This window comes from Shewanella rhizosphaerae (assembly GCF_019457655.1).
Lineage (GTDB): Bacteria > Pseudomonadota > Gammaproteobacteria > Enterobacterales > Shewanellaceae > Shewanella > Shewanella loihica.
Map to the genome: position 1 here is coordinate 4315978 of NZ_CP080420.1, position 57671 is coordinate 4373648.

A 57671-nucleotide genomic window follows, 5' to 3' on the forward strand; every position below is an offset into this window, starting at 1 on the left:
AGTTCTAAGATCGGCTGCAGAATCGCCAGGACGATAAACAGCACCACGGCCGCCATGCTGACCACCAGCATGGGCTCGAACACCCCAAGGGCGATGTTGACGTTAGACTCAAATTCTCTGTCTTGGTTGTCGGCGGCGCGCTCAAGCATCTGCTCCAGCTGACCACTCTTTTCACCCGAGGTGATCATATAGAGCATCATTGGGGGAAAAAGTTTAGTATTGGCAAGCGCCGCGCCTAGGCTAGTCCCTTCACGTACCCTGGCCGTGGCCTCCTCGACCGCCGCCCGTACCCGGACATTCATCAAGACCTCGCTGGCGATACGCATGGCATCGAGCAGAGGAACCGAACTGGCAGTAAGGATACTCAGGGTGCGTGCAAAACGCGCCGTATTCAAGCCCTTACTCACCCGGCCGACAACCGGCATCTTTAATATTGCGCTATCGTACTTCATCCGGTTGGCCGCGCTGCGCAGCAGCTGCTTGGCACCCACCACTAAAGCGATGATGACGCCTATGACGATCAGGCCATAGTCGCGAACAAAATCCGATGAGGCGATCAAAAACTGTGTGGTCCAGGGCAGTTCCTGACCCATATGCTCGAACTGACCCACCACCTGAGGCACCACGGCGGCCAGCAGGATGGCGATCACACTGATGGCGACCAGGGTCAAGACGATAGGATAGATCATCGCCTGGGTCATCTTGCCCTTGAGCTGCTGACGACGCTCGGTATAGTCGGCGAGGCGGTTGAGCACCACCTCGAGATGGCCCGATTTCTCACCCGAGGCAACCATGGCCCGGTAGAGATCGTCGAAGATATGGGGAAATTCGGCCATGGAATCGGCCAGGCTGTAACCCTCAACCACGCGAGAGCGCACCGCCATCACCATGCTGGCGAGACGATCCTTTTCACACTGCTGCCCCACGGCCTTGAGGGCCTCTTCCACCGGCAGGCCGGCCGCCACCAGGGTGGCGATCTGCCGGGTGATCAGTGCCAGCTCGGCGACCGAGATGCCGCGCTTGAAGCTGAAACCGCCGCTCTTTGCCTTGGCTTCCTTCTCGACCACGGGAGTGATCTCCAGCGGCATCAGACGCAGCTCGCGCAGTTGCCCCCTGGCATGACGAGCCGTGTCTGCCTCGACAACCCCTTTCTGCTGTTTGCCCTGGGCGTTTAACGCCTTGTACTCAAATGCTGGCATGGCTACTCCTCGCGAGTGACGCGCAGCACTTCTTCCAGCGTAGTCACCCCGGCGAGGACTTTGATCATGCCGTCATGGCGAATGCTAGGTACCGTCTTACGAATATGCTTCTCGATGGCCAGTTCGCCGCGACCCGTGTGGATCAGCTCGCGTACATAGTCGTCCACCAACAGCAGCTCGTGAATACCAGTACGGCCACGGTAGCCATTGTGGCCACAGGCCGAACAGCCGATCGCCCGGTAGATGGTGCGTGGATCATCTTCGCTGATCCCGAGCAGCTCGCGCTCACGCAGGTCCGGCGTGTGCTCTGTCTTACAACTAGGGCACAGAGTACGGATCAGGCGCTGCGCCAGCACCCCTAGCAGACTCGAGGAGACCAAGAAGGGCTCGACGCCCATGTCCTGCAGACGCGTGATAGCGCCCGAGGCGGTATTGGTATGCAGGGTGGAGATCACCAGGTGACCCGTTAGCGAGGCCTGCACCGCGATCTGCGCGGTTTCCAGGTCACGGATCTCACCTATCATCACCACATCCGGGTCTTGACGCAGTATGGCCCTCAGGCCACGGGCGAAGGTCATGTCGACCTTGGTATTGACCTGGGTCTGGCCTATGCCGGGCAGTTCATATTCAATCGGGTCTTCGACGGTCAAAATGTTAGTGTCGATGGCATTGATCTCGGTCAGACCCGCATACAGGGTGGTACTCTTACCCGAACCTGTAGGACCTGTAACCAGGATGATGCCATGGGGCTTACGGATCAGTTCGTCGAACTGATGACGTATCTCATCTGTCATCCCCAGCTGTTTAAGATCCAGGTTGCCGGCATTCTTATCCAGCAGACGCAGCACCACGCGCTCGCCGTGGCTAGAAGGCATGGTCGAGACACGCACGTCCACCGCACGACCGGCGATACGCAGCGAGATGCGGCCATCCTGCGGCACCCGCTTCTCGGCGATATCCAGACGCGCCATTACCTTGATACGCGAAACCAATAGCGAGGAGAGCTTACGATTGGGTTTGAGCACCTCTTTGAGCACGCCGTCGACGCGGAAACGCACCACCAGCTGCTTCTCGTAGGTCTCGATATGAATATCCGAGGCTTCCTCTTTGATCGCCTCTGACAGGAGCGCGTTGATCAGCTTGATGATAGGTGCATCGTCGTCACCCTCAAGCAGATCCTCTGTCTGTGGCAGCTCCTCGGCCAGGGTAAACAGATCCATCTCGTTGCCGATATCTTCCATCAGCTGCTGCGCCTCGGAAGAGTTGGCCTGATAGACCTGAGTCAGCTTGGCCTCGAACACAGAGGGCTCCAGCTGAGCCAGTGCCAGCTCTTTTCCTGTGTAACGGCGCACCTCCAACATAGCGTCGATAGGCGTGTTGACTGTGTGGTACAGGGTTAATCCGGCTTTGTCGTCCTTCTCCAGCACCAACTCGAACCTGTGGGCGAAGGCGAAGGGCAGACGATCCCGGCTGCTTGAGTGAAATACCTCATCGGATTCGGCCTCCGAGGCTAACCCGAGTTCACTCGTTACCTGGGCCAGTTCCTCGTTTTGCGTGGCTTGGATATCACTCATCTTGCTTATCTTGCTGCTTGTTTTCGTTGATCTGTTTCAGCGCAGGATCGGTTTCACGCATCTTGGTATCTAACCCCTTGCGATCCTTATAACGCTGCAGTACTTCGTTAACTTCAGGCGGCAGGTACTCTTCCTGATTCCACTCTTCCAGGATAGGCACGCTGGTATTTGGCATCAGGTTCACGCCACGTTCCTGCTGCTCGAGCTGCAGGGCACGGAAGTAGTTGTACTTACGACCGGCAATGCCTTCCATGGTCACGCCATCGCGTATGATGGTTGGCTTGATGAAGACCATAAGGTTTTTCTTCTTCTTACCGCTAGAAGAAGACTTAAACAGGTGACCTAGGATAGGAATATCACCGAGGAAAGGCACCTTCTGCACGCTCTCCTGCACCTCTTCGTTGATCAGACCACCCAGCACCACGATCTGGCCTGAATCGGCCATCACAGTAGTCGTCAGACGACGGGTCGCGAAGGTCACGTCGACCCCAGTCTTACCATTGATGCCTGAGACTTCCTGCTCAATGGTGAGCTTAACCGTAGTGCCTTCGTTGATCTGTGGCACAACCTTTAACTTCACGCCCACTTCCTTACGCTCAACCGTCTGGAAGGGGTTGCTGTTACCATTGCTGGAGTTTTGGCTACCTGTCAGCACAGGCACCTCATCACCCACGATGAAGGAGGCTTCCTGGTTATCCAGGGTAGTGATAGAAGGGGTTGCCAGCACGTTCGACTTGGTATCGCTCGATACCGCCTGGATCAGGGCGCCGAAGTCACCCATGGCCACGCCCCAGGCCATACCGTTCACCTTGCCCAGCGCCTGCGCCAGCAGGGTGATGTCACCTTTGGTATCCGGATTCTTGGTACAGGTCTGATTATCACCTGCCCCCGAACATGTTTGCGATGCTTTCTGATCTTGTGCCTGCCAGATACCGGCACCGATCTCGCCGATGGTGGGGCCTAGGTTATTAAACTGAGTACCGCCACCGGCCTCTGTGGCCCACTGCACACCAAAACCGACATCGTCACCCTCGGCGACCTCGACGATAATGGCTTCCACCAATACTTGCGCGCGGCGAATATCCAGCTGGTTGATGACACTCTCAAGGGTGCGCATCTGGTCCGGCTCGGCGCTGATCACCAGGGCGTTGGTGTCTGGATGAGCCATGATGTTAATTTCGTTGCGGCGCTTGCTGCGGCCACCCTGGGCCTGACCGCCCTCCTGATCTTTGGCCAGCTTCTCGGCAAAGCCGGTCAGCACTTCCACTAAGTCTTCGGCCTTGGCATAACGCAGGTAACGCACCTTGGTATTACCTGTGGTCGCCTGCTCGGCATCTAACTTCTTAATCAGGGCCACCACGCGCTGACGACTCTTCTCATCACCGCTGACGATCACGGCGTTGGTACGCTCGTCGGCAACCACCTTAGGCGCCTGACCAGGCAGCTGGGATTGGTTGGCGCTGGCGCGATACAGGGTGTCGATAATGCGCACCATCTCGCCGGCAGAGGCATATTCCAGCGGCACGACCTGCACCTCGGTATCGCCCTGCTTATCGACGCGGCGGACAATTTCCACCAGCTTGTTCACCACGGCCGCACGGCCGGAGATCATCAAGACATTTGACGGGTCATAGTTAACCACGTTACCGCCACCAGCGTTGTCGTTTAGCTGACGCAGCAAGGGGGCAAGCTGTTTTGCCTCTGTGTTATAGAGCGCGACGATGCGGGTCACCATCTCATCGCCAAGGCCAGGGGTGCTGTCGTCGGCGACGCGGATCGCCGAGGTCTTGGCGTCTTTGTCCTTGATCACCTTGATGATGTTGTTGTCCATCTCGACCACGGCGTAGCCATAGACCTGCAACACGTTAAGGAAGAACTGATAATACTGCTCGTCGTTGAGCAGATCGTAACTGCGTACGTTGATCTTGCCGCGTACGGTTGGGTCGACGATGATAGTCCGGTTCAGGTTCTTACCAACTATGTTGATAAATTCCTGAATGTCAGTGCCCTTGAAATTAGCCGCGTATTGTTCCGACCACGCCACTTGTGGCGCTAACAGCGAGGCGCCCATCACGACGCTCGCGATAAGATTGCGGCGCATTTTCTTGTTGTTCATTAATGACTTCCCCTAACCCTTTTTATTGCGGCAAACTAAACATGATCTCAACCAGCTGACCCTCTCTTTCAACCATCAGAGAAATTTCGGTCAATTCTGGCAACTGCGCCATCACTTCCAATGCTTGGCTCATATCAGTCAGATCATAGCCGTTCATTGATTTTGCTAAATCGTTGGCCTTAAAGCCAGCCTGTTCAAATAATTGTCTGTCCTTGCCCGGATTCAGGCGATATCCCTGCAGCTCGCCGCCGACATTGACCGGTGAGATGGCAAGGTAATCTGTGATCTTGCTGGGGTCTTCCAGCAGGGCGTCGCGCGACTCTTCCAGCTCTTTAGAGACGGCGCTGTTGCTACGTTTGTCTATGGTGCGTACATCGCGAGAGGAACGCGCCTCTTGCAACTGGCTATTGGCGGCGCCCTGGGTCTCATACTTGAGACCGTCGAGCATCAGTGTCTCGTAGCGACCACTGTTGGAGATGATGATGCGATCGGCATACACCTCTTTAAGCGAGGCTGAGGTGCCCTTGATCTTATCGCCCAGGCTATAGGTGTTCTGACTGCCGCTGGACTCGATCACCGCCAGCCCATGTTGCTCTGCAGTCGAGGCCACCACGCCGGTCAACTGAATTGACAGCGAGGTCTTAGGGGCATCGGTGATCTTCTCTTCCACCACGGGCTTAGGCTTATCCGAATTAGGATCCGCCTTACCGAAGAGAGCTAATTCCTGCAGCGTAGAGACATTCACCTGAGACGATGACTGGCTGCTGGAGACAGGGGTCGCCTGCCATTTTTGTGGGGTTTCTGCGACGGGCACCAACTTCCATGTGATCTGCGCCAAAAGATAGATAGCGGTAATCAAACCGAGCCAGAATACGGCCGAACTCAGAGGCTTCTGCGGCACGGCAGAGGCCTTAGATATTACTTTGTCTAATAAATCCATATTATTGTGGACCCTCTTTGCAGGCCTCTAATCTGATTATGATAATTTCCTAGCTGTGGCTCATGCTAACCTACACAGCTAATCGCAACAAGCCCATAACAGTCTCTTTATTGGCCTATAGAGCCGATTTATGCTAACTTTACGCGCCTAAAAAGGGTGTGAGGTCTGTCGCTATCTCATCTGTTGGCTAACGACAAGTATGGACTATTTTTTCAGCCTGTGAGCTTGCACATCTTTATACACCTAAGGAGACCTGATCACCATGACCTCAGAGAAAGAGCTTGGCGTTCGGCTCGACAAGTGGCTGTGGGCCGCCCGCTTCTATAAGACGCGTGCAATCGCCAAAGAGATGATCAACGGCGGTAAGGTGCACTACAATGGCCAGCGCACTAAGTCGAGTAAGCTAGCCGAAGTCGATGCCGTGATTAGATTACGACAAGGATATGACGAAAAAGAGATCGTCATAAAAAAATTATCCGAGCAGCGCCAGAAGGCGGTGGTCGCCCAAACCTTATATGAAGAGACGCCAGAAAGCATAGCCAAACGCGAGACCTATGCCGAGGCAAGACGCTTGAATGTGCTCAACAATCCCGCGCCGGATACCAAGCCAGACAAGAAACAGCGTCGCCAACTAATACGCTTTAAAGAAAGCTAACAGTGAGACACAAATGAGTAAAGATATCTTAAACCGTTACCTATTCGACAACGCCGATGTGCGCGGACAAATCGTACAGCTAGAGAAGAGCTATCAAGAGATCTTGTCGGCCCACAGCTACCCAGAGGCCATTGCCCGTCTGCTGGGCGAGCTGATGGCGGCCACCTCTTTACTCACCGCCACACTGAAATTTGATGGCGACATCAGCGTACAGGTTCAGGGCAACGGCCCGGTATCCCTGGCGGTGATCAATGGCAACAACCTGCAGCAGCTGCGCGGCGTCGCACGCTGGGAAGGCGAAGTCGCCAAAGAGGCCAGCCTGCAACAGCTGATGGGCCAGGGACACATGGTGATCACCCTAACCCCGAATAACGGCGAGCGTTATCAAGGTGTAGTGGCGCTGGAGAAGGAAACTCTGGCCGAGTGCCTGGAGCAATACTTCCTGCAATCTGAGCAGCTGCCTACCGCCATCCGCCTGTTTGCCAACGGCAAGCAGGCCGCCGGCATGTTGCTACAGGTTCTACCGGGCGAGGACGAGCACAACGAAGAGTTCGAACATCTCGAGCAGCTGACCAGCACCATCAAGGCCGAAGAGCTATTCGAGCTCGAGGCAACAGAAGTATTGCACCGTCTGTATCACCAGGAAGAGGTTCGCCTGTTCGATCCTATCGAAGTCACCTTCTCCTGTACCTGCTCTCGTGAGCGTAGCGGTCAGGCACTGAAGACGGTAGCCAAAGAGGAGCTAGATGCCATCCTAGCCGAACAGGGCAAGATCGAGATGGGCTGCGAATACTGCAACAGCAGCTACAGCTTCGATTCTATCGATATCGAGGCGCTATTCAAAAACGCCCCTAAGGCCGATACCCAGCAGTAAATCATCGGCTTAAATTCATGATTAATAGAGGATGCCTGTGCGCATCCTCTTTTTTTCACGATTTTCGCGATCTTCCTCACACATTCAATTCCGCTTAAGTTACAATCGGGCCTCTGCCTATCATGCAGATAAAACAAAAACAAGCTGGCATAGACCGGCCAACCCTACTCGAATGATGGAGACCTTACAGATGGCGGATGGATCTAAGCAAACTCATAAAAATCCCTCTACGGCACAACTAGTTGAGTTTGCACTCGCACGCGGCGAAGGAGAGCTAACGGCGAATGGTGCATTAGTGGCAAAAACCGGCGAGCGTACCGGGCGTTCACCGAACGACCGCTTTATCGTGAAAGAAGCGAGCAGCGAAAATGATATCGATTGGGGTTCGGTCAACAAGCCGTTCGCCATGGATGCCTTTAATGCCCTCTGGGATCGCGTCGCAACCTACCTGGCCGACAAAGAAACCTTCGTTTCTGAACTGGAAGTGGGTGCCGACCCTGAGCACTACCAACCCATTGAAGTTAAAACTGAAACCGCCTGGCATCAACTCTTTGCCCGCAACCTGTTTATCGTGCCTGAGCAGTTTAACGTTGCCAACAAGCCTGTATGGCAGATCATGAACGCACCGGGTTTCGAGTGCGATCCAGCCCGAGACGGCACCAACTCTGACGCCACCGTCATCATCAACTTTGCCGATCGCAAGGTACTACTGGCTGGCCTGAAGTACGCCGGCGAGATGAAGAAGTCTATGTTCTCTGTGCAGAACTTCCTGCTACCCGCCAAAGGCGTGCTGCCAATGCACTGCTCGGCCAACGTCGGCAGCGAAGGCGACACTACCCTATTCTTCGGCCTGTCTGGCACGGGCAAGACTACCCTATCAGCAGATCCTAAGCGTTTCCTTATCGGCGACGACGAGCATGGTTGGGCACCGGGCGGCGTATTCAATATCGAAGGCGGTTGCTACGCCAAGTGTATCGATCTGAGCCAGAAGAACGAGCCAGTTATCTGGGACGCGATCCGTTTCGGTACCGTACTGGAAAACGTCACTCTGGACGAGCAACGCATCCCTGACTACAGCAACACAGAGCTGACCGAAAACAGCCGCGCGGCCTACCCACTGGAACACATCGCTCAGCGTAAAGAAGAGAACCGTGGCGCCGAGCCAAATGCCGTAGTCTTCCTGACCTGTGACGTGTCTGGCGTGCTGCCACCTGTGTCTAAACTCAGCAAAGAGCAGGCGGCCTACCACTTCCTCTCGGGTTACACGGCTAAGGTGGGTTCGACCGAGATGGGCTCGACCTCTGCGATTCAGTCAACCTTCTCGACCTGTTTCGGCGCACCATTCTTCCCACGTCCTGCTGGCGTCTACGCCGAGTTGCTGATGAAGCGTATCGAGTCATTCGGTAGCCAGGTTTACCTGGTCAACACAGGCTGGACCGGTGGTCCACACGGCGTAGGTAAGCGTTTCGATATCCCAACGACCCGCGCCATCGTCGATGCCATCGTCAGTGGTGAGCTGAAGGATGTGGAAACGGTTCACATCGACAAGCTAAACCTTGACGTGCCGGTGGCTGTAACCGGCGTCGATGCCAAGCTGCTTAACCCGGTCAACACCTGGGCCGATAAAGCAGAGTACGACAAGTATGCTCAGCAGCTGGCCGAAGAGTTTGCCGCCAACTTCACTAAGTACGACGTGTCTGACGCCATCAAACAGGCTGGCCCTAAGGCTTAGGCCCTGCGTCTGATGACAATATTTAAAGTGGCCCTTCGGGGCCATTTTTTATTGCCTAACGCTCAGCTGGCCCCGCCTTCCAACCTACCCGATCGGGTAATGGTAATTTAATCAAAGCCATAGATAATGTCCTTTCAGCCGTATTGGACCTCGGCTAAGTTGTCGATGTCGGGTCCTTTTCATTGTTAATATTTGTAAGGACACAAATATGCGTTTAACTCACCTTAGCTCTCTGCTGCTCGGTACCTGTCTGCTCAGTGCCTGCGGCGGCTCCAATAACGATTCAGATACCCCAACCGACGGCGGCACGCCGCCTCCCACGAGTTTCGACCATAGTGTTGTCGGCACTGTGGTGTACCAAGGCGCGGTAGCCGGCGCCGAGGTCTGTGTGGATCTCAACCAAAATGCCAGCTGTGATAGCGATGAGCCCAGCGCCATTGCAGATGCCGAGGGTAACTACCAGATAGACTGGAGCAGTGACGTCGAGATGCCCGTCTATGATCTGATCGCCAACTGGCAACAGGCAGCAGAAGCCAGCAGCAAGCCAGCCCTGCTCAAAGCAGCTTTTCGCCCGGACTCTCTAAACACCAATGCCTCAAGTACGGCAGCCGGATCCGCTAGCACCCAGGCCGTGATCTCCATGGAGGGAGTCGGTAAGTTGGTCGCCCTGCAGGAACACGGTGGTGAGATCAACCCTATGACTCACCTGGAGTATCAGCGCGTCGCCCGCATGCGCGCCGCTGGCACCACATCCCTTGATATCGCAACCCAGCGCACTCTGCTCGCCGCTCTATTGCTGAATATCTACGAGCGCGATGGCAATCCCTATAAACTCAGCGCCGAGCAATCCCTCAGCCCTGAATTTATCGACACCTACCGACTGCACCGTCACCTCGAAGCCCTGATCGGCGATCAGCTCAGCGATGTGCTGGCCGTGGATGACATCATGTCAACCATCCGAGACCAGCTAAAGACCCTGGTAGAAGAGAGTGCCATGAGCACCGAGGATTATTTAGCCAGCGACCCCATGGCGGTGCGCTTCCTGGTCAACAATGCGCTGATCGCCGAAGAGTATATCGAGACACCAATCGATGCGAAGATCATGTCGGACGCCGACTGGCAGGTGATCAACAGCCACTTCCTTGAGGACGACCAGCTGCATAGCAACTTCACCCTGGCCCCCGCCACACTACGGAGCCTCTTTACCCTCACCTATGGCACGCCCGATCTCACCTTCGTAGGTTCTATCGTCGAGGGCAAGGTCAATGGTCGGGTATTCGATGATCGCGACGGAACTGACACTCCAGAGGAGTGTTGGAACAAGGAGCTAAAACATTGGGTTATCGAAGGCGACAAAGACTATCAGCCGCCCGAGATTAAGTACGAAAACAACACACTCCAGACTGTGTACAGTGGCACCTCGGTACCCATCACAATCGAATTCAATAAATACTCAGGCACTGGTGAGGAGTGGCAGGCCATTCTCAGCACCACGCCACCGTCACTCAAGCTGGCCGAACTCAACTGGCCAAGCCAGGTATATCGCTACCGTGGAAAGCAGGCAGCCGACGTGATGTGCCGTGTACGGGGTGAGTTCGCCACCTGGCCCATGCCGAGCCATCAAGATCCAGAGCTCTTGACCACGGCGGATGTCGCTCGCCTCTTCTGGCCAGCCTTCTACCCAGACGATGTAGTGGTCGATGAAGAGAACAAAACCATCAAGCTCAACATCACCGGAGAGGTCACGACTTATCAATGGTCGCTGAGCACCAGTCCAAGCGATGAGCCTGTTCTGCGTATGAAGCAGATAGACCTGCCAGCCGCATATGCCGAATTTGTGTCTGTCGATAACTATCTGATCCAAGGCGATAAGCTCATCGAAGTCAGTATCTACGAGGCCACCGACTACAGCGGCAAGCTCGGCGATTACCTCAGCATCAGCTTCGACGGCAATGAAGACAACTTCAACCAGCGCTTCTACAAACACCTGGAGACGATCGTCAAGGGACAATAGCCTTAAGCCGGACGCATTAGAGCTTACTGCTAAGCGAGAGTAAGCCAAGCAAGTCAGCTACATAAAAAGAGGATGGTGAATGCCATCCCCTTTTTATTCCCCAACACTCCAGCCACAACACTCCAGCCACAACACGCCGTTTTACCAAAAAAAGCGACTCAACTCTCCACAAAGCCCGCCGCTCGCATCCAATACTTAGGCCCAATACTTATACTCAGTGCTTATGTTAAGCACTTATGTTCAGTACTTGGGCTTTATCCTCAGGGTTAGCCTTAATTCACAGACTCTTCTCCTCGCCCGTGCTACGCTGCGCGCCTGCAAGACTATACTCATTTCAAAAGCATAACTGACGACAAGACGAGGCAAAGGTGAAAACCAAGACAAGTAGGCTATTAGGCAATATCGGGGTGCAGGTGGTGATCGCCATGATTATCGGCGCCGCCGTCGGTTTTATCATGGGTGAGCAGGCCAGCATGTTTGCACCGCTGGGCACCATATTCATCCACCTGATCAAGATGCTGGTTATCCCTTTGGTGCTGGTCTCCATCATCTCGGGCGCCGCCAGCCTGGGTGACAGCCCCTCTGCTGGAAAAATAGGCATAGGCACCTTCGGCTTCTTCATCATCACCTCGGGCGTAGCCGTCGCCTTGGCACTCCTGCTGGGATCGCTGTTCCAGCCCGGTAACGGCGTCGATTTCACCGCCCACAGCGCCAGCGGCCTGATGAAGGTGACCGAAGAGCATGGCGCCCTTCCCGGCGTGATGGATACCTTTATCGGTATGATCCCCACCAATGTGTTCGAGTCACTGACCGGCGGCAACATCCTGCAGATCTTGGTCTTTAGCATCTTCTTCGGCATCGCCCTCACCAAGGTGAAGGGAGAAGGCAGCAAGCCAATCCTGGCGGCCCTCAACACCATAGTCGATGCCTTCGTCTGGATGATCAACTGTGTCATGGTGATCGCGCCTATCGGCGTATTTGGCCTGATGGCAGATTCTGTGGGCACCTTCGGCTTCGACGCGCTAGAAGTGGTCTTTAAGCTGTTCGCCGTGTTTGTCCTCGGCATCTTGCTGTTTGGCTTCCTCTTCTTCCCGCTGCTGGTGCAGCTGTTCTCCAACGTCAGCGCCAAGAAGTTCATCAGTGTCATGAAGAAGCCTCAGGTGATGGCACTTTCTACCGCCTCCTCAATGGCGACCCTACCTGTGAACATGGAGACCTGTGAGGAGGAACTGGGCGTCTCTAAACCCACCGCCTCCTTCGTGCTGCCGCTGGGCGCCACCATCAACATGAGCGGTAACGCCATCTACTACGGCCTGGTAGCCATCTTCTTTGCCCAGATGTACGGTATCGATCTCAGCCTGGGCGCCTACATGGCGATCATCTTCACCTCGACCCTAGGCGCCATAGGCCAGGCAGGTGTTCCCGGCCCCTCCTTCCTGGTGGTGGCCGTGCTGCTGGCCGCGGGTATCCCTATCGATGGCCTGCCGCTACTGTTCGCCCTGGACAGGGTGTTTGACATGATCCGCACCTCGCTCAACATCACTGGCGATGCGGCCTGCGCGGTGATCCTGGATAAATACACCAAGGCCGAATAACGGGCTAATAATCTCTTGGCCGGGTGCCGTTGGCATCCGGCTATCTTTTTCCTGCGACCAACTATCGACCTCCTGCTACCAGCTATCGATTTTCGACCATCGGCACTCGCTATCACCTGTTCAAATGCGCGTTCGCTCAATGCTTTTCTCCCCAAGCGAGTCCAGTCTCAGCGCCATTTTCTACCGCTTAAAAGTCAAATAAACCAAACTTTATGTAAAGCATGCTTGACCTTGATTCTTTTTTAGCCTAACTTGTTATGTAAAGGGTGTTTGACATTTTTAGCAAACGAGAGGAACTGCACATGAAACAGATCATCGACGCCATCTGCTCCAGAGGGCTACCGTCAAGGGATATTCAAAATGCTAACAGGGTGAACCTGCTCGCCCTGCTGTGGGCGCTCAGCCTGGGCGGCACCTCCTTCCTTGCCCACCAAGGCTATCTGGCCAGCACCTGGGTCGTGGTGAGCTGTTTCATCCTCCATGGCGCCATCGGCATCTGGATGCTGTTGGCCTTCAAACGCTTCCTGCGCCAGCTCGATGAGATGGAGCGCAAGATACAGCTAGATGCCCTGGCCCTGGCTGTCGGCGTCAGCATCATTGGCTTCTCCCTCTACTCGATTCTGGATCTGGCGGATCTGCTACCGGATCTTAAGGCGGCCTATCTGGTGGTGCTACTGGCGCTCACCTATATGCTGGGGATCATCTTCGGGAGACTGAGCTACAGATGAAGAACCGTCTAAAACCCCTGCGCGCAGAGCGCAACTGGACTCAGGCCGACCTGGCGGGACTGCTGGATGTATCACGCCAGACCATCAATGCGATCGAGAAGGGCAAATATGATCCCAGCCTGCCACTGGCCTTTAAGATCGCCCGGCTGTTTCAACTGCCCATAGAGGCGATCTTCGAGGAGGACGAGGCCTAGGCCGAAGGCCTAACAATATATCCCATGGCCCCTATTGACTCAGGGGCCTTTTAGATCGACACTCGCCGAAAATTGACCCGCAGAATAGCCCAAGACGTCATCCCGCCCGTAAGCCCTCTGCACCAGACATAGTAAATTAGGACCACACCATGAATCTTGATGCTTGGGTTGCTATCGATCCCTTTCGCTGGCGCGAACTCGGCTGCGCCGTGCTCTGCGGCCTCATCATAGGCCTGGAACGCCAACTCAGGGGCAAACCCGTGGGGATACGTACCTCATCGCTGATTGTGCTCGGCACCTATATCTTCATCACCGCCTCCATGGCCGTGGCCACCTCGGTATCGGATCCCTCGCGCATCATAGGTCAGGTGGTCACTGGCATTGGCTTTCTCGGGGCCGGCGTCATGCTAGCCAAGGAAGGGGTTGTTGTCGGCGTCACCTCGGCCGCGGCCATCTGGGCGCTGGCGGCGATTGGTGTCTGCATCGCCGTGGTCGACCCCTTTGTGGGGATCAAGCTCTCCCTGCTGGTGGTCGCCATCCTTTATGGCGTCGATCTGCTGGAGGAATACTCCTCGCTGTTCACCCGAGGCGTACACACCAAGTATCGCAACTGGCGCCGTAACGGCTATTGATCCATAAGGTGGGGCGCCTCGGCGCGCGCCAGACACCACACCTGCACCTGGATATAACGCGCCTCAAACAGCCTGGCGATCTCCTTGGCCGTGGTGCCTGTGGTCACCACATCGTCGATCAGCGCGACACGCTGAAAATCGAACTCGTCAATCAAACGAAAGGCGCCAGCGAGATTACGCCGTCGCTGCTTACCCGTCAGCCCTGCCTGGGGCGGCGTATCGCTGAGCCGCTCAAGGGCATCGGGTAGCACTGGCAATTCGAGGGCTAGGCCAAGCTCATGGGCGATAACAAAGGCCTGATTAAAGCCGCGCTCACGCAGACGATGTGGATGCAACGGCACTGGTACCAAGGCCTGAGGCAGGCTGATAACCTCCACCTCAGCCAACAGCCGAATCCGCCTCACCAGGGCCTGCACTAAGGGAGTCAGACCGGCGAGTTGTCCCTGATACTTGATTGCCGCCACTGTCTCCCCCAGCCCCTGATGATAACTGGCAGGCGCCACCACTTTGAGGGGCTGGCTCGTCATGCAGCCGCCGCAATAGGCGGTCTGCTGAGGCATAGCTCGGCCACAGCCCAGACAAGTCGGCGACGAATAGAGCCCGGCATTGAGGCAGGTGAGACAGATGCCTCGCTGTGGCAAGACCACCCTTTGATGGCAGATCATACAGCGATTGGGTAGACTAGCCGCCAGCAGTCGCCGCAGTTGCACAAGCCACTGCCAGCGCGATAAATGCAGATGAGTTCGATCCATTTAACTAACCTTACGATCCAGAGGCATCTTAGTGAGTCAGCAATCCTTGCATATTGAAACTATAGGCCAAGGCCGCCCCATCGTCCTGCTGCACGGCTGGGGGGTGAACAGCGCCGTCTTTACTCCCTTGCATCACACGCTCAAAGATCATCAACTCCTGTTAGTCGACCTGCCCGGCTTCGGCGATAGCCAGGCCATAGAGGGAGACCTGGATGCCTGGGTCGATCATCTCATGGTACAGTTGCCAGAGCGGGCTATCTGGGCCGGTTGGTCACTAGGGGGACTGGTCGCCACCCGCGCCGCCCTGCGCTATCCAGAGCGCATCAATGCCCTGCTGACCATAGCCTCCTCCCCCTGCTTCATGGCACGGGAGGACGAGGGCTGGCCGGGGATTCCACCACAAATTCTGGGGCAGTTTGGCGATCAGCTGGAGAAAGATCTCGGCAAGATGATCGAGCGTTTCCTGGCCATCCAGGCCATGGGGAGCGAGACCGCTAAGCAGGATATCAAGCAGCTCAGGGACCTAGTGATGGCAAAGCCGCTGCCGGATGTAGACGCGCTGCGCGCCGGCTTGCAGATGCTTAAGGAGGTGGATCTCAGAGACCAACTTGGCGAGATACAGGTGCCTTGGCTCAGGGTGTGGGGAAGGTTGGACGGCTTGGTGTCTCGCCGGGTACAACCGCTGATGCCGGTTTGCGAGTCACGCTTTGAGGATCTTGTGCTACCTAAGGCCTCCCATGCGCCCTTCTTCTCCCACAGGGATGCCTTCGTCGAAGGGGTCAAGGCCTGGCTGCGGACGCTTAAAGAATAATCACTTTAATTTATAACACTTTTTGGTTATTATTTAGGCAATACGCTAGGAGTTTTCTATGTTAGTGGTGACCAACTATCCGCAAGTGCCTATCGCGACGACCAACGCCGCGACCGATAGCGCGCGGGTAGAGAGTCAGCAACGCCCACCTATCATACCTGCACCTCAGCTTGCCAAGAGCAACGAAGAGCGCCCCTTCAACCCTCAGAATGAGCGCGCGGCGGATCAGGCCAACATTCAGGCAAAACTCAACGAGAAGGTGCAGGCCAAGCAGCAAGGGCAAGGCCAGCATCAGCAGGAAGGTCAGCAACAACAGCAACAGGCGAAACAAGGCGCCGCCGCCATCATACGCCCACTGATGATGAAGCCTGCGCTGGCACGCCGCGACATACGTAGCGCGCAGACTGAGACGCCAAGAGAGCCTCAGAAACCTAAGACCCGCATCGAGAATCAGGCCAGCAGCTTCTATCAGAGCGTGTCGGCCCATATCGCCAGCTTCTACCAGACTCAGACCCTCCCCAAGGGAGAGCCCGAGTTATCCACCTTTATCTGATCGACGCTTCATCCGACGACGTGTTCGATGCCGTGCTCTGCTGCGGCGTCTGATACAGCTGTTGTTGGTAAGCCATGCTACCCCACAGCGCCCACGACAAGGCGGTCTGCTTCATCTCATCACTCTGCGCCTTATGGGTGAGAGTATTGCTGGCAAAGTCATAAGCGTAGCCAGTCGGCTCACGCTCTGGCTGCAGGATCACCACATCGTCACCACGCAGATAGGCCATGTTCTTGTCGTACTGCATCAGGGCGCGACCCGGCCAGTCGTCATCCATCTTGGTCAGATCCCGTCCCAGCATAGGGTAGCTACCCGAGACGCCCATCAAGGACAACAGGGTCGGTGCCAAATCGATCTGGCTGGCGACACGTTGATCCATCTTAGGGGTGATGCCATCACCTATGATGATCGCCGGGATGCGGAACTGCTCCACGGGTACCAGAGAAGCACCGCCTACGCGGCTCTCATGGTCGGCCACCACCACAAATAGTGTGTCTTTCCAGTAGCTGGACGCTTTGGCCAGTTTGAAGAACTCACCCACGGCATAATCGGCATACTTGGCCGTGTTATTACGGGTCTGCTTAGGCTGATCGTAGAGCTCGATACGGCCATCCGGGAACTCGAACGGCTCATGGTTAGAGGAGCTGAACACTAGGCTAAAGAAAGGCTTACCCTCTTTATGGAACTGTTCAAACTCGTTATTGGCTCGCTTGAGCAGATCTTCGTCCGACACACCCCAGGAACCGACAAACACAGGATCTTTATAGTCGTTCTGATCCACGATATCGCTAAAGCCGTTGCCCAGGAAGAAGCTGCGCATGTTGTCGAAATGGCTCTCGCCGCCATAGATAAACTGGGTCTCATAGCCGTTCATCTTCAGCAGATCGGCGATAGTGAAGAAGTCGGTCTGACTCTTACCTAGCTTGACCACGGAACGAGCCGGGGTCGGTGTGAAGCCGGTAGTGACCGCCTCGATGCCGCGCACCGAACGGGTACCCGTGGCGTACAGACGATTGAAGGCCCAGCCCTCTTGCGCCAAGGCATCGATATTAGGCGTCAGCGGCAGGCCACCAAGGTAACCGGTAAATCTCGCCCCCAGGCTCTCCTGCAGGATGATCACCAGGTTCTTGGGCTTGCCCTGGAAACTCGCCTGATTATAGGTCACGCTCGGCAGAGACTCAGAGGTGAAGGCGCTTAGCGGGCGGCCACTGTCTTTACGTATGCTGTCTATAATCTGGCTCTTCTCCAGCTTGCCATACACCTTAGAGGCATTGGCTTCCGCCGCCATCTGATCTATGGCAAACACCAGCGAATAAGAGGAGTTCACCACCAGAGAGTTCACCAGCGGATCGTCGGCGAAGGCCACCATGGCAGGATTAAGCGGTCTGTGCCCCAGGCTAGAGCGCGCGCCCATCAGGGTCACGGCGATAACCAGTAAGGCAATGGCCGGACGCCAGAACCAGCGCGGATAGACCACCTCTTTCAGTAAGCGCCCACTCAGGCGCCAGCCGCCCCACAGACTCAGGGTACTGACGATCAGCCCGAGGAAGATCTCTCCCTTACGACTGGTCCACAGCATGGAGAGCACCTCTTTGGGGTAGATGAGGTATTCGATATAGAGACGATTCGGTCTCAGGCCATATTCATCGATAAACGAGGGAGTCGATAGCTCGAGGAAGATCATCAACCAAAGACCCAGGGTCAGCCAGACTCTCAGTACCGACTTCCAGCCACGGCCGACGATGTGGTCGCCACCAAAGATGGTGGTGCCCAGGGCGGCGATGCCCCATAACCAACATAGGGTGGCAAAGTCGACCCTCAGTCCCTGAAGCAGCAGGTGTGGCCAACCATCCACGGCGGCAACCCTATCGGCCTGCCAGATGCCCAAGCCGATACGGCTCAGCATCGTGATGGCCAGGGCTATCAGGCCAAAGTAGACAATGGCCCGCATTGGCCCATGTTTCTTGTGGGACGTCGTCATGGTTTCCTCAATCAAAATCGCTATCGCTTAATGGGTACGAGCATGTTCGCTCGGCAATGTGCCATTTTGACATAAAAGTCAGTAAAAAGTTCGAAAAGTGTAACAGTTAAATAAGACGTGAATTATCAGCTAAATAGTGGATTCCCGCGCTTTTTGCCCGCCAGAAGCCCCAACAATCTATTAAAAAATCGAATAGTAACTATCTTTCGCTCTCCCCCCTCCCTGGGTAGGATAGCGTCAGACAAGTCAACAACATCAGTTAAAACAATCAGATAATAGATGGCTCTCGGCTCTACGCCGTCTAAAGAGGATACGCCCAGGGCTCGAAATTGAGTCCCTCATGGCCACCGGCCCAGAACAGTGTCTGCCAACAAGCCTTAGGGCCTCGCAAATACATAAAAATAACAACTGGTTATTTTCTAACAGCTTACACACGACAATTCATACGGTTACCCATGCATTCATATCAGAGATTCACGCCGGAGGTGCCCCATGGCTGACTACCTCATTAGCTATAGCTTCGAGTCACCCACGCCGCTAAGCGGCCGTCCCGGCCCCAAGGCAAACAAGACACGCCTGGAAAACACCCTCAGCGCCAGCGTGATAGTCAATGCCCGCGGCCTGACACTCGCCAAGCAGAAGGTGATCGCCAGGGGTAAACAAAATGGCGTCAGGCGGCTCAAGATACTCTCGGCCGAACTCCTGCTCTAGACGCCGGATGCCAGGCCAGCAACCAAGCAAATAGGTGTGGAATCTAGGCATAAAAAAGGCCGCAAATGCGGCCTTTAAGAAGGGATTATGCGAGACTACTTCTTCAGTTTGGCGAAGGCATCGGCGAAGGCGTTACCCATTGCCGCATTGGCTGGCGCCTTGGGCTGCTTATACTGACCCTTAGCCTGGTTCTTGCCCAGTGGGCCTTTACCTTGATGTCCCTTGCCTTGGCCCGCTTTCGCCTGGCCCTTGCCGCCTTGGTGAGACATTTGCTTCTCGCCCGGTTTCTCGTCCAGACGCATGGTCAGGCTGATACGCTTACGCTCGGCATCAACCTCCATCACCTTGACCTTGACCACATCGCCGGCCTTCACCACTGTGTGGGGATCGCTGACAAACTTGTCGGTGAGCGACGAGATATGCACCAGACCGTCCTGATGCACGCCGATATCGACGAAGGCGCCGAAGTTGGTCACATTAGTCACCACGCCCTCTAAAATCATCTCCACCTTAAGATCTTTAATCTCCTCGACCCCTTCCTTAAACACGGCGGTCTTAAACTCGCCGCGGGGATCACGACCCGGCTTATCCAGCTCGCTGAGAATATCTTCTATGGTCGGCAGACCAAACTCATCGGTCACAAACGCCTTGGCATCTACTTGCTTGAGCAGATCTGTGTTGCCTATCAGGGCATCCACCGCCTGCTGCTGCGCCGTCGCGATTCGCTCGACCAGGGCATAGGTCTCTGGATGCACCGCGCTGGCATCCAGCGGGTTGTCGCCCTCACGAATACGCAGGAAACCGGCCGCCTGCTCAAACGCCTTAGGGCCGAGACGTGGCACCTTAAGCAGCTGTTTACGCGAGGTAAACTGACCATTTTGGTCGCGATACTCGACGATATTGCGCGCCAGCGTCTTGTTCAGGCCAGCCACCTGAGTCAGCAGCGGCATGGAGGCCATGTTGAGATCCACACCCACGCCGTTTACACAGTCTTCCACCACGGCCTCGAGGGATTGTGACAGCTGACTCTGACTCACGTCATGCTGATACTGACCCACGCCGATAGACTTAGGCTCGATCTTCACCAGCTCCGCCAGCGGATCCTGCAGGCGACGGGCGATAGAGACGGCGCCACGAATCGACACGTCCAGCTCGGGAAACTCCTCCGCCGCCAGCTCAGAGGCGGAATAGACGGAGGCGCCCGCCTCGCTCACCATGATCTTGGTGAGTGTCGGCAGCTCGCTCTTCAGCTCGGCAATCAGCTCGCCCGCCAGCTTGTCGGTCTCGCGTGAGGCGGTGCCGTTGCCTATGGCGATCAGCTCCACCTTATGCATCTTCACCAGGTTCGCCAGGGTACGGATCGACTTATCCCACTGGTTCTGCGGTGCATGGGGGAAGATGGTGGTGTGGGCCATCAGCTTGCCCGTGTTGTTAACTATGGCCACCTTGACGCCGGTTCTCAGGCCTGGGTCCAGGCCCAGTGTGGCCTTGGCACCGGCTGGCGCCGCCATTAAAAGATCGCCCAGGTTACGGGCGAAGACATTGATCGCCTCTGTCTCGGCACGCTCGCGCAGCTTGGCGATAAACTCTGTCTCCATCTGCAGCGCGATCTTGATGCGCCAGGTAGAGGTGACCACCAGCTTAAGCCACTGATCCACGGCGGAATCACTCAGCTTGAGGTTAAAGTGATCGGCAATGATCACCTCGCAGTAACTGCCTGACTTGGCCTCGCTGTCTGGGTCTGCATTCATGCTCAGGCTCAGTACGCCCTCGTTGCGACCACGCAACATGGCCAGGGCACGATGAGAAGGCGCATGCATCAGCTTCTCGCTGTGCTCGAAATAGTCTCTAAACTTGGCGCCCTCTTTCTCCTTGCCCTTCACCACACGGCTCTCGAGCACGGCGCTCTGAGTCAGATGTTGACGCACCTTCTGCAGCAGTTCGGCGTCTTCGGCGAAACGTTCCATCAAGATGAAGCGCGCACCATCGAGCACCGCCTTCACCTCATCGAAACCCGCCTCGGCATTGAGGTACTCGCTCGCCAGGGCCTCGATATCCGCCTGACGATCACTCAGCAAACGATCCACTAAGGGTTCGATACCGGCCTCGATGGCGATCTGTCCCTTGGTACGACGCTTAGGCTTATAGGGCAGATAGAGATCTTCCAGGCGTGTCTTGCTGTCGGCCTGATCTATGGCGGCCTGCAGCTCGGCGGTCAGCTTACCCTGGGCCTGAATGCTGGAGAGGATCACCTGACGGCGATCGTTAAGTTCGCGCAGATAGCCCAGACGGCTATACAGAGTGCGCAGTTGGGTATCGTCTAAACCACCTGTGACCTCTTTACGATAACGCGCCACGAAGGGAACCGTCGCGCCGTCATCCAATAGAGTGATAGTTGCCGTCACTTGCTGCTCACGAACATTAAGTTCCTGAGCGATGATTTGTGCAATATTTTGCATAGATTACGTCGTGCCCAAATAGAGAGTTAAGTGCCGCCAAAGATAACACAGCCCAGGGCCAAGTTGTACGCCCTATCTGTCGCAACTCCTGATAAGGACGGGTAAATTAGGCGACACGTCTCTCAGTTTAGTCGCGTTTTTCGCATAACTCCTGCCAGCGGCGAGTTGCCTCAGGCTGACCGTTACAATAGCCAATGTAACAGTTGAGCTTCTGGGTGGTATCGCTCTGGAATGACTCCTCGATAGGCGCCGGTACCTCAATAAGATGCAGGCCGCCGCTGGCGATACAACCACACAGGGTATCGACAAACTCGCCATCGTACTGGCACAGATGTCCCCTGCCACCATAGGCCTGAATCAACAACTTAGGATCGAATCCCTCATGGTTACAGGCATAGATGGGCGCATCACCGGCCTTACCCAGATGGAAGATGTTGTTGCGCATGTAGACGATAACCAGGTTGGCCCCCTGCTTCTGCAGGTTGATCAACTCGTTCGCCTGGAAGTTGAAGCCACCGTCGCCGGTGATCACCACCACGGACTGGGTGCTGCCCTGCTCGGCGAGCTGATCTACCACGGCTCTGGCATAAGGCAGGCTGGTGCCCATGGCCGCATACCAAGGGTTGGCCAGATAGCTGCGACCGATATCGCTACCGAGTGTGGACAGCTCGAAGCTGGCAAACAGCGAGTTACCCACCTCGGGCACGAAGATGAAGGGGCGCTCGCTGGCCTGCTGCGCCGCGTTGATGCAGGCCGCCAGATGGTGATAACCCAGCTTGGCATCGCTGGCTCTAGGGGGCTCAGATACAGAGTTAGATTCGATATCAAGGCTCAGATGCACGAGCGCCGCCTTGATAATAGGCTGCTCGCTCAGTAGCCCCATCACGGCGGCGATGTCCGCCTCCCACTGGGCCGTTCCCTTGAGCATGGTCTTGTTGCCATGATTGTCTATGGCATGGGTCTGGCTGCTAAAGGCATTGTTAGTGTCTGAAGGGAAAATCGCCGTGCCCAGCTCGAGCACATAGTCGGCCTCAGACTCGATATACTCCTGGTTCGGCAAGCGGCTGAACACACCGTTGTAGCTGCCCAGACAGAGTGGCTTCGACTCATCCAGCATCCCCTTACCAAACCAGGTGGTGGCATAGGGCAGCTTGTTCTGTTCACAGAAACTCAGAATCTTCGCCAGCAGCGGCGCATTGAGTCTGAGCTTCTCACCGAGGAATACCAGCGGCGCCTTGGCGCGCTGCAGCTGGGTGCGGATCTGACTGGCGATCAGCTCGGCGCCGCTCAGGTTAAGCGCCTGGGGCCTTAGCTCACTCGGACAAGTCGGCAGGCTCAGCGCCTGGGTCGGCTGATAGATAAGATCTCTCGGCACCTCAATATACACGGGCTGACGATTCACATAGGCATGGGTGAGCAGCTGCAGAAACTGCTCCGCCGCCACGTTAGGCTGACCGCTGTGACGCTGGCCCTGTAGACGCTCGGCGCGCACGCCCAGCGCCTTGAAGGCGTTGAGCGCCGCATCGAGATCTGTGTGCCAGGCCGTATGGGGATGCACGCTGTGATGCAGCGCCTGACTGTTAATCTCCGCCTCGCCGGGGGCACCCGAGATAAACACCACGGGCAGGCCTTCGGTGCGCGCCAGAGCCGCCGCCGAGGTGCAGGGCAGGCTACCGACAGTATAAGTGGTCATGCAGACCCCGAGAGGATTCAACTCGGCCTGGGCGCAGGCACTGAAACCAGCGTGCATCTCGTTACTCGAGGGCAATACCGCCACCCGTTTATCCAGGGTGTTGATCAGATTAGCGACGAAGTCACCACCGACACCATAAACACGTTTCACACCGAAGAAGGCCAGCAGCTCGGCGATGCTATCGCCAAGCAGCGGCAGATGGGCGGCGTAGTCGGCGCCAAAGTTAGATTCGATCGATACAGACACGTTAGACTCTCGGGTTGTCCAAAAATGTCTGTAGCCTAGGGGCTGCGGCGCATCTGCGCCTTGATCGAGATCATCAAGGCTTAGCGCGCAGTGCTAAGCCAAGGGCGAACCACAGTGACAAGATTTCGTTACAGGGCTCATGTTAGGCAGGTATTGATTGATTTATCAGAGCATTAACTGAGACTGGAGGCGTTAGCCCAGGCTTACACCCGGGCTGAAATCGCGAAGGCAGGCTTAGTCCTCGAACGCCTTATATTGGATCTTGTTGACGTACCACTCCTTCTTACCCGCTGGGGTGTTGACCACCACTTCGTCGTCCACCTGCTTGCCGATCAGCGCCCTCGCCATGGGCGAGTCTATGGTGATATAGCCAAGCTTAGTATCCAGCTCATCCTTGCCGACGATACGATAGCGCACTATCTTGCCCGCCTCGTCCTCCAGCTCGACCCAGGCGCCGAAGAACACCTTGCCCTCCTGCTGGGGCGAGTAATCGACGATCTGCAGATCTTCCACCCGCTTCACCAGATAGCGCACCCGGCTGTCTATCTGTCGTAGCAGGCGCTTGTTATAGGTGTAGTCGGCGTTTTCGCTACGGTCGCCCTGGGCCGCCGCCTCCTGCACCTTCTTGGTGATCTCGGGGCGGTACTCTTTCCATAAATATTTAAGCTCTCTGTCGAGCGCTTGCCACCCTTCGCGGGTGATCAACATGGCTTTCATCTTTCTCTCGTCATGACTCAACAAGATGCCAGGCAGCGCCCGCGCATCGAATGATTTTCGGCTGATAATAACCAGCGCAGCCGTTGAAAAACAATAGCCCAGTGGCACGACCTTAGCGAGGCGATAAGCCAAGCCATCTCCCAGCCGCTCGCCAACTGACGGTTTCAATTTGGTTACAATTTCCCGGCAGGCAATCAAAATACATACAATTTCAATTGGTATCAGTAAGTTATAACCATTTTGTTTCTAACGCTGTGAAACATCGCCGCAACTCTGAGCGAAATCTCGCTAGGCTTTTAAATAGCAAAGCGGCTATATTAAGCAGGCACATAAGATTAATATTGAAATTCAGCCAGTTGAGCGGTAAACCTCGAGCCGATCGCACTGAAATAAGGGATAGAGAGCATGGGACAAGAAACCTCTAAAATTCTCGTTGTCGATGATGATATGCGCCTAAGAGCCCTGCTAGAGCGTTACCTGATGGAACAGGGTTACCAGGTCAGGAGCGCCGCCAATGCCGAGCAGATGGACAGGCTGCTGGAGCGGGAAAACTTCCACCTGCTGGTGCTGGATCTTATGTTGCCGGGGGAGGATGGCCTCTCTATCTGCCGTCGCCTGCGCCAAAATGGCAATACAATTCCCATCGTGATGCTGACCGCCAAGGGTGACGAGGTGGACCGCATCATAGGCCTGGAGCTGGGCGCCGACGATTACCTGCCCAAGCCTTTCAACCCCAGAGAACTCCTGGCTCGCATCAAGGCGGTCATGCGCCGTCAGGCCCCCGAGGTCCCAGGCGCGCCGACACAGCAGGAAGAGGAGATCACCTTCGGTGAATTTACCCTTAACCTGGCCACCCGCGAGATGTACCACGGCGAAGAGGCAATATCCCTCACCAGCGGCGAATTTGCCGTGCTCAAGGTGTTGGTGAGTCACCCCAGAGAGCCGCTGTCACGGGACAAGTTGATGAACCTGGCCCGCGGCCGCGACTATTCAGCGCTGGAGCGCTCCATCGACGTACAGGTGTCGCGCCTGCGTCGCCTGATCGAGAAAGATGCCGCCAACCCTAGATATATCCAGACCGTTTGGGGCCTGGGCTATGTGTTTGTGCCCGACGGTGCCGCGCGGCGTTAGCCCTGGCCATCGTCTCCAATAATGAGCTGGTTTAAACGCTTCCTGCCCCGCAGCGCCTTCAGTCAGACTGTACTGCTGATAGGCTCGCTGCTGCTGGTCAATCAGTTGGTCTCCTATCTCTCGGTGGCTGTCTACTTTATTCAGCCCACCTACCAGCAGATCAACCAGCTGATCGCCCGTCAGGTTAACCTGCTGTTCGTCGACGGCGTAGATGTCGGCCGCGAACACCTCTCCATGGTCGACGCCCTCAACGCCAAGGTGCGCGACGACAGCATGGAGATCTACAACCTCAAACAGGCCCGCGAGGCAGGGGTCGATCGCGCCGCCTACTACAGTCTGCTATCGGCGCAGATGTCAGAGCATCTGGGCGGCAAGGCCGAGGTGCGTATCGCCCAGGGCAAGGAGTTCGAGATCTGGATCCGCCCGCCCCAGGCACCATCGGTATGGATCAAGGTGCCTCTGACCGGCTTCAACGAGTTTGGTCTCTCGCCCCTGACCCTCTATCTCATGGTGATCGGCGCCCTGAGTGTCGCCGGTGGTTGGTGGTTTGCCCGTAAGCAGAACAAGCCATTGAAGCGTCTACAGAAGGCGGCGATTTCCGTCTCCCGCGGCGACTATCCGGCGCCCCTGCCCCCGAGCGGTTCCACCGAGATCATCGAGGTGACCAACGCCTTCAACCAGATGTCCCGCAGCATGCAGCAGCTGGAGCAGGACAGGGCCCTGTTGATGGCGGGGATCTCCCACGATCTGCGCACGCCCCTCACTCGCATCCGTCTCGCCTCCGAGATGATGGTTGAGGAAGATGAGTACCTCAAAGAGGGCATAGTCCATGACATCGAAGATATGGATGCCATCATCAACCAGTTTATTGCCTATATACGTCAGGATCAGGAGGCCAATCGCGAACTGGTGCAGATAAACGATCTGCTGCAGGATATCGCCCAGGCCGAGACCAACCGCGACGGCGAGATAGTGCTAGCACTGAGGGAATGTCCCGAGATTCCTATGCAGGCGGTGGCGGTCAAACGCATCATCAGCAACCTGGTAGAGAACGCCTTCCGCTACGGCAACGGCTGGGTAAGATTGAGCTCCAGCTTCGACGGCCGTCGGGTTGGCTTCGGCGTGGAAGACAACGGCCCAGGCATCCCAAGCGATCAGATCCCCAAGCTGTTCCAGCCCTTTACCCAAGGCGATAGCGCCCGCGGCAGCGTCGGCTCAGGCCTGGGACTAGCGATCATCAAGCGTATCGTCGACCGTCATCAGGGCCAGGTAGTACTCACCAACCGCCCCGAAGGCGGCCTGCATGCCCAGGTATGGCTGCCGCTGGAATAGCTGCCTCTCGGCCCCTCCTCTAAACCCTGGCAATAGCTCACCCACTTCTCAAACTCAGACGTCATACCTAAGTGCCATACTTGAGTGCTGTGTCATCAATCTGCAACAATTACGTCATATTCTGGCGCAAACTGTCACTGGCGCGCGATCATGAAAATTTCCACCCTCTCCCTCTGGGCCTCTGCCACCCTGTTACTGCTGGCCGCACTCTTGGCCGGTGTCGTCGTATGGAGCAACCAGGAGCGCGCCCAAATAGAACAGAAGAATCAGATGCTGGCCGATCTGCAGCAGCAGTTTCTGGTCGAGGTTCGCCGCCAGCTGGAGAGCTACCTGAGTACGGGCAACAGCCAGCAGCTGAGCAGCGCCAAGCAACAGCTTCAGACCATAGCCGCCAGCCTGGACCAGCTCTCTCACGAGGAAGCCAACCGACTACAGGGGTCTATCTCAAACTTTATCAAAGACTTGGACAGCCAATACCGCGCCGCGGGTAAGCTGGCCGGCAATCCCCGTCAGCTGCTGGCCCACGCCGAGAGCGAGATGATCTCCTACAACCAGCACCTGGCCGAGTATGCCGACAAGGGCCTGGCGGAAAACCCAAAACTCGCCAAGCAATACCTGCAACTGACCCAGAGTCTGCCGCCTCTGGTGTATCAGCTGTCGCAGCTAACCCAGGACTATCTGATCGGCAAAGATCAGCGCCTCAAATCATTACTTGCGACTCAGATCCAGGCACTGACCGACTGGCACGACCAACTGGCCAAGCTGCCGCTACTCGGCCTGTATGAAGCCCAGGAGGCCGACGAGTTTGCCCTGGGTGACGACGAGCCGGAACAAGTAGAGATAGGCGAGAGCTACTACAGCGAGCTGCTCTCCCTCAGCCAACGCTACGGCAAAGAGGTGAGCAACACCCACCAGATGCTGACCGCCAACCAGGCTGCCCAGGAAGCCATGATGGCCGCCATCGTCCGCATCGAAGATGAGCTGCTCCAGCTCGGTCAAGCGCAGCAGGCGCAAAACCTGCACCTCAAGCAACAGCTACAGACCCTGCTCTACGGCGTGGTCTCAGTGCTGGCGGTGTTCGCCCTGGTCTACCTCCTGTTACAACAACGCAGGGTGGTAAAGCCCCTCAGACACCTGAATCAGGCCTTCATGCGCCTGAGCGAGTCCAACAACCGCGAGCGCCTGACCATAGAGCGACGCTGTGAAACCGGCCAGATCGCCGGTCACTTCAATCAGCTACTCGATCGCTTCGAGGCGGAAGATGCCGCCCAACGCGTCAAGATAGGCCAGATCTCCACCTCGCTGTCACAGCTGGTACACCGCATTACCGAGCTGACCCAGGGCACAGAGACCACGCTCGGCATAGTCGACACGGCGCAGAATCAGACCGAGCAGGTGCGCGCCATCGCCCGTGAGGTGAGCGAACTCTCCAGCCAGGTCGAGCAGCATGCCCAGCAGACCCACAGCCAGATGCTCGCCAGTCAGGAGGAGGTGCAGGCCTTCATGAGCGCCGCCGACGAGACCCAGCAGGCGGTGAGCCACTGTCACCTCTCCTTAGGCAGCCTGACCACCTCGGTCAACGACGTCTCCACCATACTGGATGTGATCGGCAACATCGCCGAGCAGACCAACCTGCTGGCCCTCAACGCCGCCATCGAGGCCGCCCGAGCCGGTGAACAGGGACGCGGTTTCGCCGTGGTCGCCGACGAGGTGCGTAACCTGTCTCAGCGCACCCAGGAATCCTTGCAGCAGGTGGTGACCATATTGAGTCAGCTCACCGAGGCCAACCAGCAGCTGACCCTGAGCGTAGAGGGAATAGCGAGCACCAGCCAGAAGCAGGCCCAGGGGGCGCAGAATCTCTGGCAGGTGACCCAGACGGTGCAGCAACAGTCTCAGGAGATGACAGAGACCGCCAAGCAGGGCAGTCGCTTCAGCGTCGATCAGGCCAGCCACCTGGACAGCCTGTCACAGGCGATGGAGTCGCTGAAACAACACGCCATGGCCGCCGCCAGTCAGAGCGAGGTGATCGCCGATGAGGTAGCTCAAGGGGTCGCCGACATCGAGGCCAGCCTGGGCATCGACGGACAATCGCTGGATAACGCCGCCTAACCCAGCTCAAACTGGAATCTGGCCAGCAGAAAAGCTGGCCATTTTATGCTAATGTGCGCCGCACCAAAACGGATGATGAACCACAGAGGCGCCTCATGAAGACCACGCTCGCACTCGGCCTGGCCGGCCTACTCAGCTTTCCTGCGCTAGCAGACTCAGACAACTCCCCCTTCGCCATGTCACTCATTGCTGGCCTGGAGTCCTACCCGGATTCAGAGTTCAGCTCCATGTCACGTGGTGGTGGCCTGTCGTTTATCTGGGACGACCTGCGTTACGACAATGTCTACCAGCTGGATAACAACTACTTCCGGGTGCGTGGAACCTACTACTACGAGCGCGACTCGGAAAAATATGATGAAGACAGGTTTCGTAACTCCATGGATCTGCGCTTCAACTATCAGCGTCCCTTCGCCCGCTTCGGCGAGCAGCAAGACTACCTGCTGAGTTTCCATGGTCGCTACGAAGGCCACTACAACAGCCAACAGCTAGAAGAGTTCGAACAGCTGGCGGTAGCCGGGCTGTCACTCAACCGCCGCTTCGGCAACGTCAACCACTATGATCTCGGCCTGACACTCGGCCTGGGCTACAGCGAAGAAGAGAAGGATGACGACTGGCCGCGTGAGGAGATGGGCCGCACCGAAGAGGAGCTCAACCGCGCCGGTTTTGGCTATTTCTTCGAGTGGAGCAATAAATACACCTTCGCCCACACAGGTGTGCAGCTCGGCGCCAAGTGGAGCCGCTTCGACGGTCAATGGGGCTATGACGCCGACAAGTTCTACACCATGGACAGACTCACCCTGGAGGTGATCATGCCGCTGGCCAACCAAAACAACCTGCTGCACTTCACCACCCAATATATCAGCCGCGACTACGAGGTGGATCTACTGGGCTTCGAAGACACCCTCTATCGTGTCGCCGTGGAATATGTTCACTACTTCTAAAGGCTTGTTTTAGTGCATTTTCACATCTAGCCACAAAAAAGGGAGCCTTAGGCTCCCTTTTCTATTTGCAGCGGATTATAACGCCGCCAGTACCACCTCGGCCTTACTGACCTCGAAGCTCTTGGGCGCCTCGACATTCAGCAGAGTCACCACACCGTTATCGATCACCATGGCGTAACGCTGAGAGCGAATGCCGCCAAAGCCGGCGGTGTCCATCTCCAGGCCCAAGGCCTTGGTAAAGCTGGCATCACCATCGGCCAACATCATCAGCTCGCTGGCATTTTGCGCCTCGCCCCAGGCCTTCATCACGAAGGCATCGTTAACCGATACACAGGCAATAATATCGACCCCTTTGGCCTTAAACTGATCCGCCAGTACTACATAGCCGGGCAGATGCGCCTCGGAGCAGGTTGGGGTAAAGGCGCCGGGTACGGCAAACAGCACCACCTTCTTGTTGGCAAACAGTTCGTTCACATCATGGTTGACCATGCCGTTCTCGGTGAGCTGACCTAGGGTCGCGGCGGGTAATGTTTGTCCTTGGGCTATCATGGAAAAATCCTTATGGTTAACAGTAAACTTAGGCAGCCAAATTGGCCTTATCATGTCACTCACCTAAGCAGATACCTGAAGCATAGCCGTTATTGGGCGAGACAAACACAGACGAATGTTAGGGTTTCTCTTACTTGCCTTCTGGCTGCGGCTCAGCTTTACGCCTGAGGCGACGATAGGCGCCGCGACAACAATGGCCGCAGCCGTGCAGCGTCAACTCACAAAACATGGCAAACAGCAGGCCGAACACCAGACCGAAGGCGATGGCGCGACCATCCAGCAGTATGCTGTGGCTGAAATGCTGCCACACCTGGTCTCTGATCTCAGGCAGAGGCGCAAGCACAAGCCTGTCGAATCCACCGTAGGTTGATTGATTGAACTCAGTCAGCGCTGCAGACAGCAACTGATACCTCTGATACAGCGCCTCTATGCTCTCGCCACCGGCGTTAAACACGGCATCGGGATTCTGCTTGTAGTGAGCGATTAGCTTATCGATATCGCCGCCGAAGAAACGGTCGGCATCGCGCTGAAACTCGGCCAGACTCTGTTTGGCCTCTTGGGTATGAGCGGTAAGCGCCTTGCCATACTGATCCACAAAGGCCGGCACCTGCACTCCGAGCAGCACGCCGCAGACAAACAGCAAAAGCCTGAGGTAATCCATCAAGCGTCTAATCATCTTTCCTGGCCCTCCGGCAAAACGTGCTACTTGCTCTCTAACCTGACCTCAGGGTGCTGGGCACTGGCCTGCTCGTGATAGATATCATCCAGATAACTAAGCAGCTGATCTTCAGCAAGCTCGGGCGGGATCACCACCTCATAGACACGGCTACGCATCCCGGTTTGCGACTCATTAAACAGCTGCCACTCACCATCCACGCGCCGCACCGACATGGACCTGCCAAACACATTCACTCTGATCATCGCTCGCTCCCAAGACGCCACTAGACTAGCAAGCTAACACTCGCTGCCGGGCATCACAATAGCCGCCTCATTAAAGGTCATTCACACAAAAATCATCAGATTAGCAATGGCGCACATGCACTTGGAGATGAGAGGTAATTAGGGATTAGTCTTGCCACCTTGTCCCGAGGTGAAACGCGTCCAGAGTCTGGCCAGGTCGCCGCTCTGCTCCAGGTTATCGACGCCGCGATTGAACTCGCTCAGCAGCGCCTGAGCATGGGGACTACGACGGGACACCAGCATGTAGAAAGGTACCTTAATGCCCCCCGCCATTGGCAAAATGGCGAGCCTATCCGCCAGGCTCTCCAGCCCCTCCAGTCGTAATATGGCACTGTAGACCTCCCTATTTATCAGGAAGAACTCGCAGCGACGCTTGAGCAGTAGGTCGCTAAACTGCAATATCTCGTTGCTGCGGGCAATGTCGAGATCGGCCGGCTGGCCATAGTAGGCGTAGTTAAAACCTCGTATGCCACATACCCGTCCGAGTGTGTCGAGTCGTCTGGGTAACCCCGTAACCTCGAGTCCACGAAAGCGCTCTTGAAGGAAGGCCACGGACGGGCTCAGATGGAAATAAGGCCGTGACAACAGGAAAGTTGCCCGGCGCTCATCGTTAGCCGATGCGGCCATGGCCGCATCGAGACGCCCCTGCTCGACCTCCAGCAAACAGCGGGGCCAGGGGGCGGCCACCAGATTAACTTGCCAACTAGTAGGCAGCACAAGACGCAGCAGTTCGATATCGAAACCCGCATTCACACTAGTTTTATGGCCATCGAGGCGAATGAAATAATTAAGAGGTGGATACTCTGTCTCATCGACGCAGATGTTGATCGTCTTAGCCTCCAGCTTGGACTGGGGCGCGGCGTAGGTGGACCAGACAAACAGCAGCATTATCAGCAAGGTGTGTTTTGCGTTCATAGAGCAGCCAAGACAAGATATTCCTATTGAGTATAGGCAAGTTATTGGAATCAACCTAAGGCGCACAAGGCCTGTTCAAACACAGGCTAAGCTAAGGACTAAGCCAAATTTAAAAGGCCGAATTTACAAAGCCAGGCATAAAATAACCTTAGGTCAATGAATGGCCATGCCATAGCGAGCGGCGACATAATTTATTGCCAAACATTATAAATATCCCGCCTTTTTACTAGCGTTACTCCTCCGTTGACCGAGGAAACACAGGCCGTCACCCAGCCCTTATTCCACCTGACTTTGACACCTATTGACGGCCGAATAACCCCCTCAGCAATGCCAAAAAATCCAATCGATAAAAGACAAAAAAAGCCTGCCGAAACTGATCTTTGTCAGTTAAGCACATTTCGTGAGCTGTTTTACTCGGCAGGCCATCACGACAAACGTGACCTAAATCACAGTTTGTTCTGGTGGTAATAACCAGACGCAGAACAGGGACGATCTCGCTACTCATCAAATTCATGGTCGAAAACACGTGGCAATTTTGGTGTCTTGATAAAAATGCCGCACGGAATTAACACCACTAACCTGAAGAAGTGATCTCCTATGAAGTCCCCTTTTTTTGCTCCCGGAGCCGCCTTTCGTTTTTCTCGCTTAACCTTAGCCATGCTGGCCTGCTGCGGCACTACCTTGCCAATAACCAGTTACGCCGATACCTCAGACAGGGCTAACGAGGATACAGAAGTCATGGTCGTCGTCGGCAAAATGCCCGAGGCTCCGTTAAGCAGCGCCACGCAATCTATCTCTGTCGTCGACGCCGAGGTACTAAAAGCCCGCGGAGCGAAAGATTTAGCCTCGGCCCTGTCCATGGTGGCGGGCGTAGATATTGCCAGTGGCGGCGATGGCGGCCCGGCCTCATCAGTCCCCGCCTTATGGGGATTGCGTGAGTTTGATGCCTTTCTTCTGGTGGTCGATGATGTGCCCGCTGGCGGCGCATTTACACCGGCACTGGTTTCATTGAGCCTACAAAACGTTGAGCGCATCGAAGTGATCAAGGGCGCCGCACCAGTCAGTTACGGCGCCACCAGTTTCGTCGGCGTGATCCATGTGAAACACTACGCGGCGGGTGAAGGCCCGACTAAAATCAGCGCCGCCGTAGGAACAGAGAGCAGTGCCCGGGTGGCATTTACCACACCACTATCCGCTAGCGGCGATGCCTGGCAACATTCGGTATCCTTCGATGCCGAGAAACAGCACCTCGCTGGCACCCGTCATGGTTTCGAGCGCCTGCATGGCCTATATCGTGGCGGCGCCGAGTTCGGTGGCGGTCAGTTCAATCTGGATCTCGATATCAGCTCGGTAGATCAAGCGCCGGGCAGCCCACACCCAAGGGAGGGGAAAACGCTCACACCACGAGTGCCGTTAGACGCCAACCATAATCCGCGCAATGCCAAATTGGATGAAGACCGTCAGCAGCTGAGTCTGGCCTATGAGCGCGACACGGCCCTAGGTAGATCCGTTTCACGTCTGGCCTACACCCGCACCCAAAACGATAACGCCCGCGGCTTCCTGCGAGAAGGTTTTGCCGACGATGGCGTCACGGTCAATGCCGACGGTTATAGTCAGGAGATCGAACGTACCGAGATCTATTTCGACAGCCATTTTGTCAGCAAGCTCAACCCGCAGATGACACTGGTGTGGGGCGTCGACGTCAACCATGGTGACGGCTCGCAGCACAGCAATAATTTTGAGTATGCGGTCGCAGTCGACGGTCATAATGCTCCGGCCTGGCAGAGCCTGCCGATAGACGAGCAAACCTATCTGGACGACAAGCGAACCTTTAGCGGCGTATACGGCAATCTCGTCTGGGATATCACCGATAGATGGCGTATCGACGCCGGATTGCGCTTCAATCACACCAAGGAAACCCGCGCTGGCCATGAAACCGATTTTACCGGCCAGTCACCAGAAATGATCGTAAATGAAACCGTTAGTGAGACAGATACGCGTTTCTCCGGCGCCCTGTCGAGTAGCTACCGTCTGTGGCAATCGCAACAGGACTATGTGACCCTATACGGTGGGTATCGCAATAGCTTCAAACCTGCCGCCATCGACTTCGGCCCCGAAGCGGAAACTGAATTGCTCATGCCAGAAGACGCCACCAGCCTAGAGATAGGCCTACGGGGACAAAACTACGGTGGTGCACTGCGTTGGGATCTTGCCGCCTTCGACATGAAGTTTAATAACCTAGTGGTCAGCCAAGCCGTCAACGGCTTACCCACCCTGATCAATGCCGGTGATGAGCACTTCAAGGGTATAGAGGCAGAGGCGCAGTGGCGTCTAAACGATGCCTTCACCCTACTGGGTAGCTATGCATGGCACGAAACCAAGTTTGCCGATTACGAGCGGTTATTCGACGGCGTGCCGTTTCAATTGAGCGGTAACTATCTGGAGATGTCGCCAAAACATCTTGCCGCACTGGGCCTACGCTATGGCAAGTCGCAGGGGCTACACGCACACCTGGATGTTAACTATGTCGGCGAGGTGTATCTGAATAAACGCAACACAGCATCGGCCACAGGCTACACGGTATTCGATGCAGGCGTGGGTTATACCATGAACAACTGGGACGTTAATTTGGATCTGTATAACGCCTCCAACGAGCGTAACCCCAGCGCCGAGAGTGAGCTTGGCGACGCTCAATACTACCTGCAGCCTAAACGTTCGGTGTGGTTAACCGTCAACTATCTGTTTGATTAATAACTGCAGGCTCGGTGGCCAGGGCACTATAACCTAGTGCCCTGGCTATCTTAGTAGAGCACTACTCGCTCTTCTGTCGCTAGAAGCATAAGCTGACATAGGCTGCCTCCAGTTTTCAATCACTTAGTCAAAAGATGCAACCATAACCTGACATAAAATATAACCATAAGCTGACAAATAAGAGCAGCCTTTTTCAGACCATGGTTATGACATGTACTTTTACAACACCCGGATATTTTAAGATCCACTGACAACGCCTCATAGTGAGTGGCAAGAAATAAAACCGATCACGTACACCTGTAGCATCTCAGGCTCAAATCGCTCCAACTTTGGGCAAGCTCGATACGCTTCGGCCAAACTGCACAAATTAGGTTACTGAAAGGGATCCCAATAGTATAGGGCTCATGCACTATTGAGCTTAGTAACGGCACAGACTCAGATTGCCCACATTCTAGCAGACACAGTTCGCTTCTACTGGCAAGCTGTGCTCAGACTACTGGTCACATTGCCCTGTTTCAGACAAGAAAAAACCCCGATTAAATGGGGTTAGCACCAAAAACAAGGAAGCAGTCAAATCTGGTCAGAACCAATTCAGCTTATCTGGCTTCTAAGCGAGCACGGCATCATAACCTCCATGTTTAATGCTAAATCAAAGCCTAGTAGAAGGTGGGCATCATTTCCATTAACGATGGGTGGCTACTTTTTATTTTAATGGGTAGCTTCTTTTTATTACTAACTCAGGCTGAAATCGAGCTGCAATGTTCTTAGCCCACTCACACCAAAAGTCAGTGAATTATTTTATACAATTCGTAAGAGCCATCAGTTTTAAACACTTGCACATAGCTTTTTCTATTCTTAATATTACTGCGTATAACTTCATATTCAGTTTGATTCCTATATGACTTGCTCGAAATTTTTACGACCTCTGTGTTATTACAAATTTCATTTATATTAACTCCATTACTGAAAACATTTAACCCCAAACTTTTGCAAGATTTTTCAAATCCATCAAGGAAGCCATTAATAACTTCAAAATCTTGTCTATTTACCATATTTTCAATTGTGACAAAATCTCTTTGCTCCTCGCAATCTACACTCGAGAGCTCCCTCCCCAGAAAAGCACTCTTTCTATAATCTACATGGAAATCCACTCCGACCATTTCCAACTCAATAAAATCTCTAAAACAAATTCCATGTTCAAAATAGGGGCTAAGCTTTAACTTAAAATTATAATAGCTTTCATGAAGTTCATTACGTTTGACTATCAAGGACTCAAATACAACCCCCTCCTTCAAGTCTAAAGTAATCAGCTCATCTTCAGCACGAACACTGATAGTGACAAAATAGAAAAACATAACAGCATATAGATAATTTTTCATACGCACTCTCACAGCTATAATCCCTGGTAAACTATTAAGCCACGCTCATTCCTTTAAAGTAATAAATTCCGTAGCCGTTACACCTAATTCAAACTTCAATGCTGAACATTCTTTCGGAAGCTTCTGGTCTTCCCAATAAACAGATGGAGCCATAAACTTCCATCCATCTTCATAGACTAAAGAAAAACCACCAATGACAGCTTTATTTGCGACAAATACACATGCATATTTATCAACAACCTTGGATTGTAAAACCTTCCCGTCATTCAGCCTTGCTAAGCTTAAAAATGGCGCGTTGACAAAAGAGGTGTTCACATTGCGCATATCTCCTAGGGAAACATCAACCCAATGTGTATTTATTTTACTTGCAATAATCTCGCCTTCCTCGACCTGAATCTGTGCAAGATCAGCCAGAAAATCTAGCACAATCTCACCTGCACTCTCGTGAGTCTCTTCTGCCACGGAACAAAAACCGACACTCTCGATACCGAAAGCTAATACCAATAACAACCAATACTTGTTCATCTTTAAGACTCTTTGCCCACAAAAAAGCAAGCCACCCAAAGTTAATCAATAACATAGCACCATTATTTCCAGATTACTCCTATACAGCCCCAGGAAGGCCCCATAAATGAGAACACTCATTGAGATGGCTGCAAGCGGAACATCAGATAGGTTGGATATGATAGAAAAAAGACAAAAAGGCAGAGTTTAAGGCATCGTAAATTGACCTGGGTGACAGGCTGAGTGCAAAAGTGGGAGACGACTAAATACTAGCTAAGTTGCAGATGCTGACAACTGCTTGCAAAGTGCCTTCGTCGTTTTTCTAGGTGGGTATAATAGTCATCAAGCTCTTGCACTGAGCCAACAAGCCCTCTAAAGGACTTGCCAAAATCAGTCGTTAATATAAGCCAGGTTTCTGCAGCAACATTAATTCGTTGCAAGATATTCTCTGCACTTTTTGAGATAGCACCTCGCTTATCTTCTCGGATGACCCGTCCGGTTTCATCTACTAGCTCTAGTTAATCTTTAAAGCAGAACGCTATGCCTTTGGGTTATTGTGCTCGCATTACCCACTATGCTTAACCGAATAGCATTACCAAGTATATGGGGCTTGCTGGCGAGCAAAGCTGCCTATTTTTCTGTTCTGTAACGCTTGTTCACTTTAGACTCAGTAGACTGTGAAATATCCTATTTCTTTGAGGAATATCAATATCCCCCCTGCGGTCATTACTCCCACAAAAGCGAGAAAAATCACAAGCCAATAAGTATCAAATCCATCAATAGTGCCATAGAGTTCAATATCTTTATAAATCTGATATTTAAGAGATAAAAAATACTCCATCACCCAGCCAAAAAACGGTGCTGTAAAAACCACCCAACGCCAATCCCCTAATATATACACAGCCGTTATCAAAGCCAGTGGTAAAAATATTTGCGTGAGAGTAATGACAAAGTCAAACTTCACAAAAAAAATTGCCCCCTTCTTGTTCCAACTCTTAACCTTTCTATTATAACTACTAGACAAGTAGCGTTTAATAAAATCCACTAAACTCACACAAATCACCTTAGTTTCGAGGAGTATGAATCGCCACCGATTTTCTAGACACTAGTTGTCTTTCATCGCGGCCTTAACGTAGACATCGAAGCGGTTCTTCTTGGTTTCGATGCGGGTGCTGGGTTTGACGCCATCAAGATCGTCGGCATAGTCGGGGCGCTTGACCACCACGCGCTTGCTGGCGAGGGCCATGGCGGGGGCCAGCAGGCCGTCTGCATCGAGATCGGCGCCCACCAGCGATTGGAATACCCGCATCTCTTTCTTTACCAGGGCCGACTTCTGCCTGTGAGGATACATAGGATCCAGATAGACCACATCTACCTGCTCACCCAACTCGGCCATCGTCGTCAGGCTGGAGCCATGCACCAGGCGCATGCGTTCCTGCATCCAGGGACCTATGTCGGCATCTTCATAAGCGCGGCGCAGGCCATCTTCTAGCAAAGCGGCGACCACGGGATTACGCTCCACCATGGTGACATTGCAGCCCAGACTGGCAAGCACGAAGGCGTCTCGCCCCAGGCCTGCGGTGCCATCGACGACAGTCGGGGTCACGCCCTGCTTAAGGCCGACGGCTTTGGCGATCGCCTGACCCCGGCCACCGCCGAACTTACGTCTGTGGGCCACGGCGCCGGTAACGAAGTCCACCAATATGCCCTTAAGCTTGGGCTCGTCACGCTTATTCAACACCAGGCAGTTATCTTCGAACACCAGCTCAAACAGGGCGTCTGCGTCGAACTCCAGCCCCCAACGGTCACACACGGCTTCCAGGGTCGGGTATTGGCGATTAAAAAAGATCCCCACAGAGGCGGGCTGGGTCGATGATGCTGTCACTTTGGCTCGGTCAATTAAGAAATCACGCCGCCATTATGCCAAAAGTGCGCCGCGCTGAATATGGCATTATTATCGCCCTAATTACCGACCTAGGCCCAGGCGCTGTACCTGGGCTGGCATCCCCCCTATAATCGCCCTATCAGGCTAGCGCCCTCATCATCTGGAATATTCATGTTAAGTTACCGCCACGGCTACCACGCCGGAAACTATGCCGATGTGCTCAAGCACAGCATCTTGCTGCAAACCCTCAAGCTGATGCATAAGAAGAATAAGCCCATGGTGTATATCGACACCCATGCCGGCGCCGGCGGCTATGCGCTATCCGATGAGTTTGCCCAGAAGACGGGCGAGTATTTAGAGGGGGTCGCCAAGCTGTGGGACAAACAGGACCTGCCCGAGGCACTAAGCCAATACGTCAGTGATATCAAACACTTCAATGGTTCAGATGAACTGGAACTCTACCCTGGCTCGCCCGCCTTTGTCGACATGAACCTGAGAGATAAGGATCGCATGGTGCTGCATGAGCTACACGGCACAGATCATCAGCTACTTGAAGAGCAGCTGGGCGGCGACAAGCAGATCAAGGTGATCAAGGGCGATGGCCTCAAGGGGCTGTTGGCCGCCGTGCCACCACTCGAGCGGCGCGGTGTCATCCTCATCGACCCCAGCTACGAGATGAAGAGCGACTACCAGGAGGTCGCCAAGGCGGTGATCAAGGCCCATAAGAAGTTCGCCACCGGCGTCTTCATGATCTGGTATCCCGTGGTGCAGCGCGAGCAGACGGAGGCGATGTTCGAACTGCTCAAGCAGAGCGGCATCAAACGTCAGCTACGCATAGAGCAGGCAATAAAACCAGACAGTGAGGAGTTTGGCATGACGGCGGCGGGCCTGTGGGTGATCAATCCCCCCTGGCAGCTGGATGAGATAGCCGAGACGACGCTGGCATATCTGGATCCCTTGCTCAATCAGGGCGGCGGCCATGTGCAGGTCACCTGGGAAGTGGGCGAATAACGCCCTCAACAACAAATACTTTTAGTGTTTAGAAGAAGGGCGCGCAGGGCGTGCCCTGATGATAGATCATCTGCCAACGCCCCCCATCGCATTTCCACAGCGAGGTGCGCAGCGAATAGCGCTTATCCACCTCGTTCACCGGCTTAAAACAGGCGCGATAGTTGAGCTGAGCTAAGTCCTCACTCAACAAGCGATACTGCATATCACTTATCTTAAACGCCGGCGGCTTCTCCTTGGGCAGGCGCGCCAGCACCTCGGGCTTACCGAAGCTCATCCCGGTAGCGCCTACCTCCAAGAAATCGGCATGGATCAGCTCGTCGAGCACATTGGCATCGCAGCGCACCTCTGGGCTAAGTAGCGCGAGTTCCAGTTCGATAATGGTCTGGCGCATCTCATCTACCCCAGCTTCTGATAGCGTTTCAGCAGTATCTTGACCCGTTTCACATAGGCCTGGGTCTCCGGATAGGGCGGGATCCCCTTGTACTGAGTCACTGTGGTGGGGCCGGCGTTATAGGCAGCGCAAGCCAGATCGATATTGCCGCCGAACCTTGCCAGCATCTTGGCTAAGTAGCGGGCGCCGCCGTCGATATTCTGCTCGGGCCGGTAAGGGTTCTTCACCCCCATCGCCTTGGCGGTACCCGGCATCAGCTGCATCAGGCCCATGGCACCGCTGCGCGACAGGGCAAATACATTGAAGGCCGATTCGGCGTGGATCACGGCGCGGATAAGCGCAGGGTCCAGCCCATGGGTCTTGGCGGCCCGTGAGATCAACTCATCATATTCGGCGCTAAACAGCGGCATCTTCTGCCAGTCGAGGTCTGAGTCGGGTTTGCAGGCGTAGCACTCATATAACAAGACCCTGAACTCGCTGTCGCCCGGGGCATGGTCGGCAAAGGCCACCACGCCGTTGGCCTGGGTATATTGATAAACCTTGATCTTGCTGTCGTCGGTCTCATCCAGGCGCGGGGCATCGCCGTTGCTTAGGATGCCATGCTTAGAATAGCTCGCCTTGTAGCGCGGCTTCTGTGCCTGCTCGGTGGCACCTAATGGCAGACATAGCGCCAGGCCGCACCAGAGGCACAGCAGCTTTTCAACAAAATGAGGCGCAGGACGAGCACGGCTAGGCATTAGAATCCAATGTTCTGATCGAGTTTAAGTACTTCAATCATAGCAAAAAGCTGCTTCATCTCTCGGTTAATTTGGCTAAATTCGTACTCGAAGGTCGCGCCGTTGAAGATAGAGCCCAGCTCGAATCGATTGTCGCCGCTCTGCAACATGATCAATAGCTTGTCTTCGTAGAAGGCACACTGGATCTTGCCGGAAAACAGGTTGGCCAGCGACTGCAGACGCTCCATGAAACCTAGGGTGAGCAGGTAGCGCGCCTCGATCTGATCGCTGGAGAAGACATCGAACTGCTTCTCGAATCTCGGGTCTTCCAGCTTGACCCGGCTCAGGCTCTTAAAGCTGCTGGAGAGGAAATTCACCAGGCCGCCGCGGTTCTTCACCACTACGGTATGGCCCTTAAACCTCTTGTGGCTGCTGAGCTGCACCATGACGCCACGAAAGACGGTTTCTGTCTCCGTGCTCTTCTCGCGTTTGACCTGCTTGGTCAGACACAGCTCGTTGATGGCGATCTCCACCCCCTTGTGGGTGCCCTGCACATAGTCATCGAACGAGGCGTTGTCGTAGTGGGGCAACAGCTTGGAGCGTTTGAGCTGAGTCAGGCTCATGTTATGGCTGGTGCTGAAGATAAAGTCGGGACCGAAATAGCGGAAGATCTTGGGAAACACCTCCTGCTTCACATCCCGCTTATAGCGCTTTAGCGGACGATAACTCCACCAGCCAAAGGGAAGGCACAGCACGATGAAGAAGACCCAGGGGATATCCAGGTAACCGGACATACTAAAGATAAGGATCAGCAGCGCCAGGCCGAGGAGGATCCCTAAGCTGGTATAGATACGCCCGCGCAGCGCCTTGAGGCTGGCAACCCTGTGGTTTTCAAATTTACGGGTGAGCGGCTCGATATGTTCTTCATAATAAGCCTTAAATTGTACCAACTCCTCGGGGTCCGCCCGCAGGCGTTGCGGCTCACGCTGGGCCTTAATCGGCGCCCCGAGGATGAAACTGATGGGGTTCATGGCATCTGAACCCGGCTTACTTCAGGTAATCTGATGCGTCGATCGGCGCCTTGGACGCGTCATCGGCCTCATAGAAAGGCATCACCTTGACCTTGGCCATAGAGGCGATGATGGAGCCGGGGAAGATCTCCACCGCGGTATTGAGTTCAGACACGGCAGCGTTGTAGAAACGTCTGGCCGCCGAGATATGCTCTTCGACCTCGCTATAGGTCGCCATCGCCTGCACCATAGTCTTGTCAGACTTGAGCTCGGGGTAGTTTTCGACGCTGACCATCAGCTGGCCCATCTTGCTGTTGAGCTGCTCGGCCAGACCCAGATGCTCCTTGATGGCGGCGGCATCGTTAAGATCATAGCCCGCGGTCACCTGAGTACGCAGCGCGGTGATCTCCGTCAGCAGCGACTTCTCGTGATCCATAAATTTCTGTGCAATCTTAAGGATGTTGGGCACCAGGTTGGCGCGCTTCTTCAGCTGCACATCGATACCCGACAAGGCTTCACGCACGGCGTTACGCTTCTTAATCAGGCTGACATACCAGAGGTAGGTGATAATAACGACTAGGCCAAAGCCTAACAGCAAACCTTCCATCTTTGAGTTCCTTCCCTATAGTTATTCTTATATCTCGTTAGTTAACGCACCAGCTTCACCGATTTTCGCGATGATTTCCAGCAATTTATCAGTGCCATTTACGGCAAGGCATTGCTGCTATATTCATCTTTTTTCACCGAAAATGATATTTATCACGCCATTTTTGCGCTAAAAGCATCCTTTTCACCTAGCTTCACTGCTTTTAACTCGGCGCGCAGCAAAATGCACAACAAACGGCGAAACAAAAGTAAATCGCAATACAAAACAATGCTATATAAATTGATGCAATATTGCCGCATCAAAATCATCCCCCAAACCAAGGGTCAAAATGACAGGCTTTACCAGCGTTAAGCGAGACATTAGGGCAAAAATCGGTCTATCTGCTGCGTATTTCATAGACACTGTCGCCCCTGCATTCAAACCTAACCTACTAGTTGCGCAGAGTTTGACCAGTAAGATCAGGCCTTGCAGGCAGAGGAAGGCCTAATGCACTTTTTCACTTTTTCACCGGCGTTTATCCAATCGCGGCTCCAGCCTTTAAAGCTGTCACCTGTTCAGTATTCGTACAGCCAGCCTGAGCTATTATCTTAATCAACCAAGAGGCAACCCAATCTTCCCTAATTGGGCTTTGGTTTCAATCATCATCCTTTCATTGGCCCGCTTAGACTAAGCTGGGCTTTTTTTTTGTCTGAACGAAGCCGCCACTATCACCTTCAGTACTCTTCATTAGCCATTCGCCATAACCCGCTAAGGGCGGGCAATTATGGCAAATTAAGCTTCAGTTAAAGCAACTCCTTCATCATAAAGTGCTAACACTCCGCCTACAGGCGGTCAAAATGATAAGGGCACCCAGATGCCCAAGATGAAGGAAACACCATGAGCTCCAACCAAGAAGATGGTCTGGTGGCCAGTCAGCCCCCAACACCATCGACGACCAAGAAGGGCCTTTTCGTCCGCTTTCTCAACCTGGTCGAACACCTGGGTAATCTCCTGCCCCATCCCATCACCCTCTTCGCCCTGTTTTGTGCCGCCGTCATAGTGATCAGCGGCATCGCCGGCTATTTCGAACTGACGGTCAACGATCCCCGTCCGGTCGGCGCGGCGGGACGCGGCGAGGATGGCCTGATCCACGTGGTCAGCCTGATGAATGCCGAAGGCCTAAGGATGATAGTCTCCAACCTGGTGACCAACTTCACCGGCTTCACCCCCTTAGGCACAGTACTGGTGGCCCTCTTGGGGGTCGGCATCGCCGATCGCTCCGGCCTGCTGTCGGCCGCGATGCGCACCCTGGTGATGGGCGCCTCTAAGCGTCTGGTTACCCTCACCATAGTCTTCGCCGGTATCGTCTCCAACACCGCTGCCGAGCTGGGCTATGTGGTGCTGATCCCCATGGCGGCGCTGATCTTCCACTCCCTCGGGCGTCATCCCTTGGCGGGTCTGGCGGCGGCCTTCGCCGGTGTCTCCGGCGGCTATAGCGCCAACCTGCTGCTGGGCACGGTTGACCCTCTGCTATCGGGCATCACCGAAGCTGCGGCGCAGATGATCGACCCCGACTATTTAGTGGGCCCAGAGGTCAACTGGTACTTCATGTTCGCCTCGACCTTCGTCATCACCATTCTCGGCGCCCTGGTCACGGAAAAGATAGTCGAGCCCAAACTGGGTAAATATGACCCCAGCGAGGCCAGCATAGATCTGCACAATCAGAAGATGGATGGCGTCACGCCGCTGGAGATCAAGGGTCTCAAGATGGCCGGTCTCTCCATCTTAGTATTGGGCGGCATATTGGCGCTCTCTGTGGTGCCGGAAAACGCGCCGCTGCGTCACCCTGAGACAGGGCTGGTCGCGGGCTCGCCCTTCCTCAAGGGAATAGTGGCCTTCATCTTCATCTGTTTCGCCATTCCAGGCCTGGTGTACGGCAAGGTGGTGGGCACCATGAAGCGGGATAAAGACGTGATCGACGCCATGTCCCACAGCATGAGCACCATGGGTATGTATATCGTGCTGGTATTCTTCGCCTCCCAGTTTGTCGCCTTCTTCAAGTGGACTAACCTGGGCGCCGTGCTGGCGGTAGCAGGGGCCGATGCCCTCAACGCCATCGGCCTCACGGGCCCGCTGGTGTTCCTGCTATTTATCATGATGTGCGGCTTCATCAACCTGATGCTGGGCAGCGCCTCGGCCCAGTGGGCGGTGACGGCGCCTATCTTCGTGCCCATGTTGATGTTGGTGGGCTACGCCCCAGAGACGATTCAGGCCGCCTATCGTATCGGCGACTCGGTCACCAACCTGATCACCCCCATGATGAGCTACTTCGGTTTGATCCTGGCGGTGGCCTCCCAATACAAGAAGCATCTCGGCATAGGCACCTTAGTCGCCACCATGCTGCCCTACTCGATCGTCTTCTTCATCGGTTGGACCTGTTTCTTCTTTATCTGGGTGTTTGCCCTCGGCCTGCCGGTCGGCCCAGGCGCGGCGACCTACTACACGCCTTAACACCCGACGCGAGGCCGGTGATCCTGCCGGTCTCGCTCGCTTTCTTAACCTGATCTTTCTAGGCCAGATCTTTCCAGGCCAAACAGGCCTTACTCACTTGCTAAGCCAGGCAAGTCTTAATGGCCTCGCTGAGCGAATCGACCCGTCTCGGCAGCACGGCCTGACGTCGACGGCAAAGATAGATAGTCTCGCTGACGGCTACCGGCAGTCGATGAGCGGTTATCTTATCCTGACGGGCAAAGGCCTCCACCGCGTAGGCAGGCAAGACGGTGAAGCCCAAACCTCGGCTCACCGGCTCTAAGATCAAGCCTATCTGGTTAGAGAAGCCACGATTGGGCAGCTGATCACTGTGTTCGAACTCGGAATAGTTTGCCCCTAGCAGCAACTTGGCATGATGGGCGCCATCGGGATGATCTATAAAGCCCAGCTGTAGCAACTCCTCCCAGGACACCGCCTCCTGGCTCGCGGGCGTCACCAGGAGTAGCGGCTCCTCGGCAATCGCCTCGGCCTGCACCTCGGACAGCTCTGGCTGGCGGGTCATCAGGCCGATATCCGCCTCCATGGTGGCGATGGCGCTCTCTACCCCGGCGTTGGAGGCGAAACGATAGTCCAGCGACAACTCGGGGTGGGCGCATTGCAGTTCTAGCAACTCACCATACAGCTTGAGGCCGACGCTACCGGGTGACATCAGGCGTACCTCTCCGGCAAAGGGCGGGTCTTGCTTGATCCCCTGCTCAAGCTGAGCCCAGGATTGCAGTATCGCCTGCCCCTGCTGGTATAGTTGGCGCCCGGCGTGGGTCAGGGAAAACTTCTTGCCTTCCCTGAGCAGCAGCTGGGTATCGAGCTGCTCCTCCAGCTTGCGCACATGCTGGCTGACACCAGATTGGGTCATATGCAGACGCTCGGCGGTGCGGGTGAAATGCCCCAGCTCTACCAAGGTGCAGAAGCTGCGCAACCAGATAGGATTCATCATCACATTTCATACTTAAAATGATTAATTTTGATAATTTTACATAATTTAGTTCACTTTGTAATCTGTGCCCAATTCGTTAAACAGGAGCACAGCATGAACAACTCAGCTTACCCAAGAACCTTCTCACACATAGGCATCTCGGTGCCGGATCTCGATGCGGCCGTCGCCTTCTACACTGAGGTGCTGGGCTGGTATCTCATCATGAAACCCACAGAAATTGTTGAGGATGACAGCGCCATCGGCGAGATGTGCACCGACGTCTTCGGCGCGGGATGGGGCTCGTTTCGTATCGCCCACCTGGCTACCGGCGACAAGATAGGCGTCGAGCTATTCCAGTTTGCCAACCAGCAGAACCCAGAAGACAACTTCGAATATTGGAAGACGGGCGTATTCCACTTCAGCGTGCAGGACCCGGATCTCGAAGGCCTGGTAGAGAAGATTGTCGCCGCCGGTGGCAAGAAACGCATGCAGGCGCCGCGTTACTACTACCCAGGCGAGAAGCCTTACCGCATGATCTATATGGAAGATCCCTTCGGCAACATCTTAGAGATCTACAGCCACAGCTATGAGCTGACCTATAGTGCGGGCGCTTACTAATACCAAGCGCTAGCCCATAAAAAAGGCCAACCCTCAACATAGGGTTGGCCTTTTAGTATCGATTTAGGCTAATTAGATCAGTATATTAGCCTTGAATGCCCGAGTGTCTCAGCAGGGCGTCGATCTGTGGCTCACGGCCTCTGAAACGCTTAAACAGCTCCATAGGCTCCAGGCTGCCACCCATCTCGAGAATATTCTCCAGGAAGCTGCGACCGGTATCGGCGTTGAAGATCCCCTCCTCCTCGAAGCGGGAGAAGGCATCGGCCGACAACACCTCGGCCCACTTGTAGCTGTAGTAACCCGCGGCGTAACCACCGGCAAAGATATGGGCGAAGCTATGTTGGAAACGGTTGAAATCGGCGGCCTTCACCACGGCAACCTGATCTCTCACCTCATCCAACTTGGCCTGAATATGGGCGCCCTCTGCCGGGTCATATTCCAGGTGCAGGCGGAAGTCGAACAGCGAAAACTCCAGCTGGCGCAACATCATCATGCCTGACTGGAAGTTCTTCGCCGCCAGCATCTTGTCCAGCATGGCCTTAGGCAGCGGCTCATGGCTCTCGAAGTGTCCGGAGATCTCGGCCAGGGCCTCCTCCTCGAAGCACCAGTTTTCCATAAACTGACTCGGCAGCTCCACCGCGTCCCAAGGCACACCATTGATACCTGATACGCCCGCCACGTCTATCTTGGTCAGCATATGATGAATGCCGTGACCGAACTCGTGGAACAGGGTCGTCACCTCGTCGTGGGTAAACAGTGCTGGCTTACCATTGACCGGGGCATTGAAGTTACAGGTGAGGTAGGCCACCGGCTTCTGCAGGCCATGGGCGGTTTGACGACGCACGCGGCAATCGTCCATCCAGGCGCCACCACGCTTGCCTTCACGGGCATAGAGATCCAGGAAGAAGCTGCCTCTGTGCTCGCCCTTGGCATCTTTGATATGGAAGAAACGCACATCTTTGTGCCAGCTGTCGAAATGTTCCTGCTCCTCTATGGTCAGGCCGAACAGGCGCGACACAGTATAGAAGAGGCCGGAAAGCACACGATCTTCCGGGAAGTAAGGACGTAGCAGCTCCTGGGAGATCTCGTATCTGTGATGCTTGAGTTTCTCGGCATAATAAGTGAGGTCCCATGGAGCCAGCTCGCTCACGCCAAACTCTTTCTCGGCGAACGCGGTCAGCTCGGCAAGCTCGTTCTGTCCCCGCTGCTGAGAGCGGGCCGCCAATTCGTTAAGGAAATCCAGCACCTGCTGAGGCGACTCGGCCATCTTGGTCGCCAGCGACTTATGAGCGAAGCTGTCGAAGCCCAGCAGTTTAGCCAGCTGATGACGCAGATCTAAGATCTCATCCATCAGCGGACCGTTGTCGAACTCACCTGCGTTAGGGCCTTGATCCGAGGCGCGGGTCACGAAGGCGCGGTAGCACTCCTCTCGCAGCTGACGGTTGTCGCTGTAGGTCATCACGGGCAGGTAAGAGGGGAAGTCCAGGGTGAACAACCAACCTTGCTGCTCTTTGGCCTCGGCCATCGCCTTAGCCGCGGCAATAGCAGACTCGGGCAGACCGGCCAGCTCCTGCTCGTCTGTCACCAACTTGGTCCAGGCCTGGGTGGCGTCCAACAGCTGATTAGAGAAGCTACTGGTTAACTCAGATAAACGTTTAACCAGTTTCCCATAAGTTTGTTTATCTTCATCGTTCAATCCTATGCCAGATAACTCGAAATCACGCAGGCTGTGGGTGATGCTGGTTTGCTGCGCCTGACTTAGCTGGGCAAACTCGTCGGACTCCTTCAGCGCCTTATAGGCCTGATACAGCCCCTGATGCTGACCCACATAGGTGCCATATTCCGACAATAGCGGCAGGCAGGCATCGTGGGCAGCGCGCCACTCATCAGTGCTGAGCACAGAGTTCATGTGCGACACAGGCGACCAGATCTGGCTCAATTCGTCATCCACCTGCTCAAGCGGTGCGATCAGGTTATCCCAGGTGAAGGGACCGCCACTGGCGAGCACCTCATCGATCTTCTGGCGACAATTAGCAATCCCCTGCTCGACGGCTGGCTGAATATGCTCGGGTTTGATTTGCGAAAATGGCGGTAATTCACTGCCGCTTAGCAAAGGGTTACTCATCTGTTGTCCTCGTCAATCTTAGGGTATTGAGATTATGTATGGGCGACGGCGCGACTATTCAAGCATCTTTAACAAACTAGCCCGCCGAAGAGAGCTAAACCCAGGATTTAACAGCTAGGTTTATAAACCTAACAGTGAAGACCTAGAAGTAAGACCTAGCAGCAGCCTGGAGGAAAAACCTTGATCTAGAACAAGGCTATATTTACTTCACATTTACAACACAGATATTGCCAAGCGGATCGCAAATGCAACCAATTCTCATTTATGTTTAATATTTAACCCATTACTATTCATCCCGATCCCAAACTTATTTCAGTGTTACACCCATGAACAGATTGATCAGCCACTCTTGTATTATCGGCCTACTGCTGGCCGGTACCGCCAACGCCGCCGACCAGGCCATTACCGGCACTGTCGATGACTCGCATATCAACAACATCATCAGCCACAGTGAAGGCCCGGATACCAACGTCATCCTCGACCTGGGGTGGGACTCGAAATATATCTCAGAAGGGCGTAGCAACTTAGACAAGGGCGGCATCTACTGGGCAACCGCCGCCGTGCAGATAGACGATCTCACCCTGTTTACCACAGTCGGTCGTGGCGATAGCCAATACTACATAGAGTGGAACATGGGGCTGGAATATGGCTTCGAGTTTGGCGACAACTTAAGTGCCGCCTTGGGTTACCAGCGCATCGAGGCCTACGGCGATGAGCGCTGCGGCGATAACGAGCTGTTCGCCACCCTAGAATACACGGGCATCGCCTGGTTAACCCCTTCCCTGAGCTACACCTACTCCACCGAGGCGGCGGGTTACTTTGTCGAGGCCAGCCTGCACAGCGAGTGGCCTGTGTCAGACAGACTCACACTGACGCCCTATGTCACCCAGGCGTTCGACTTCCAATATGTGACCGAAACGCACAACGGCCCTAACCATTTTCAGTTTGGCCTCGAGGCCCAATATCAACTGGCCGACCGCCTGGTACTCTCGGGCCACCTGAGCCGCACTCTGGCCCAGGAAGATATTAAGCAGGAAAATCCAGACGCCAAGGGCAGCCTCAACAACACCTACGCGGGCCTGCACCTCACCTTTAGTTTCTAGGTCTCTAGCTCCTAGGGCGCTAGCTTTCTAGGCTATAGCTTTCTGAGGCTCTAGCCTGAAACCGACAACCCAGACGATCTCCTTCATTGAAAGCTGGCTCGCCATGAACTAGCTTTATCTAAGGCTGGCAAGGAGTGCCAGCCCTGACCTGGAGGACACGGAATGTCTGGCCACTATCGAACGCTTACCTATTTCACCTTAAACGCCATCGCACTCTCGCTGCTATTCATCTGCGCCGCTCAGGCCCAAGATAAAGACGCGCCGCTCATAACTGAGTCAATCACCCTGCCCGCCGACGGCGCCCTGGACAGCGAGGGCAATCCACTCGTCATTCCAGACAACCCCATAGGCGCCCTTAACTATCGCGCCAGCCCGACGCAGCCCAAGTCGCGCCGGGATAAGAAGTCCACCCAAAAGCCCAAAAACAAGCGCAGCAAGAAGCTGAGTCACAAACAGCTAAGCCGCAAACAGCAGCTGGCCAGTCGTCAGCATGTGGCCGACGATCCCAGCTGCCGCTGGCTCGATAAGCGTATGTCGCATCTGGAGAAGAGTCTCAAGCGGCAAGCGAAACAGGATTACGGCTATCAGGACAAGGAGCTTCGCGCCCGCCAGAGCGAATGGGTCTGCATGAAGTGCGGCGCCGAAGGGCCGAGCCAGAGCGATCACCACAAGTGTCAGTATCGGCGCTAACGCCAAACGCATTTGAAAGTCATACGCCCTGACGCGGGTCTAGTGCTAAAGGGCGCACACACCTCTGGTTTGCTTGTCGCTTTACCCCTACAATGACCCCCATATGCAATCCTTCGAATTTGGAGAAAAAGATGGCTCAACATTTTGACTATATCTGTTTAGGCGCCGGCAGCGGCGGCATCGCCTCGGCCAACCGTGCGGCCATGCGCGGTGCCAAGGTACTGCTGATCGAAGCCAAGGCACTGGGCGGCACCTGCGTAAACGTCGGCTGCGTCCCTAAGAAAGTCATGTGGTATGGCGCCCAAGTCGCCGAGGCCATGCACCTGTACGCCAAAGACTATGGCTTCGACGTCTCGGTCAATAAATTCGATTGGAGCAAGCTGGTCGAGAGCCGCGAGGCCTACATAGAGCGCATCCACGGCGCCTACGACAGAGGCCTGGACAGCAATGGCGTCACTCTGGTGCGAGGCTATGGCCACTTCGTCGACAACAACACCATAGAGGTGAATGGCGAGCACTACAGCGCCGACCATATACTAATCGCCACCGGCGGCACCCCGACCATTCCCAAGATTCCGGGCGCCGAATACGGTATCGACTCAGACGGCTTCTTCGCCCTCAACGAGCAGCCTAAGCGTGTGGCCGTTGTCGGCGCAGGCTATATCGCCGTAGAGCTGGCGGGTGTACTCCATGCCCTGGGCAGCGAGACTCACCTGTTTGTGCGTAAACATGCACCGCTGCGCAGCTTCGACCCTATGCTGAGCGAGGCCCTGATGGAGTCTATGGCCACAGACGGCCCTAGCCTGCACACCCACAGCATTCCAGAGTCTGTCACCAAGAACGCCGACGGCTCGCTGACACTCAAGCTGGAAAATGGCGAGAGCTATGAGATCGATACCCTAATCTGGGCCATCGGCCGTCGTCCGTCCACCGACAAGATCGGCCTGGAAAACACAGACGTTAAGCTCAACGACAAGGGTTATGTGGTGGTCGATGCCCAGCAAAACACCACAGCCAAGGGCATCTACTGTGTCGGCGACATCATCGAAGGCGGCATAGAGCTGACCCCGGTTGCCGTGAAGGCGGGCCGCCTGTTGTCTGAGCGTCTATTCAACGGCATGACAGATGCCAAGATGGATTACAGCCTGGTGCCAACCGTGGTATTCAGCCACCCGGCCATAGGCACCATGGGCCTCACCGAACCCGAGGCGATCGCCCAATATGGCGAGGAGAACGTCAAGGTCTACAACTCGGGCTTCACCTCTATGTATACGGCGGTCACTGCACACCGTCAGGCCTGTAAGATGAAGCTGGTGTGCGCCGGTAAAGAGGAGAAGGTCGTGGGCATTCACGGCATCGGCTACGGCATGGATGAGATACTGCAAGGCTTCGGCGTCGCCATCAAGATGGGCGCCACCAAGGCCGACTTCGACGCCGTCGTCGCCATCCACCCCACAGGCGCCGAAGAGTTCGTTACCATGCGTTAATACGCTTGTTGCTTGATTGAGAGAAAAGCAAAAGGCCAGACAACTGTCTGGCCTTTTTAATGCTGCCGCAATGAGAATTGGTACTCATCTTGTGGAAATATCGGCTAATGCCGTGTTAAGGGGTGAGCAACGCAATGCGAAGTTTCCTAATACCACCTTAATCACTAAACTTAACGCATGGTAAAAATGCCACGCGTGGCGCGTCCGTCTTAAAGCGTTGTATGGTTAATCCTTGTTATGCTTCTAGCTCAGCGAGCATCTGAGTTTGATCATAATCACCAGATTTATGTGACAATATTTTAGCTTGATGTTTTTTGAATATATTAACGGCTTTGGCTCTTTCCTCGCCCTCAATCTCGTTTAGCCATTGCTTTAGGTTTATGACATAGATAGGTTTATCATCTTTTCCTTTAGTTAAGGTTAAATGACTAAAAGCTTTCCTAATAAAATCATGGCTGATTTCCTCTTCTAATTCTTTGATTAAAAAATAGGTGTCTGCATATAACGGATCTTTACCTGCGCGATAATGTTCTTCCCACTCTGACCACTCATCTTCTCTACCGAGATGAGAATGTAACTTTCTAGCAAAGTTAGTATTTATACCCTCAATATATAAATCAGATACATGGGCATTTTTTAAATGCGCAACTTCGTGAGCCAATTGACCTAAAAACATATTAGAATTGGCGTCTAATGTTAAATAAATAGCAAACTCGTTATCTCTTTCTGGTATGGGCTCACATAAAGGACTGTTTAACGCTGAAGCAGTTGATGGATCTATTGGTTGATTTTTCCTTAAATAAACAGCCGTTGGCGTAGTTTTCCCATAAATTTCATCTAAATACTTTTTGGAAATTTCATAGTCAGATCTAACGCTTTCTTCTTCATATTCTTTATATTTTAGATGCCACATATAAACTCCTAATATAACCTCGAAAACATAACACCCTGTTAAGGTGTAAACAACGCAATTCAGAAGTTGCCGCATATCACCTTAAACACTTAAACCAATGCATAATGAAAATGCTACACGTTGCGAACCACTCTTAAACAGTTATGTGCTTTCAACGTATTTGTTAAATAAGCCTTTCATTTCATTCTCTAAAAGAACTTGATTACATCGCTCTAAAAATGAATAAACTTCTAGCAGTGAGAAAACCACTTTTTCAAATTCTGCACGATCATTTGAAGGAGTAATACTATTTACCATGTGTAAATAAAAGTTTAACTTTTCATATTCAGGCTCTTCTTGAATTCCTTTTGACTCAAAATCCCTTAATGTAGTGCTTATTTCAAATGGGGCCTGTCCATGATACAGCCTTGCAATACCAAAAAATGTATTAGCTAAATCATGAAGACAATCACCAAGAGTAACATCATTTGTTACTGCGGAAAAGCCAAGCACTTGTCCCAAAATATTACTCAACTCTTCATGACTCTTGGATAATTTTCCTTGACGTTCCTTATAGTAATCAAATAAATGTTCGCGAGCTTTAAATTCATGGCCTTTAGTCAATTCCTGTAATTTTGCATCATACTGTGCTTTTGTTGCTTTATATGTGGCCAATGCAGCAATTACAGCTGGTCCAAGAATTTTAATTGCATCAACTGCAATTACCTCAATCATTTTAATTACGGCAGGTTCCAATAGATTCACTCCTTGGCGCATAACGCTTATTAGCAAAAATGCCGCTTATATAAATCAATATCACCTAATACAGAACGCGACAAATTTTTAACCATCTGAAATTTATATCAATAATGACATTGCATAACAAGGGGGAAGTGAGCAACCCTAAAACAAAACGAGACCCGCTTATTTAAAGGAAAGGGCGAGACCTGCAATGCTTCCCATTAAATAGGAAACGGGGTAATCCTTATATACAGCTCAATAAACCAAGCGAATTATCAAATGACCTGAAAATAAGCACATCTCTTCGCCTCATCCTTCACTTCAGCCTTAGTCTACTCCTAGCAAGCAATCACCGAACATCAGCCAAAAGTGTGACTTGCGCGGCACTGCAAGATGAGTCAAATCCAGCATAGCTAACACTCCCGCCAAGCCTTAGGTTCAGCAATAAAATCCATTGTGGTCACGACAAAAAAAATTAGCTTTTCTCCCGTGGGGTTTATCAATAAGGTCGCGCCCTAAACAGGCGATGGAAAACCTCAGACAATCGAATGAAAACCAAGGAAAAAAGTCAGCGGCGCCACGGTGATGGCCAATTATGACTATAGTTAAGCCAACTGAGCTTTTCTGCTGGCCGCGCGCCGTGCTTAGGTGACCTCACCCCCACGCGACGCCTAGCGCCGTCGCTCTCGATTGTTCGCTCTGAGGCCAACAATCACTTTGAATTTGAAAGCATTATTTTAATTACTTAAAGATTTACACTAAGGAAGTAGAGATGCGTATTGCAATCTTATCTCGCAACGAAAACTTATACTCCACCCAACGCCTGAAAGAAGCCGGCGAAGCGCGCGGCCACGAGGTGGACATCATAGATACACTGCACTGCTACATGGATATCACCAGCAGCAACCCGACCGTGCGTTACATGGGTAAGGTATTGCCTAAATATGATGCGGTGATCCCTCGCATCGGCTCGTCGATCACCTTCTACGGTACGGCCGTGGTGCGCCAGTTTGAGATGATGGGCACCTTCTGCGTCAACGAGTCTGTGGCCATCAGCCGTTCTCGCGATAAGCTGAGATCCCTGCAGCTGCTGTCACGCAAGGGCATCGGCCTGCCACGTACCGGATTTGCCAGCAAGCCCGACAAGATCCAGGATTTGATCAAGAACGTGGGCGGCGCGCCGCTGGTGATCAAGCTGCTGGAAGGCACCCAGGGCATAGGTGTGGTCTTGGCCGAGACCAATAAGGCGGCCGAGAGCGTGATCGAGGCCTTCATGGGTCTCAAGGCCAACATTCTGGTGCAAGAGTTCATCAAGGAGGCAGGCGGCGCCGATATCCGCTGCTTCGTGGTGGGTGATAAGGTAGTGGCGGCCATGAAGCGTCAGGCGGCCGAAGGCGAGTTTCGCTCTAACCTGCACCGTGGTGGTGTGGCCCAGCTGGTGCGCCTCTCGAAGGATGAGCGTGCGACGGCCCTCAACGCCGCCAAGGCGATGGGGCTAAACCTCTGTGGTGTGGATATCTTGCAATCGAACAACGGCCCTGTGGTGATGGAGGTGAACTCCTCGCCCGGACTTGAAGGGATAGAACAGGCGACCGGTAAGGATGTGGCCGGGCTGATCTATGAATTTATTGAGAAGAAGGCGAAACCCAACGCCAACAGAACTCGCGGAAAAGGCTAAATGAGCGAAGCACTTACCATAGCGGGTGTCGATATACAGCCCGGCACCCAGCACCAGCTTGAACTACCGGTAGCCAGCCTGTATACGGACACTCAGGTGTCGATACCTGTGCATGTGATCCGGGCCAAGAAGGATGGCCCCAAGGTGTTTGTCAGCGCCGCGGTGCATGGCGATGAGCTCAATGGTATCGAGATCATCCGCCGGTTGATCCAGAGCAAGCTCAAGCTGCTCAAGGGCACCTTGATCTTGGTGCCCATGGTCAATGTCTATGGGGTGCTGAATCAGAGCCGCTACATGCCCGACAGGCGCGACCTTAACCGCTGTTTTCCCGGTTCGCCCAAGGGCTCGCTGGCCGGACGGGTGGCGTACACCTTCTTAAACAGCATAGTGCAGCACTGCGACTATGGCATCGACCTGCATACCGGGGCGATCCACAGATCTAACCTGCCGCAGATCCGCGCCAACCTGGATGACGAGCAGACCCTGGCCCTGGCCCAGGCCTTCGGCGTGCCTGTGCTGCTTAACGCCAACGTGCGCGACGGCTCGCTGCGAGAAGCTGCGGTGAACAAGGGCACCCGGGTGCTGCTGTATGAGGCTGGCCAGGCGCTAAGGTTTGACGAGCTGTCGATACAGACGGGCGAGCGGGGGATTCGCAATGTACTGTCGTCACTTGGGCTGATACGTAAGCGTCAGCAGCGCAAGAAGATAGAACCCTTTATCGCCAACCGCAGCGACTGGACCCGCGCCTCGGCCAGCGGCTTCGTGTGCGAGTTTGCTAAGCTGGGCGCCTATGTGGAGAAGGGCCAGGTACTGGCAGAGATCAACAGCCCACTGGGCGAGCTGATCCAGAGCGTGGTATCGAACCGCACGGGTATCGTCATCGGCAAGCAGAATATCCCCCTGGTGCTGGAGGGAGACGCCATGTTCCATGTGGCCTACTTTGGTAGCTCCGCCGACGAGGTGGCGGAACATATTGAGATAATGAACGATCAGATAATGCCGCTGACCACCCAGACCATCTAGGGGCGGCCGAGACATTAAGGGATACAAGCGATGAACAAGATCATCATAGGCAACTTAGAAGCCTGCGATCTGCCGGATCTGGGCATCAAGGATCTACAGGTGCGCATCGACACGGGCGCCAAGACCTCAGCCCTGCACGTGGATAACCTCAAGCGGATCAAGGTGGGCGGGCGCCCCTATGTCGCCTTCGACCTGCACCCGGACGTGTATGACCTGGAGCAGATAGTCCACTGTAAGGCGCCGGTGCGCGACTCGCGCCGCATCAAGTCCTCCAATGGCGAGGTGGAGCAGCGCTGTGTGATAGCGACCACACTCAAGCTGGGGGAGCATGAGTGGCCCATAGAGCTGACCCTGAGCAATCGCCAGGACATGACCTACCTGATGCTGCTGGGCCGTGAGGCCATGGGCGATCGCGTCCTGGTGGACCCCTCCCAGAGTTTTCTGATTAACGGCTAGCCAGTGAGTGCCTGTTATCGCAGGCACTCACCACACCTTTGCCGACCAAAGGTCAGCGTTTCAATGGTTTAGTTAACGGCTTTCCCTTACACTGTCCCCCAAGCTCAACCAAGGACATCCCCTATGACAATGCCAGACCCAACAGCACAAACCGATCAGGCGGCCAGAGACGATTTACTCGCCCGCGTCATCGACATTGTCAGCCATCCCGAGGCGGAGGAGCTACCCTCCCTCGGCTTTATCAGCGACTATTCCGATGCCGACCTGGCCGACCTGCTGGAGTCGGTGAGCGACCAGTATCGTTCGCCCATCTGCCGTAAGATCCCAATCGACCGCGGCTGGCCCATATTGCACCTGCTGCACTATGAAACCGCCCGCCACGTATTAGACCTGCTCAGCCCAGAGCAGCTACAGGGACTGGCTCGGCGCATCTCTGAGATAGATATCCTCACCTTCGCCGAGATCTTGCCCGGCGACATAGTCGAAGACTATCTGGATCAGCAAGAAGCCCTCACCACGGAGCAGATGCAACAGGCGCTGAGCTACCAGGATGAGGCCGTCGGCCGTTACCTCAACAACAATATTCTGCGCTCGCGCCCAACCGCCACGGTCGGCCGGGTGCTGGAGCGCCTGAACAAACAAAAGCAGCGGGAATATGTGGCCGTCTACGGCGTCGATGCCGAGGGGCAGTTTCACGGCGGCTGCACCCTGGAGCAGCTCTATCGTGAGGATCCCGCCACGCCATTGTCTGAGTGTCTCACCGAACTCGAGGCCGTAGGCGACGAGCTGGATATCACTCAGGCGGCGCAGCAGTTTAATCCGGCGGCAGGCTTTGCCTGGGTACCGGTGGAGAAAGGCGGTAAGATCATCGGCGCCATCGCCCTGTCGACCCTGATGCACCGCCTCAAGGAGCGAAGCCTGGAGGTGCTGGTGTCTGAGACCCCGCAGGATGAGGAAGACCTCTTCACCCCGGTGGGCGTGGCGGCGCGCATGCGAGCCATCTGGCTGACCACTAACCTGCTGACCGCCTTTCTCGCCTCCTGGGTGAT

At 54.6% G+C, this 57671-nt stretch carries 51 protein-coding genes (2 of these 51 only partly in view); 26 read left to right on the forward strand and 25 right to left on the reverse strand.

The genetic code is table 11. The features are described from left to right. The 4 genes in view from gspF to gspC are tightly spaced (at most 22 nt apart) and all read right to left on the reverse strand, a layout consistent with a single transcriptional unit that may run on beyond the window. On the reverse strand, positions 1-1199 hold the 5' portion of the coding sequence (gene gspF / locus K0I63_RS18750; RefSeq protein ID WP_220043629.1) for a type II secretion system inner membrane protein GspF. 22 nt of this gene lie to the left of the window's left edge; 1199 of the gene's 1221 nt are visible here — the first part of the coding sequence; it begins with the start codon at positions 1197-1199; its stop codon lies off the left edge, out of view. 2 nt (positions 1200-1201) lie between these two features. Further along, positions 1202-2773 (reverse strand): type II secretion system ATPase GspE, encoded by a 1572-nt coding sequence (gene gspE, locus K0I63_RS18755; RefSeq protein ID WP_258406905.1) that lies wholly within the window; start codon positions 2771-2773, stop codon positions 1202-1204. Beyond that, a complete protein-coding gene (gene gspD / locus K0I63_RS18760; protein WP_220082008.1) occupies positions 2766-4889 on the reverse strand; it encodes a type II secretion system secretin GspD in 2124 nt (707 codons plus the stop codon). The genes gspE and gspD overlap by 8 nt, the downstream gene beginning before the upstream one ends. 22 nt (positions 4890-4911) lie before the next feature. Beyond that, positions 4912-5829 carry a type II secretion system protein GspC gene (gspC, locus tag K0I63_RS18765; RefSeq protein WP_220043631.1) on the reverse strand — a complete coding sequence of 306 codons (918 nt, stop codon included), beginning with the start codon at positions 5827-5829 and terminating at the stop codon, positions 4912-4914. Positions 5830-6091: 262 nt separating this feature from the next. On the opposite strand from gspC, the gene hslR reads away from it, so the two are divergent. The 8 genes from hslR to K0I63_RS18805 all read left to right on the forward strand — a co-directional run bounded on the left by hslR (position 6092) and on the right by K0I63_RS18805 (position 14253). Further along, positions 6092-6484, forward strand: a complete 393-nt coding sequence (gene hslR, locus K0I63_RS18770) for a ribosome-associated heat shock protein Hsp15 (RefSeq protein ID WP_011867415.1) — start codon at positions 6092-6094, stop codon at positions 6482-6484. Between the two features lie 13 nt (positions 6485-6497). Continuing rightward, positions 6498-7358, forward strand: a complete 861-nt coding sequence (gene hslO / locus K0I63_RS18775; RefSeq protein ID WP_220043632.1) for an Hsp33 family molecular chaperone HslO — start codon at positions 6498-6500, stop codon at positions 7356-7358. Positions 7359-7548: 190 nt separating this feature from the next. Further along, positions 7549-9090, forward strand: coding sequence for a phosphoenolpyruvate carboxykinase (locus K0I63_RS18780; protein ID WP_011867417.1), 1542 nt, complete (start codon positions 7549-7551; stop codon positions 9088-9090). 208 nt (positions 9091-9298) lie between these two features. After that, a complete protein-coding gene (locus K0I63_RS18785) occupies positions 9299-11104 on the forward strand; it encodes a hypothetical protein (RefSeq protein WP_220082009.1) in 1806 nt (601 codons plus the stop codon). 368 nt (positions 11105-11472) lie between these two features. Further along, on the forward strand, positions 11473-12699 hold the full coding sequence (locus tag K0I63_RS18790) for a dicarboxylate/amino acid:cation symporter (protein WP_220043635.1): 1227 nt from the start codon (positions 11473-11475) through the stop codon (positions 12697-12699). 302 nt (positions 12700-13001) lie between these two features. Beyond that, a complete protein-coding gene (locus K0I63_RS18795; protein ID WP_011867420.1) occupies positions 13002-13427 on the forward strand; it encodes a hypothetical protein in 426 nt (141 codons plus the stop codon). Further along, positions 13424-13621: a helix-turn-helix transcriptional regulator gene (locus tag K0I63_RS18800; RefSeq protein WP_011867421.1), complete on the forward strand. Its 198-nt coding sequence runs from the start codon at positions 13424-13426 to the stop codon at positions 13619-13621. The genes K0I63_RS18795 and K0I63_RS18800 overlap by 4 nt, the downstream gene beginning before the upstream one ends. A 149-nt stretch (positions 13622-13770) precedes the next feature. Beyond that, positions 13771-14253, forward strand: coding sequence for an MgtC/SapB family protein (locus tag K0I63_RS18805; RefSeq protein ID WP_011867422.1), 483 nt, complete (start codon positions 13771-13773; stop codon positions 14251-14253). Here K0I63_RS18805 and K0I63_RS18810 read toward each other — a convergent pair. Continuing rightward, positions 14247-15005, reverse strand: coding sequence for a ComF family protein (locus K0I63_RS18810; RefSeq protein WP_220082010.1), 759 nt, complete (start codon positions 15003-15005; stop codon positions 14247-14249). The two genes, K0I63_RS18805 and K0I63_RS18810, sit on opposite strands and share 7 nt — an antisense overlap. Positions 15006-15036: 31 nt before the next feature. Here K0I63_RS18810 and bioH point away from each other — a divergent pair, with 31 nt between their 5' ends. Both bioH and K0I63_RS18820 read left to right on the forward strand, forming a co-directional pair. After that, positions 15037-15816 (forward strand): pimeloyl-ACP methyl ester esterase BioH, encoded by a 780-nt coding sequence (bioH, locus tag K0I63_RS18815; RefSeq protein ID WP_220082011.1) that lies wholly within the window; start codon positions 15037-15039, stop codon positions 15814-15816. A gap of 58 nt (positions 15817-15874) precedes the next feature. After that, positions 15875-16369, forward strand: coding sequence for a hypothetical protein (locus K0I63_RS18820; protein ID WP_220082012.1), 495 nt, complete (start codon positions 15875-15877; stop codon positions 16367-16369). Here K0I63_RS18820 and K0I63_RS18825 read toward each other — a convergent pair. Continuing rightward, positions 16362-18350, reverse strand: coding sequence for an LTA synthase family protein (locus tag K0I63_RS18825; RefSeq protein WP_220082013.1), 1989 nt, complete (start codon positions 18348-18350; stop codon positions 16362-16364). The genes K0I63_RS18820 and K0I63_RS18825 overlap by 8 nt on opposite strands. 492 nt (positions 18351-18842) lie before the next feature. Between K0I63_RS18825 and K0I63_RS18830 the strand changes: the two genes are divergently transcribed. Continuing rightward, a complete protein-coding gene (locus K0I63_RS18830; RefSeq protein WP_220082014.1) occupies positions 18843-19061 on the forward strand; it encodes a hypothetical protein in 219 nt (72 codons plus the stop codon). 95 nt (positions 19062-19156) lie between these two features. Here K0I63_RS18830 and K0I63_RS18835 read toward each other — a convergent pair whose 3' ends face one another. The 3 genes from K0I63_RS18835 to greB all read right to left on the reverse strand — a co-directional run bounded on the left by K0I63_RS18835 (position 19157) and on the right by greB (position 24176). After that, positions 19157-21520: a Tex family protein gene (locus K0I63_RS18835; RefSeq protein ID WP_220082015.1), complete on the reverse strand. Its 2364-nt coding sequence runs from the start codon at positions 21518-21520 to the stop codon at positions 19157-19159. A 127-nt stretch (positions 21521-21647) separates the two neighbouring features. Further along, entirely contained in the window at positions 21648-23459 is a 1812-nt protein-coding gene (locus K0I63_RS18840) for a thiamine pyrophosphate-binding protein (RefSeq protein WP_220082016.1), read from the reverse strand. 234 nt (positions 23460-23693) lie between these two features. Continuing rightward, on the reverse strand, positions 23694-24176 hold the full coding sequence (gene greB / locus K0I63_RS18845; protein WP_220043645.1) for a transcription elongation factor GreB: 483 nt from the start codon (positions 24174-24176) through the stop codon (positions 23694-23696). A gap of 405 nt (positions 24177-24581) precedes the next feature. Here greB and ompR point away from each other — a divergent pair, with 405 nt between their 5' ends. The 4 genes from ompR to K0I63_RS18865 all read left to right on the forward strand — a co-directional run bounded on the left by ompR (position 24582) and on the right by K0I63_RS18865 (position 29689). Next, positions 24582-25307 carry an osmolarity response regulator transcription factor OmpR gene (ompR, locus tag K0I63_RS18850; protein WP_011867431.1) on the forward strand — a complete coding sequence of 242 codons (726 nt, stop codon included), beginning with the start codon at positions 24582-24584 and terminating at the stop codon, positions 25305-25307. 21 nt (positions 25308-25328) lie between these two features. Next, positions 25329-26639, forward strand: a complete 1311-nt coding sequence (envZ, locus tag K0I63_RS18855; protein WP_220082017.1) for a two-component system sensor histidine kinase EnvZ — start codon at positions 25329-25331, stop codon at positions 26637-26639. A 150-nt stretch (positions 26640-26789) separates the two neighbouring features. Next, positions 26790-28748, forward strand: a complete 1959-nt coding sequence (locus K0I63_RS18860) for a methyl-accepting chemotaxis protein (protein WP_220082018.1) — start codon at positions 26790-26792, stop codon at positions 28746-28748. A gap of 95 nt (positions 28749-28843) precedes the next feature. Next, entirely contained in the window at positions 28844-29689 is an 846-nt protein-coding gene (locus K0I63_RS18865; RefSeq protein WP_220082019.1) for a hypothetical protein, read from the forward strand. A gap of 75 nt (positions 29690-29764) precedes the next feature. On the opposite strand, the gene K0I63_RS18870 is transcribed toward K0I63_RS18865, so the two are convergent. The 4 genes from K0I63_RS18870 to K0I63_RS18885 all read right to left on the reverse strand — a co-directional run bounded on the left by K0I63_RS18870 (position 29765) and on the right by K0I63_RS18885 (position 32113). Beyond that, positions 29765-30238, reverse strand: coding sequence for a peroxiredoxin (locus tag K0I63_RS18870; protein WP_220082020.1), 474 nt, complete (start codon positions 30236-30238; stop codon positions 29765-29767). A 130-nt stretch (positions 30239-30368) separates the two neighbouring features. Continuing rightward, entirely contained in the window at positions 30369-30914 is a 546-nt protein-coding gene (locus tag K0I63_RS18875) for a DUF2937 family protein (protein WP_220082021.1), read from the reverse strand. 26 nt (positions 30915-30940) lie between these two features. Next, a complete protein-coding gene (locus K0I63_RS18880) occupies positions 30941-31159 on the reverse strand; it encodes a DUF7661 family protein (protein ID WP_220082022.1) in 219 nt (72 codons plus the stop codon). A gap of 138 nt (positions 31160-31297) precedes the next feature. Then, entirely contained in the window at positions 31298-32113 is an 816-nt protein-coding gene (locus tag K0I63_RS18885; protein ID WP_220082023.1) for a substrate-binding periplasmic protein, read from the reverse strand. 597 nt (positions 32114-32710) lie between these two features. On the opposite strand from K0I63_RS18885, the gene K0I63_RS18890 reads away from it, so the two are divergent. Further along, on the forward strand, positions 32711-34864 hold the full coding sequence (locus tag K0I63_RS18890; RefSeq protein ID WP_220082024.1) for a TonB-dependent receptor: 2154 nt from the start codon (positions 32711-32713) through the stop codon (positions 34862-34864). 785 nt (positions 34865-35649) lie between these two features. On the opposite strand, the gene K0I63_RS18895 is transcribed toward K0I63_RS18890, so the two are convergent. The 4 genes from K0I63_RS18895 to K0I63_RS18910 form a co-directional block, all read right to left on the reverse strand. After that, the gene (locus K0I63_RS18895; protein WP_220082025.1) at positions 35650-36243 is read right to left on the reverse strand and encodes a hypothetical protein; all 594 of its coding nucleotides are present in this window, start codon (positions 36241-36243) and stop codon (positions 35650-35652) included. 45 nt (positions 36244-36288) lie between these two features. Then, complete coding sequence (locus tag K0I63_RS18900) at positions 36289-36768, reverse strand: hypothetical protein (protein WP_220082026.1); 480 nt, start codon at positions 36766-36768, stop codon at positions 36289-36291. Between the two features lie 646 nt (positions 36769-37414). Beyond that, positions 37415-37801, reverse strand: coding sequence for a hypothetical protein (locus tag K0I63_RS18905; RefSeq protein WP_220082027.1), 387 nt, complete (start codon positions 37799-37801; stop codon positions 37415-37417). Positions 37802-37852: 51 nt separating this feature from the next. Beyond that, positions 37853-38632, reverse strand: a complete 780-nt coding sequence (locus tag K0I63_RS18910) for a class I SAM-dependent methyltransferase (RefSeq protein WP_258406906.1) — start codon at positions 38630-38632, stop codon at positions 37853-37855. Positions 38633-38803: 171 nt separating this feature from the next. On the opposite strand from K0I63_RS18910, the gene K0I63_RS18915 reads away from it, so the two are divergent. After that, positions 38804-39643, forward strand: coding sequence for a 23S rRNA (adenine(2030)-N(6))-methyltransferase RlmJ (locus K0I63_RS18915; RefSeq protein ID WP_220082028.1), 840 nt, complete (start codon positions 38804-38806; stop codon positions 39641-39643). A gap of 28 nt (positions 39644-39671) precedes the next feature. On the opposite strand, the gene K0I63_RS18920 is transcribed toward K0I63_RS18915, so the two are convergent. The 4 genes from K0I63_RS18920 to K0I63_RS18935 are packed head-to-tail and all read right to left on the reverse strand — an operon-like array spanning position 39672 to position 42367. Next, positions 39672-40034: a nuclear transport factor 2 family protein gene (locus K0I63_RS18920; protein ID WP_144201372.1), complete on the reverse strand. Its 363-nt coding sequence runs from the start codon at positions 40032-40034 to the stop codon at positions 39672-39674. Positions 40035-40039: 5 nt separating this feature from the next. Next, positions 40040-40771 carry a lytic transglycosylase domain-containing protein gene (locus K0I63_RS18925; protein WP_220082029.1) on the reverse strand — a complete coding sequence of 244 codons (732 nt, stop codon included), beginning with the start codon at positions 40769-40771 and terminating at the stop codon, positions 40040-40042. Then, positions 40771-41781, reverse strand: a complete 1011-nt coding sequence (locus K0I63_RS18930; RefSeq protein WP_220082030.1) for a DUF3137 domain-containing protein — start codon at positions 41779-41781, stop codon at positions 40771-40773. The genes K0I63_RS18925 and K0I63_RS18930 overlap by 1 nt, the downstream gene beginning before the upstream one ends. 16 nt (positions 41782-41797) lie before the next feature. Beyond that, positions 41798-42367 (reverse strand): LemA family protein, encoded by a 570-nt coding sequence (locus K0I63_RS18935; protein ID WP_220082031.1) that lies wholly within the window; start codon positions 42365-42367, stop codon positions 41798-41800. Positions 42368-43243: 876 nt separating this feature from the next. On the opposite strand from K0I63_RS18935, the gene K0I63_RS18940 reads away from it, so the two are divergent. Further along, entirely contained in the window at positions 43244-44857 is a 1614-nt protein-coding gene (locus K0I63_RS18940; RefSeq protein ID WP_258406138.1) for an AbgT family transporter, read from the forward strand. A gap of 100 nt (positions 44858-44957) precedes the next feature. Here the strand turns inward: K0I63_RS18940 and K0I63_RS18945 are convergent, their stop codons facing one another. Next, positions 44958-45830, reverse strand: a complete 873-nt coding sequence (locus K0I63_RS18945; protein ID WP_220082032.1) for a LysR family transcriptional regulator — start codon at positions 45828-45830, stop codon at positions 44958-44960. Positions 45831-45923: 93 nt separating this feature from the next. On the opposite strand from K0I63_RS18945, the gene K0I63_RS18950 reads away from it, so the two are divergent. Beyond that, the gene (locus tag K0I63_RS18950) at positions 45924-46427 is read left to right on the forward strand and encodes a lactoylglutathione lyase family protein (RefSeq protein WP_220082033.1); all 504 of its coding nucleotides are present in this window, start codon (positions 45924-45926) and stop codon (positions 46425-46427) included. Positions 46428-46512: 85 nt separating this feature from the next. Here K0I63_RS18950 and prlC read toward each other — a convergent pair whose 3' ends face one another. Continuing rightward, a complete protein-coding gene (gene prlC / locus K0I63_RS18955; protein WP_220082034.1) occupies positions 46513-48552 on the reverse strand; it encodes an oligopeptidase A in 2040 nt (679 codons plus the stop codon). A 326-nt stretch (positions 48553-48878) separates the two neighbouring features. Between prlC and K0I63_RS18960 the strand changes: the two genes are divergently transcribed. From K0I63_RS18960 to gorA, 3 genes are all read left to right on the forward strand, one after another. Continuing rightward, on the forward strand, positions 48879-49655 hold the full coding sequence (locus tag K0I63_RS18960) for a hypothetical protein (protein WP_220082035.1): 777 nt from the start codon (positions 48879-48881) through the stop codon (positions 49653-49655). 162 nt (positions 49656-49817) lie between these two features. After that, positions 49818-50345 (forward strand): hypothetical protein, encoded by a 528-nt coding sequence (locus K0I63_RS18965; RefSeq protein ID WP_220082036.1) that lies wholly within the window; start codon positions 49818-49820, stop codon positions 50343-50345. A gap of 131 nt (positions 50346-50476) precedes the next feature. Further along, the gene (gene gorA, locus K0I63_RS18970) at positions 50477-51832 is read left to right on the forward strand and encodes a glutathione-disulfide reductase (protein ID WP_220082037.1); all 1356 of its coding nucleotides are present in this window, start codon (positions 50477-50479) and stop codon (positions 51830-51832) included. Between the two features lie 235 nt (positions 51833-52067). Here gorA and K0I63_RS18975 read toward each other — a convergent pair whose 3' ends face one another. Together K0I63_RS18975 and K0I63_RS18980 are read right to left on the reverse strand one after the other, a co-directional pair. Then, positions 52068-52745, reverse strand: coding sequence for a hypothetical protein (locus K0I63_RS18975; RefSeq protein WP_220082038.1), 678 nt, complete (start codon positions 52743-52745; stop codon positions 52068-52070). A gap of 141 nt (positions 52746-52886) precedes the next feature. Continuing rightward, positions 52887-53480 (reverse strand): hypothetical protein, encoded by a 594-nt coding sequence (locus tag K0I63_RS18980; protein WP_220082039.1) that lies wholly within the window; start codon positions 53478-53480, stop codon positions 52887-52889. Positions 53481-54237: 757 nt separating this feature from the next. Here K0I63_RS18980 and rimK point away from each other — a divergent pair. The 4 genes from rimK to K0I63_RS19000 all read left to right on the forward strand — a co-directional run. Beyond that, a complete protein-coding gene (gene rimK / locus K0I63_RS18985; RefSeq protein ID WP_011867458.1) occupies positions 54238-55143 on the forward strand; it encodes a 30S ribosomal protein S6--L-glutamate ligase in 906 nt (301 codons plus the stop codon). Beyond that, positions 55144-56166: a succinylglutamate desuccinylase/aspartoacylase family protein gene (locus K0I63_RS18990; protein WP_220082040.1), complete on the forward strand. Its 1023-nt coding sequence runs from the start codon at positions 55144-55146 to the stop codon at positions 56164-56166. It begins immediately after the preceding gene. A gap of 30 nt (positions 56167-56196) precedes the next feature. Next, positions 56197-56622, forward strand: a complete 426-nt coding sequence (locus K0I63_RS18995; RefSeq protein WP_011867460.1) for an ATP-dependent zinc protease family protein — start codon at positions 56197-56199, stop codon at positions 56620-56622. A gap of 123 nt (positions 56623-56745) precedes the next feature. Next, positions 56746-57671: the 5' portion of a magnesium transporter gene (locus tag K0I63_RS19000; RefSeq protein ID WP_144201347.1), read on the forward strand. Its footprint extends 445 nt past the window's final position; only the first 926 of its 1371 coding nucleotides appear in the window; it begins with the start codon at positions 56746-56748; its stop codon lies beyond the right edge, outside the window.

What these genes read in the sequence shown, in the direction of transcription:
- K0I63_RS18990 (WP_220082040.1), top strand. Translation starts at nt 55,144, where the DNA reads ATGAGCGAAGCACTTACCATAGCGGGTGTCGATATACAGCCCGGCACC.
- K0I63_RS18940 (WP_258406138.1), top strand. Translation starts at nt 43,244, where the DNA reads ATGAGCTCCAACCAAGAAGATGGTCTGGTGGCCAGTCAGCCCCCAACA.
- K0I63_RS18895 (WP_220082025.1), bottom strand. Translation starts at nt 36,243, where the DNA reads ATGAAAAATTATCTATATGCTGTTATGTTTTTCTATTTTGTCACTATC.
- K0I63_RS18925 (WP_220082029.1), bottom strand. Translation starts at nt 40,771, where the DNA reads ATGCCTAGCCGTGCTCGTCCTGCGCCTCATTTTGTTGAAAAGCTGCTG.
- K0I63_RS18930 (WP_220082030.1), bottom strand. Translation starts at nt 41,781, where the DNA reads ATGAACCCCATCAGTTTCATCCTCGGGGCGCCGATTAAGGCCCAGCGT.
- K0I63_RS18830 (WP_220082014.1), top strand. Translation starts at nt 18,843, where the DNA reads ATGGCTGACTACCTCATTAGCTATAGCTTCGAGTCACCCACGCCGCTA.
- rimK (WP_011867458.1), top strand. Translation starts at nt 54,238, where the DNA reads ATGCGTATTGCAATCTTATCTCGCAACGAAAACTTATACTCCACCCAA.
- K0I63_RS18870 (WP_220082020.1), bottom strand. Translation starts at nt 30,238, where the DNA reads ATGATAGCCCAAGGACAAACATTACCCGCCGCGACCCTAGGTCAGCTC.
- K0I63_RS18810 (WP_220082010.1), bottom strand. Translation starts at nt 15,005, where the DNA reads ATGGATCGAACTCATCTGCATTTATCGCGCTGGCAGTGGCTTGTGCAA.
- K0I63_RS18960 (WP_220082035.1), top strand. Translation starts at nt 48,879, where the DNA reads ATGAACAGATTGATCAGCCACTCTTGTATTATCGGCCTACTGCTGGCC.
- K0I63_RS18780 (WP_011867417.1), top strand. Translation starts at nt 7,549, where the DNA reads ATGGCGGATGGATCTAAGCAAACTCATAAAAATCCCTCTACGGCACAA.
- K0I63_RS18915 (WP_220082028.1), top strand. Translation starts at nt 38,804, where the DNA reads ATGTTAAGTTACCGCCACGGCTACCACGCCGGAAACTATGCCGATGTG.
- K0I63_RS18800 (WP_011867421.1), top strand. Translation starts at nt 13,424, where the DNA reads ATGAAGAACCGTCTAAAACCCCTGCGCGCAGAGCGCAACTGGACTCAG.
- K0I63_RS18935 (WP_220082031.1), bottom strand. Translation starts at nt 42,367, where the DNA reads ATGGAAGGTTTGCTGTTAGGCTTTGGCCTAGTCGTTATTATCACCTAC.
- K0I63_RS18805 (WP_011867422.1), top strand. Translation starts at nt 13,771, where the DNA reads ATGAATCTTGATGCTTGGGTTGCTATCGATCCCTTTCGCTGGCGCGAA.
- greB (WP_220043645.1), bottom strand. Translation starts at nt 24,176, where the DNA reads ATGAAAGCCATGTTGATCACCCGCGAAGGGTGGCAAGCGCTCGACAGA.
- K0I63_RS18920 (WP_144201372.1), bottom strand. Translation starts at nt 40,034, where the DNA reads ATGCGCCAGACCATTATCGAACTGGAACTCGCGCTACTTAGCCCAGAG.
- K0I63_RS18875 (WP_220082021.1), bottom strand. Translation starts at nt 30,914, where the DNA reads ATGATTAGACGCTTGATGGATTACCTCAGGCTTTTGCTGTTTGTCTGC.
- K0I63_RS18885 (WP_220082023.1), bottom strand. Translation starts at nt 32,113, where the DNA reads ATGAACGCAAAACACACCTTGCTGATAATGCTGCTGTTTGTCTGGTCC.
- K0I63_RS18975 (WP_220082038.1), bottom strand. Translation starts at nt 52,745, where the DNA reads ATGTGGCATCTAAAATATAAAGAATATGAAGAAGAAAGCGTTAGATCT.
- K0I63_RS18995 (WP_011867460.1), top strand. Translation starts at nt 56,197, where the DNA reads ATGAACAAGATCATCATAGGCAACTTAGAAGCCTGCGATCTGCCGGAT.
- hslO (WP_220043632.1), top strand. Translation starts at nt 6,498, where the DNA reads ATGAGTAAAGATATCTTAAACCGTTACCTATTCGACAACGCCGATGTG.
- gorA (WP_220082037.1), top strand. Translation starts at nt 50,477, where the DNA reads ATGGCTCAACATTTTGACTATATCTGTTTAGGCGCCGGCAGCGGCGGC.
- K0I63_RS18945 (WP_220082032.1), bottom strand. Translation starts at nt 45,830, where the DNA reads ATGATGAATCCTATCTGGTTGCGCAGCTTCTGCACCTTGGTAGAGCTG.
- K0I63_RS18835 (WP_220082015.1), bottom strand. Translation starts at nt 21,520, where the DNA reads ATGCAAAATATTGCACAAATCATCGCTCAGGAACTTAATGTTCGTGAG.
- K0I63_RS18865 (WP_220082019.1), top strand. Translation starts at nt 28,844, where the DNA reads ATGAAGACCACGCTCGCACTCGGCCTGGCCGGCCTACTCAGCTTTCCT.
- prlC (WP_220082034.1), bottom strand. Translation starts at nt 48,552, where the DNA reads ATGAGTAACCCTTTGCTAAGCGGCAGTGAATTACCGCCATTTTCGCAA.
- gspE (WP_258406905.1), bottom strand. Translation starts at nt 2,773, where the DNA reads ATGAGTGATATCCAAGCCACGCAAAACGAGGAACTGGCCCAGGTAACG.
- ompR (WP_011867431.1), top strand. Translation starts at nt 24,582, where the DNA reads ATGGGACAAGAAACCTCTAAAATTCTCGTTGTCGATGATGATATGCGC.
- K0I63_RS18890 (WP_220082024.1), top strand. Translation starts at nt 32,711, where the DNA reads ATGAAGTCCCCTTTTTTTGCTCCCGGAGCCGCCTTTCGTTTTTCTCGC.
- envZ (WP_220082017.1), top strand. Translation starts at nt 25,329, where the DNA reads ATGAGCTGGTTTAAACGCTTCCTGCCCCGCAGCGCCTTCAGTCAGACT.
- K0I63_RS18880 (WP_220082022.1), bottom strand. Translation starts at nt 31,159, where the DNA reads ATGATCAGAGTGAATGTGTTTGGCAGGTCCATGTCGGTGCGGCGCGTG.
- K0I63_RS18825 (WP_220082013.1), bottom strand. Translation starts at nt 18,350, where the DNA reads ATGACGACGTCCCACAAGAAACATGGGCCAATGCGGGCCATTGTCTAC.
- K0I63_RS18785 (WP_220082009.1), top strand. Translation starts at nt 9,299, where the DNA reads ATGCGTTTAACTCACCTTAGCTCTCTGCTGCTCGGTACCTGTCTGCTC.
- K0I63_RS18965 (WP_220082036.1), top strand. Translation starts at nt 49,818, where the DNA reads ATGTCTGGCCACTATCGAACGCTTACCTATTTCACCTTAAACGCCATC.
- gspC (WP_220043631.1), bottom strand. Translation starts at nt 5,829, where the DNA reads ATGGATTTATTAGACAAAGTAATATCTAAGGCCTCTGCCGTGCCGCAG.
- K0I63_RS18900 (WP_220082026.1), bottom strand. Translation starts at nt 36,768, where the DNA reads ATGAACAAGTATTGGTTGTTATTGGTATTAGCTTTCGGTATCGAGAGT.
- hslR (WP_011867415.1), top strand. Translation starts at nt 6,092, where the DNA reads ATGACCTCAGAGAAAGAGCTTGGCGTTCGGCTCGACAAGTGGCTGTGG.
- K0I63_RS18820 (WP_220082012.1), top strand. Translation starts at nt 15,875, where the DNA reads ATGTTAGTGGTGACCAACTATCCGCAAGTGCCTATCGCGACGACCAAC.
- K0I63_RS18950 (WP_220082033.1), top strand. Translation starts at nt 45,924, where the DNA reads ATGAACAACTCAGCTTACCCAAGAACCTTCTCACACATAGGCATCTCG.
- gspD (WP_220082008.1), bottom strand. Translation starts at nt 4,889, where the DNA reads ATGAACAACAAGAAAATGCGCCGCAATCTTATCGCGAGCGTCGTGATG.
- K0I63_RS18860 (WP_220082018.1), top strand. Translation starts at nt 26,790, where the DNA reads ATGAAAATTTCCACCCTCTCCCTCTGGGCCTCTGCCACCCTGTTACTG.
- K0I63_RS18795 (WP_011867420.1), top strand. Translation starts at nt 13,002, where the DNA reads ATGAAACAGATCATCGACGCCATCTGCTCCAGAGGGCTACCGTCAAGG.